Origin of the sequence: Algoriphagus sp. AGSA1 (assembly GCF_021390545.1) — a bacterium.
GTDB lineage: Bacteria > Bacteroidota > Bacteroidia > Cytophagales > Cyclobacteriaceae > Algoriphagus.
Genome location: NZ_JAJUWR010000017.1, coordinates 57,672 through 115,342 on the forward strand (window position 1 = coordinate 57,672; position 57,671 = coordinate 115,342).

Annotated in this window: 47 protein-coding genes and 1 pseudogene (2 of these 48 cut by a window edge); 34 read left to right on the forward strand and 14 right to left on the reverse strand. The window is 43.5% G+C overall.

Annotation, left to right across the window (positions count from 1 at the left end; all coding sequences use genetic code 11):
• The 8 genes from LZF95_RS14805 to LZF95_RS14840 all read left to right on the forward strand — a co-directional run.
• Positions 1–797, forward strand: partial view of a MerR family transcriptional regulator gene (locus LZF95_RS14805; protein WP_233755874.1) — the 3' portion only. The gene continues 94 nt to the left of window position 1, outside the view; 797 of the gene's 891 nt are visible here — the last part of the coding sequence; the start codon falls outside the window, past its left edge; it ends in the stop codon at positions 795–797.
• A gap of 201 nt (positions 798–998) precedes the next feature.
• The gene (locus LZF95_RS14810) at positions 999–1,511 is read left to right on the forward strand and encodes an RNA polymerase sigma factor (protein WP_233755875.1); all 513 of its coding nucleotides are present in this window, start codon (positions 999–1,001) and stop codon (positions 1,509–1,511) included.
• A 4-nt stretch (positions 1,512–1,515) separates the two neighbouring features.
• Positions 1,516–3,000 (forward strand): NAD(P)/FAD-dependent oxidoreductase, encoded by a 1,485-nt coding sequence (locus LZF95_RS14815; protein WP_233755876.1) that lies wholly within the window; start codon positions 1,516–1,518, stop codon positions 2,998–3,000.
• Positions 3,001–3,015: 15 nt separating this feature from the next.
• Entirely contained in the window at positions 3,016–3,858 is an 843-nt protein-coding gene (locus tag LZF95_RS14820; protein ID WP_233755877.1) for a phytoene/squalene synthase family protein, read from the forward strand.
• A 2-nt stretch (positions 3,859–3,860) separates the two neighbouring features.
• On the forward strand, positions 3,861–4,562 hold the full coding sequence (locus LZF95_RS14825) for a lycopene cyclase domain-containing protein (RefSeq protein ID WP_233755878.1): 702 nt from the start codon (positions 3,861–3,863) through the stop codon (positions 4,560–4,562).
• A 12-nt stretch (positions 4,563–4,574) separates the two neighbouring features.
• On the forward strand, positions 4,575–5,420 hold the full coding sequence (locus LZF95_RS14830) for a 4-hydroxy-3-methylbut-2-enyl diphosphate reductase (RefSeq protein ID WP_233755879.1): 846 nt from the start codon (positions 4,575–4,577) through the stop codon (positions 5,418–5,420).
• Positions 5,421–5,443: 23 nt separating this feature from the next.
• Entirely contained in the window at positions 5,444–6,151 is a 708-nt protein-coding gene (locus LZF95_RS14835) for a fatty acid desaturase (RefSeq protein ID WP_233755880.1), read from the forward strand.
• A 33-nt stretch (positions 6,152–6,184) separates the two neighbouring features.
• Positions 6,185–8,587, forward strand: coding sequence for a TonB-dependent receptor (locus tag LZF95_RS14840; protein ID WP_233755881.1), 2,403 nt, complete (start codon positions 6,185–6,187; stop codon positions 8,585–8,587).
• Here the strand turns inward: LZF95_RS14840 and LZF95_RS14845 are convergent, their stop codons facing one another.
• On the reverse strand, positions 8,588–9,043 hold the full coding sequence (locus tag LZF95_RS14845) for a DUF1905 domain-containing protein (RefSeq protein WP_233755882.1): 456 nt from the start codon (positions 9,041–9,043) through the stop codon (positions 8,588–8,590).
• 272 nt (positions 9,044–9,315) lie between these two features.
• Between LZF95_RS14845 and LZF95_RS14850 the strand changes: the two genes are divergently transcribed.
• Positions 9,316–10,359: a putative zinc-binding metallopeptidase gene (locus tag LZF95_RS14850; RefSeq protein ID WP_233755883.1), complete on the forward strand. Its 1,044-nt coding sequence runs from the start codon at positions 9,316–9,318 to the stop codon at positions 10,357–10,359.
• Between the two features lie 4 nt (positions 10,360–10,363).
• Here LZF95_RS14850 and LZF95_RS14855 read toward each other — a convergent pair whose 3' ends face one another.
• Positions 10,364–10,732: a DMT family protein gene (locus LZF95_RS14855; RefSeq protein ID WP_233755884.1), complete on the reverse strand. Its 369-nt coding sequence runs from the start codon at positions 10,730–10,732 to the stop codon at positions 10,364–10,366.
• A gap of 59 nt (positions 10,733–10,791) precedes the next feature.
• Complete coding sequence (locus LZF95_RS14860) at positions 10,792–12,120, reverse strand: glycoside hydrolase family 28 protein (RefSeq protein WP_233755885.1); 1,329 nt, start codon at positions 12,118–12,120, stop codon at positions 10,792–10,794.
• Between the two features lie 343 nt (positions 12,121–12,463).
• Here LZF95_RS14860 and LZF95_RS14865 point away from each other — a divergent pair, with 343 nt between their 5' ends.
• From LZF95_RS14865 to LZF95_RS14950, 18 genes and pseudogenes are all read left to right on the forward strand, one after another.
• On the forward strand, positions 12,464–13,846 hold the full coding sequence (locus LZF95_RS14865; RefSeq protein ID WP_233755886.1) for a sensor histidine kinase: 1,383 nt from the start codon (positions 12,464–12,466) through the stop codon (positions 13,844–13,846).
• An 82-nt stretch (positions 13,847–13,928) separates the two neighbouring features.
• Complete coding sequence (locus tag LZF95_RS14870) at positions 13,929–14,141, forward strand: hypothetical protein (RefSeq protein ID WP_233755887.1); 213 nt, start codon at positions 13,929–13,931, stop codon at positions 14,139–14,141.
• A 54-nt stretch (positions 14,142–14,195) separates the two neighbouring features.
• Complete coding sequence (locus LZF95_RS14875; RefSeq protein ID WP_233755888.1) at positions 14,196–14,582, forward strand: response regulator; 387 nt, start codon at positions 14,196–14,198, stop codon at positions 14,580–14,582.
• 11 nt (positions 14,583–14,593) lie between these two features.
• Positions 14,594–15,634, forward strand: a complete 1,041-nt coding sequence (locus LZF95_RS14880) for an adenylate/guanylate cyclase domain-containing protein (RefSeq protein WP_233755889.1) — start codon at positions 14,594–14,596, stop codon at positions 15,632–15,634.
• 45 nt (positions 15,635–15,679) lie between these two features.
• Positions 15,680–16,684 carry a radical SAM/SPASM domain-containing protein gene (locus tag LZF95_RS14885; RefSeq protein ID WP_233755890.1) on the forward strand — a complete coding sequence of 335 codons (1,005 nt, stop codon included), beginning with the start codon at positions 15,680–15,682 and terminating at the stop codon, positions 16,682–16,684.
• Between the two features lie 565 nt (positions 16,685–17,249).
• Positions 17,250–19,829 (forward strand): SLBB domain-containing protein, encoded by a 2,580-nt coding sequence (locus LZF95_RS14890; RefSeq protein WP_233755891.1) that lies wholly within the window; start codon positions 17,250–17,252, stop codon positions 19,827–19,829.
• On the forward strand, positions 19,829–20,899 hold the full coding sequence (locus LZF95_RS14895) for an exopolysaccharide biosynthesis protein (RefSeq protein WP_233755892.1): 1,071 nt from the start codon (positions 19,829–19,831) through the stop codon (positions 20,897–20,899). Before LZF95_RS14890 ends, LZF95_RS14895 begins: the two co-directional genes overlap by 1 nt.
• Positions 20,900–20,912: 13 nt before the next feature.
• A complete protein-coding gene (locus LZF95_RS14900; RefSeq protein ID WP_233755893.1) occupies positions 20,913–22,202 on the forward strand; it encodes an oligosaccharide flippase family protein in 1,290 nt (429 codons plus the stop codon).
• Positions 22,186–23,121, forward strand: coding sequence for a glycosyltransferase family 2 protein (locus LZF95_RS14905; protein ID WP_233755894.1), 936 nt, complete (start codon positions 22,186–22,188; stop codon positions 23,119–23,121). Before LZF95_RS14900 ends, LZF95_RS14905 begins: the two co-directional genes overlap by 17 nt.
• Positions 23,112–24,521 carry an O-antigen ligase domain-containing protein gene (locus LZF95_RS14910; RefSeq protein ID WP_233755895.1) on the forward strand — a complete coding sequence of 470 codons (1,410 nt, stop codon included), beginning with the start codon at positions 23,112–23,114 and terminating at the stop codon, positions 24,519–24,521. The genes LZF95_RS14905 and LZF95_RS14910 overlap by 10 nt, the downstream gene beginning before the upstream one ends.
• Positions 24,522–24,958: 437 nt before the next feature.
• Positions 24,959–25,843, forward strand: a complete 885-nt coding sequence (locus LZF95_RS14915) for a hypothetical protein (RefSeq protein WP_233755896.1) — start codon at positions 24,959–24,961, stop codon at positions 25,841–25,843.
• Positions 25,844–26,041: 198 nt separating this feature from the next.
• Positions 26,042–26,818: a 2OG-Fe(II) oxygenase gene (locus LZF95_RS14920; protein WP_233755897.1), complete on the forward strand. Its 777-nt coding sequence runs from the start codon at positions 26,042–26,044 to the stop codon at positions 26,816–26,818.
• A 369-nt stretch (positions 26,819–27,187) separates the two neighbouring features.
• Positions 27,188–27,592: a DUF1016 N-terminal domain-containing protein gene (locus tag LZF95_RS14925; protein ID WP_233755898.1), complete on the forward strand. Its 405-nt coding sequence runs from the start codon at positions 27,188–27,190 to the stop codon at positions 27,590–27,592.
• Positions 27,537–27,860 (forward strand): annotated as a pseudogene (locus LZF95_RS14930) (PDDEXK nuclease domain-containing protein). Before LZF95_RS14925 ends, LZF95_RS14930 begins: the two are co-directional and overlap by 56 nt.
• A 49-nt stretch (positions 27,861–27,909) precedes the next feature.
• Complete coding sequence (locus LZF95_RS14935; protein ID WP_233755899.1) at positions 27,910–29,028, forward strand: glycosyltransferase family 1 protein; 1,119 nt, start codon at positions 27,910–27,912, stop codon at positions 29,026–29,028.
• A 7-nt stretch (positions 29,029–29,035) separates the two neighbouring features.
• The gene (locus LZF95_RS14940) at positions 29,036–30,184 is read left to right on the forward strand and encodes a glycosyltransferase family 4 protein (protein ID WP_233755900.1); all 1,149 of its coding nucleotides are present in this window, start codon (positions 29,036–29,038) and stop codon (positions 30,182–30,184) included.
• Positions 30,160–31,335 (forward strand): glycosyltransferase, encoded by a 1,176-nt coding sequence (locus LZF95_RS14945; protein WP_233755901.1) that lies wholly within the window; start codon positions 30,160–30,162, stop codon positions 31,333–31,335. The genes LZF95_RS14940 and LZF95_RS14945 overlap by 25 nt, the downstream gene beginning before the upstream one ends.
• Before the next feature lie 83 nt (positions 31,336–31,418).
• The gene (locus LZF95_RS14950; RefSeq protein ID WP_233755902.1) at positions 31,419–31,832 is read left to right on the forward strand and encodes an OsmC family protein; all 414 of its coding nucleotides are present in this window, start codon (positions 31,419–31,421) and stop codon (positions 31,830–31,832) included.
• A gap of 446 nt (positions 31,833–32,278) precedes the next feature.
• Here the strand turns inward: LZF95_RS14950 and LZF95_RS14955 are convergent, their stop codons facing one another.
• The gene (locus LZF95_RS14955; protein ID WP_233755903.1) at positions 32,279–34,522 is read right to left on the reverse strand and encodes a TonB-dependent receptor; all 2,244 of its coding nucleotides are present in this window, start codon (positions 34,520–34,522) and stop codon (positions 32,279–32,281) included.
• Between the two features lie 234 nt (positions 34,523–34,756).
• Here LZF95_RS14955 and LZF95_RS14960 point away from each other — a divergent pair, with 234 nt between their 5' ends.
• From LZF95_RS14960 to LZF95_RS14985, 6 genes are all read left to right on the forward strand, one after another.
• Positions 34,757–36,799, forward strand: coding sequence for an alpha-L-fucosidase (locus LZF95_RS14960; protein WP_233755904.1), 2,043 nt, complete (start codon positions 34,757–34,759; stop codon positions 36,797–36,799).
• Positions 36,800–37,116: 317 nt separating this feature from the next.
• Positions 37,117–37,671: a gluconate 2-dehydrogenase subunit 3 family protein gene (locus LZF95_RS14965; protein WP_233755905.1), complete on the forward strand. Its 555-nt coding sequence runs from the start codon at positions 37,117–37,119 to the stop codon at positions 37,669–37,671.
• Positions 37,664–39,382: a GMC oxidoreductase gene (locus LZF95_RS14970; protein ID WP_233755906.1), complete on the forward strand. Its 1,719-nt coding sequence runs from the start codon at positions 37,664–37,666 to the stop codon at positions 39,380–39,382. The genes LZF95_RS14965 and LZF95_RS14970 overlap by 8 nt, the downstream gene beginning before the upstream one ends.
• Positions 39,383–39,584: 202 nt before the next feature.
• Complete coding sequence (gene bshA, locus LZF95_RS14975) at positions 39,585–40,721, forward strand: N-acetyl-alpha-D-glucosaminyl L-malate synthase BshA (RefSeq protein ID WP_233755907.1); 1,137 nt, start codon at positions 39,585–39,587, stop codon at positions 40,719–40,721.
• 310 nt (positions 40,722–41,031) lie between these two features.
• Positions 41,032–41,658: a sterol desaturase family protein gene (locus LZF95_RS14980; RefSeq protein WP_233755908.1), complete on the forward strand. Its 627-nt coding sequence runs from the start codon at positions 41,032–41,034 to the stop codon at positions 41,656–41,658.
• A 94-nt stretch (positions 41,659–41,752) separates the two neighbouring features.
• Positions 41,753–42,580, forward strand: coding sequence for an NAD(P)-binding domain-containing protein (locus tag LZF95_RS14985; protein ID WP_233755909.1), 828 nt, complete (start codon positions 41,753–41,755; stop codon positions 42,578–42,580).
• Here the strand turns inward: LZF95_RS14985 and LZF95_RS14990 are convergent.
• The gene (locus LZF95_RS14990; protein WP_233755910.1) at positions 42,572–42,910 is read right to left on the reverse strand and encodes a tRNA-binding protein; all 339 of its coding nucleotides are present in this window, start codon (positions 42,908–42,910) and stop codon (positions 42,572–42,574) included. The genes LZF95_RS14985 and LZF95_RS14990 overlap by 9 nt on opposite strands.
• 76 nt (positions 42,911–42,986) lie before the next feature.
• Here LZF95_RS14990 and LZF95_RS14995 point away from each other — a divergent pair, with 76 nt between their 5' ends.
• Positions 42,987–43,340 carry a hypothetical protein gene (locus tag LZF95_RS14995; protein ID WP_233755911.1) on the forward strand — a complete coding sequence of 118 codons (354 nt, stop codon included), beginning with the start codon at positions 42,987–42,989 and terminating at the stop codon, positions 43,338–43,340.
• A gap of 55 nt (positions 43,341–43,395) precedes the next feature.
• Here the strand turns inward: LZF95_RS14995 and LZF95_RS15000 are convergent, their stop codons facing one another.
• From LZF95_RS15000 to LZF95_RS15040, 9 genes are all read right to left on the reverse strand, one after another.
• Positions 43,396–44,130: a HisA/HisF-related TIM barrel protein gene (locus LZF95_RS15000; RefSeq protein WP_233755912.1), complete on the reverse strand. Its 735-nt coding sequence runs from the start codon at positions 44,128–44,130 to the stop codon at positions 43,396–43,398.
• A 142-nt stretch (positions 44,131–44,272) separates the two neighbouring features.
• Positions 44,273–45,307, reverse strand: a complete 1,035-nt coding sequence (locus tag LZF95_RS15005; RefSeq protein ID WP_233755913.1) for a YCF48-related protein — start codon at positions 45,305–45,307, stop codon at positions 44,273–44,275.
• A gap of 186 nt (positions 45,308–45,493) precedes the next feature.
• Positions 45,494–46,405 (reverse strand): hydroxypyruvate isomerase family protein, encoded by a 912-nt coding sequence (locus LZF95_RS15010; RefSeq protein ID WP_233755914.1) that lies wholly within the window; start codon positions 46,403–46,405, stop codon positions 45,494–45,496.
• A gap of 2 nt (positions 46,406–46,407) precedes the next feature.
• Positions 46,408–47,721 carry a Gfo/Idh/MocA family protein gene (locus LZF95_RS15015; RefSeq protein WP_233755915.1) on the reverse strand — a complete coding sequence of 438 codons (1,314 nt, stop codon included), beginning with the start codon at positions 47,719–47,721 and terminating at the stop codon, positions 46,408–46,410.
• A 19-nt stretch (positions 47,722–47,740) separates the two neighbouring features.
• On the reverse strand, positions 47,741–48,694 hold the full coding sequence (locus LZF95_RS15020) for an SUMF1/EgtB/PvdO family nonheme iron enzyme (protein WP_233755916.1): 954 nt from the start codon (positions 48,692–48,694) through the stop codon (positions 47,741–47,743).
• 46 nt (positions 48,695–48,740) lie between these two features.
• A complete protein-coding gene (locus LZF95_RS15025) occupies positions 48,741–52,100 on the reverse strand; it encodes a VCBS repeat-containing protein (RefSeq protein ID WP_233755917.1) in 3,360 nt (1,119 codons plus the stop codon).
• Positions 52,101–52,164: 64 nt separating this feature from the next.
• Positions 52,165–54,024, reverse strand: coding sequence for a RagB/SusD family nutrient uptake outer membrane protein (locus LZF95_RS15030; protein WP_233755918.1), 1,860 nt, complete (start codon positions 54,022–54,024; stop codon positions 52,165–52,167).
• Between the two features lie 13 nt (positions 54,025–54,037).
• Positions 54,038–57,208 (reverse strand): TonB-dependent receptor, encoded by a 3,171-nt coding sequence (locus LZF95_RS15035; protein WP_233755919.1) that lies wholly within the window; start codon positions 57,206–57,208, stop codon positions 54,038–54,040.
• A 246-nt stretch (positions 57,209–57,454) separates the two neighbouring features.
• Positions 57,455–57,671: the 3' end of a DUF3365 domain-containing protein gene (locus LZF95_RS15040; protein WP_233755920.1), read on the reverse strand. Its footprint extends 437 nt past the window's final position; the window shows 217 of its 654 coding nt (coding positions 438–654); the start codon falls outside the window, past its right edge; it ends in the stop codon at positions 57,455–57,457.

A 57,671-nucleotide genomic window follows, 5' to 3' on the forward strand; every position in this document is an offset into this window, starting at 1 on the left:
CAAAACGGACGGATACAAATATCCGCTATTATGATGATGCGGACCTGAAGCTTATCCTGAACGTATCTATGCTAAACGCACATGGCATGAAGATCAGTAAGATTGCGGCCATGTCTTCTGCCGATATCTCGCAGGAGATCATCAGGCTAACTGACCAGTCTGTGGATCACAACGACCAGATCCAGGCACTTACCATCTGCATGATCGAGATGGATGAGGACAGGTTTGAGAAAGTCCTTTCTACCAATATCATCAAGTTAGGCTTTGAGGACACTGTGCTGAACGTGATTTACCCTTTTCTCTCGAAAATCGGTATTCTCTGGCAAACCGGGGCAATCAACCCGGCACAAGAGCATTTTATATCCAACCTTATCCGGCAAAAACTTATAGTGGCAATCGATGGGCAGGTGGGAAAAAGCAATGGCAAAACCTTTATGCTATTTCTCCCTGAAGGTGAGTTGCATGAGCTTTCACTACTTTTTAGCTCCTATTTAATTAAAAAACATGGGCATAAGGTCATTTATTTAGGACAGAGTACTCCACAGGAGGATTTGATTTCTGTTTATAAGCTCCAAAAGCCAGAGTATCTGCTTACCATCATCACCTCAGCGCCTTCGGGCGACAATGTACAGGACTACGTATGCTGGATGGGCAAAGAATTTGGACAGAGTGAAATATTCATCACAGGCCTGCAAACTTTAGAGCAAGCTATCGAGATCCCCTCCAATATCCGTCTGCTCACCTACGCCAAGGAAATCAAGGAAGTCTTTTTACAGATGGAACATAAGTCTGTTTAGTTTTTACAAATAAATTTTAAACAAAAGCATTCTAGGAAGAATGCTTTTTTTATGTCCCAAAACATAAAAAAGAGGCATATTACCTTATAAAACTGTTGATAAGAATATCATTTTGTTTAACTTTTTATTATTTTTATTAAACATTTTCTTTTAATTCCGTTTAATGATGTGTATGTTTGATCAAACAAAAACCACTACATCATGACTACCTTGGAATTCAGTTACTCGCTCCATCAACTTTCTAGTGTGCTAAAGCCATTTGCCCTGAAACTGACAAAAGATCTTGACGACGCCAATGACCTACTTCAGGACACTATGGTGAAAGCCTATACCAACCAGGACAAATTCGCTGAAGGCACCAACCTAAAGGCATGGCTTTACACGATCATGAAGAACACCTTCATCACGAACTACCAGAAGATGGTACGCCGAGCTACATTTGTGGATACTACTGAAAATCTGCATTACCTCAACTCAAGCGAAGCGGTTATAGAAAATTCAGCCTATGGAGATTTTACTATGGAGGATATCTATGAGGCAATAGACCGTCTTGATGAAGTTTTTAGCACGCCATTTTTACTGTATTACAGAGGATTCAAATACCATGAGATTGCCGATCGTTTAAGTATTCCGATTGGAACTGTGAAAAATAGGATTCATATTGCCCGCAAGTATCTCAAAGAAGATTTGATGGTTTATAAGCATCTTAACTAAGCAAATGAAACAAAAACATGCAGTAGTGATAGGTTCGGGATTTGCCGGACTATCTGCTGCCACTCACCTTGCTGCCAACAATTTTTCTGTCACCCTCTTGGAGAAGAATGATTCTCCGGGAGGAAGAGCCCGAAAATTCGAAAGCCAGGGCTTCACTTTCGACATGGGACCTAGCTGGTATTGGATGCCCGATGTTTTTGAGGATTATTTTTCGCATTTCGGCAAAAAACCTTCGGATTACTATGAACTCATACGCCTGGATCCTTCCTATGCAGTGATCTATGGTAAAAATGATATACTTAACATTCCTGCCAAACTAGATGAATTTAAAGCTCTCCTGGAGGAAATAGAACCTGGGGCAGCATCGCAACTAGATCTTTTTCTCGAGCAGGCCAAGTATAAATATAACGTGGGCATTCACGATCTGGTAAAAAAACCCAGTCGCTCCCTACTCGAATTTGCATCTTTGACACTGATGAAAGACATGATGCGCATGGATATATTCCAGTCCATGTCTTCCCATGTACGCAAGTTTTTCAAATCAGAAAAAATTATCCGGCTAATGGAGTTCCCGGTACTTTTCTTAGGGGAAACAGCCGAGAACATTCCTGCGCTATACAGTCTGATGAATTATGCTGATATCGCTTTAGGGACCTGGTACCCCAAAGGTGGAATGCATGAAATCATCAAAGCAATGGTGGAACTCGCTGAAGAAAAGGGAGCAAAAATCCAATATAATGCCGAAGTGGAAGAGATAGAGATAGAAAGGGGGGAAGCAAAGCGTATTAGGCTGGTGAATGGCCAAAAGATAGAAGCTGACGTAGTTATAGCGGCGGCAGATTATCACCATGTGGACAGACATCTGATCAGTCCGAAATACAGTAACTATAACGAAGAATACTGGGACAGTAGGGTCCTGGCGCCTTCTAGCTTGCTTTTCTACCTAGGTGTCAATAAAAAGCTGAAAAACCTTCGTCATCATAATTTGTTCTTCGACGAACCTCTCGGGCCACATGCTGATGCTATCTATTCCCATCCGAGGTGGCCCGAAGCACCCTTATTCTACACCTGCATCCCATCGATCACAGATGAGTCGGTAGCGCCCCAGGGAATGGAAAACTTGTTTTTACTCATACCACTTGCACCAGACTTGGCAGATTCAGAAGAAACAAGAGAGAAATATTATGGGCTCATCATGGACAGGCTGGAGAGAATCTCCGGTCAGGAAATACGTAAACATGTGATCTATAAAAGATCCTATGCACATTCCGATTTCAAAGCAGACTATAACGCTTATAAGGGGAATGCTTACGGATTGGCCAATACCCTGAAACAAACAGCCCTCCTAAAGCCATCACTCAAAAACAAAAAGGTAAGAAACTTGTTCTACACTGGACAACTCACGGTACCTGGACCGGGGGTCCCACCCTCACTGATATCAGGATATGTGGTTGCAAAAGAAGCGATTAAAGAAAACTCATTGAAATAAGTAACTTTAGGAATTATGGATGCAAAGGAGCTATTTGACCAAACCAGTCTGGAGTGCGGGAAGCTGGTGACTCAGCGATACAGCACCAGTTTTACGCTTGGAATCCAGACCCTGGACAAGAAATTCCATGCGCCGATCTACGCTATATATGGATTTGTCCGCTTTGCAGATGAGATAGTGGATACGTTTCATGCTCATGACAAAGCCAAATTACTGGCTGAATTCCGTCATGAAACATACCGATCAATAGAGTCTGGCCTTTCACTGAATCCCGTTCTTCACGGATTTCAGCTGATGGTGAATAAATATGATATTGACCTGGATTTGATTGAGGCTTTTTTTAAAAGCATGGCAATGGATCTGGATTTCAGTAAGTACAATGACAGTAGATATCAAGAATATATTTATGGATCGGCTGAAGTAGTAGGTCTGATGTGCCTGAAGGTATTTGTAGAGGGAGATATCACCATGTATAACCGCCTGAAACGACCTGCCCAAATGCTGGGATCCGCATTTCAGAAAGTAAACTTCCTACGTGATATCAAGAGTGATTTTGAGGAGAGAGGGAGGGTTTATTTTCCTGGGGTTTCGTTCGAGATGTTCGATAAATTTGCAAAAGGGCAAATCGAAGAGAACATCCAAAAGGATTTTGATGAAGCACTTCTTGGCATATCCCAGTTACCGGACGGCGCAAAACTAGGTGTCAAAGTTGCCTACCTATATTATCAAAAACTGTTCGATAAGATCAAGGGACTTTCAGCGACCACTATCACCCATGAGCGGATTCGGATTCCTAACTCCCAGAAGTTTTCATTGCTTATAGGAACCTACTTCGGAAGCAAACTGGGCCTGAGTTGACTATGGACAACTATCTCTATTTAGTGGTAAACCTCTTCACACTTTCCTTTCCTCTCCTTCGTTCTTTTGAGCCAAAAATCAGGTTTGCCAGCAAATGGCACGCCTTGTTTCCTGCTCTCCTAATCACGGCAATCTTCTTTCTAATCTGGGATCATTGGTTTACAGTGACAGGGGTCTGGGAATTCAATCCTCGGTATTTACTTGGAATATACCTTTTTCAAATGCCTTTGGAAGAATGGCTTTTCTTCTTCACCGTACCCTTTGCCTGCGTTTTTATTTATGAAGTGTTGATTTATTTTTCCCCAAAAGACATTTTTCAGCCTGTGGCAACACCATTTGTTTTCATACTTATACCTTTCCTACTGATCTTGGCTTTTTTTAATCTTGACAAAACATACACTTCCGTCAATTTCACTGTTGGCGCTGTGGCTTTGGGAATCCACTGGCTACTCTTCAGGGACAAATACATGGGCAGATTTATATTTGCCTACCTGGTCCATCTCGTCCCCTTTATCATTTGCAACGGTATTTTAACCGGCGGGCTAACTCCTGAACCGGTTGTGATTTATAATAATTCGGAAAATCTTGGCATTCGAATCTGGACTGTCCCGATCGAAGACACGGTTTATTCCATGACTTTGTTGCTTGTAAACGTATCGCTGTTTGAATATTTGAGAAATAGGAAAACATTTCAAAGATCTTAGGGTTATTAAGGTATGAAGAATCTTCACGTTCAAATTGATGTGCATTCTGGCTTCTGCTTTGGTGTAGTCTATGCTATCGAGATGGCAGAAGAAATCCTCGACGAAACAGGGAACCTGTATTGTCTGGGTGATATAGTGCATAATGACGAAGAGGTAAAGCGCCTGAAAAACAAAGGGCTGAAGATTATTGACCATGATGTATTGAAGAATCTCCATAATGAAAAAATCTTGATTCGTGCCCATGGTGAACCACCATCTACCTATGAGCTTGCCATCAAAAACAACCTAACGCTGATCGACGCAAGTTGCCCTGTGGTTCTCAAGCTGCAACATAGAATCAAGAATTCCTTCGATAAGGGTGACTCCATTTACATTTACGGAAAGCATGCCCATGCCGAAGTAATCGGACTATTAGGTCAGACCAATAATGAGGCGGTGGTATTTCAGGATATTTCTGAACTGGACATGGAGACCATTCCCAAAAACATCGCACTGTATAGCCAGACGACCAAGAGCACCGACAAGTTCTATGAGATCAATGATTTCCTCAAAAATGCAGACATTCAAGTAAATACGAATGACACCATCTGCAGACAGGTCTCCAACCGTGACAAAGAGCTAAGGGATTTTTCCGGGAGATTTGACAAAATAGTTTTTGTGAGCGGCACCAAATCATCCAATGGTAAAGTGCTCTATAATGTCTGCAAATCAACCAATCCAAACACGTATTTTGTCTCCAACCGGGATCAGATTGATGCTGAGTGGTTTAAGGAAAATGATCGTGTAGGTATCTGTGGAGCCACATCTACCCCTATGTGGCTGATGGAGCAGGTGAGGGAAAAAATCCTGTCTTTATAAAAAAACATTCCCAACTTTCCGATATGAAGCGAGAGATCATCCATTCTACTATAGATCCAAAGGGAGTTCTTATCGCTTTAGGAATTATTGGCCTATGGCTTTTAAGCTTAATATTTCTGCTGAATTACTCCATATCCTGGGCCGATCCTTTGATTTATATGGGAGTGGTGATTCAAATGCATCTATACACAGGCCTTTTTATCACGGCACATGATGCCATGCATGGGTTGGTTTCCTCGCACAAGAAAGTAAATAAGGCTTTCGGATGGATATCCGCACTACTTTTCTCTTTTAATTTCTATAGCAGACTGTTCCCAAAACACCATGAGCACCACAGATTTGTAGCTACCGACCAAGATCCTGATTATCATGAATCTGGTCATTTTCTTGCCTGGTATTATAGCTTTATCAAGCAGTACGTCACAGTTTGGCAGATTATACTCATGGCCGTCACCTTCAATATTTTGAAGCTTTATCTTCCTATGGAAAACCTAATCGTTTTCTGGATGATTCCAGCCGTGTTATCCACATTTCAACTTTTTTATTTTGGCACCTATCTGCCTCACAAAGGAGAGATTGATAATATACATCGTTCGACAACCCAGGCAAAAAATCACTTTTGGGCTTTTATCACCTGTTATTTCTTTGGCTATCACTACGAACATCACGATTCTCCTGGCACACCTTGGTGGAGACTTTGGCGTGTTAAAGAGCTTCAAAACCCAAAATAAGATTAAACTATTTGGCACCTATCATCGAGAATAATGAGGACAACTCTACTACTTTTCTTTATTTTATCTAATACACTTACAGTTTTTTCACAAGGTATCATCCGGGGAAAAGTAACCAACCCTATTAATAACCAAGCGGTGGCTTTTGCCAATGTCATCGTATTGAACACTGAATTAGGGGCAATTTCTGACGAAAATGGCTACTACGAAATCACCGGTATTCCTGCGGGATTATATAACGTCAAGGCAAGTTTCGTGGGTTTCAAACCGAAAACGGCATTTGAAATCCAGGTCACTTTATCCCGCTCTGTCCAATTGGATTTTGAGCTACAGGAAGAGGCTTCGGAGCTTTCGGAGGTAGTGGTGAGTTCTGAGTTTTCCCGCTCTGAAGAGACTCCCCTGTCAGTAAGAAAACTCAATTCGAACGAAATAGAACGCTATCCCGGAGGAAACAGAGATATCTCGAAGGTAATTCAAGCCCTCCCAGGAGTAGCAAGCACCCCAAGTTTCAGAAATGATATTTTGATCCGAGGCGGGGCGCCAAATGAGAATAAGTTCTTTATCGATGAAATCGAAGTGCCTGTAATCAACCACTTCGCCACACAAGGCTCATCGGGTGGACCTGTAGGTATATTGAATGTGAATTTGATCAAAAATGTGGATCTGATCGCAGGAGGGTTTCCCGCAAACAGAATGGATGCCATGAGCTCATTCTTCGAGTTTCAACTTAAAGAGGGGCGTAGGGACAAGATGGCTACCCAACTCACGGTAGGTGCTTCAGAGCTCACACTCTCAAACGAAGGGCCTCTCGGAGAAAAAACAACCTACTTGCTTTCGGCTAGAAGGTCATATCTTCAAGGACTGTTCAAACTTTTGGATCTGCCATTTTTACCCACTTTCAACGATTTTCAGCTAAAGACCACCACAAAACTTGACGATAAAACGGAACTGACTTTCTTGGGCGTCGGCGCCATAGATAAGTTTGTACTGAACCAAAACATCCCTGACGGAGAATCTGAACAAGACCTGGAAAATAGACTATACCTTCTGGGTGTGCTACCAGTTCAAAATCAGTGGAATTATACTACCGGCGTGAAATTGAAGCGTTTCCGGGAAAATGGCTTTTGGACTTTCGTCCTCAGTAGAAACATGCTGAATAATTATTCAGAAAAATATACCGGCAACGATAAAAGCTCACCGGACAATTTGCTCTTTAATTACCTCTCTCAGGAATCTGAGAATAAAATCCGTGCAGAGAACAGCATTTTTAAAGACGGATTCACAGTAAAGTATGGAGTAAATTATGAGTATTCCAGGTACTACATTAAAAATTTCGACAGATCTACACTCGCTGGCAGCGGTGAGGTAATCAATGTGGAATCGACCACCAATTTCAATCTCTATGGGGCGTTTCTTTCTGCCAGCAAAAATTTATACAAGGAGCGGCTGTTGATCTCAGGAGGAATCCGGATGGATGGAGGAGACTTCGCCAAAACCGCAAAAAACCCATTAAACCAGACCAGCCCAAGGGTGTCGTTTTCCTACCAGCTCAAGCCTAATCTCTTCGTCACTGCCAATGCGGGGATCTATTATCAAAAACCATCGTACACAGTGCTCGGCTATCAGGGGAATGACGGAGAGCTGATCAATCAGCAAAATGATGTAAGATATATCCGAAATTCACAACTGATCACCGGGATCGAATGGTTGGTTCCTGACAAAAACAGACGCTTCACTGCTGAGGTTTTTTACAAGAAGTACAGCAATTATCCTTCTTCAGTCCGCAATGGCATATCCTTGGCCAATTTGGGTGCAGATTTCGGGGTCATAGGCAATGAACCGGTGGAAAGCAACTCTCAAGGAAGAGCATACGGCTTGGAGATGCTTGCGCAACAGCGTCTGTTCAATGATTTTTATGGAATTGCAGCACTGACTTTGGTACGAAGTGAATTTTCCAATCCTAACACGCAGGGCTTTATCCCTTCTTCCTGGGACAACCGCCTCATCGTAAGTTTGACGGCAGGCAAGCGCTTTAGCAACAACTGGGAAATGGGTGCTCGATGGAGATATCTAGGCGGAACACCCTACACTCCGTACGATTATGACGAGTCTAGCCAGATCAGCACCTGGGATCTCAGAAACCAGCCAATTCTTGATTATACCCAGATCAATGCCGTCAGACTGAAGGGTTTTCATCAGCTGGATATCAGGCTGGATAAAAAGTACTACTTTCCTAAATGGAGCCTAAACTGGTATGTTGATATACAGAACGCATATAACTATCAGGCAGAGCAGCCCCCCTTACTTGTACCCATTCGAGATGACTCCGGGAATATTATGGTGGATCCAAACGACCCAAACCGCTACCAACTCAAATATCTAACAAATCCGGCCGGTACTATTCTACCTACCCTGGGAATAATAGTGGATTTTTAATCAGGGAATAAGAGCATCTAGAAGTTTGATTATCCTAATCGTTTGTTCATCCATCTGCTCACTGCTATAGATATACTCTACCCAATATCGTTGATCTGCCTCAGACAGCAATTGAAAAAGCTCCCATTTGCCAGGGTCATCTTTAAGACATTCAATCAGTTCTGTAGGTGCTTGGTAAGGAACATCCTTTCTGAAAAGCCTGACGAACACAATATCCCCTTCTTCTTTCTTGATTTTGGACCGTATTGCTTTGGCTACAGGGAGAAATACACAGCCATTTCCCATCGGCATGAGATGCTTTCCCTCAAACGTGAAATCATCTATACTTCCAGAAACTTTCATCATTCCAAACGCTTTGAAAGCAGAGAATATTCCCTTGTCAAATTTGACATATGTCCATCCGCCCTTGCCCTGCATGCGATCCAGCAAATACTCTCCTTCTACTAATAACTGCATAAAAATTACAATTCAGAAATGGGCTACTCCATCACAATATAATACAAAGAAAAAAATCGGTTGAAAACCCAGGTTACCAAACTTCCACCATAACTGCAGTTGCTAGTTTGTCTGAAACCGACAATAAGCTATGGATTTCAAAAATCAGCAGGTCCAATCTTGAAACTTACATGATAAGGCTTCAAGCTAAACCATAAAAAGATTTTGTATGGCATTCACTTAGCATGATCTTCATATGCTTACCTTATCAAGGATAATCTAATTTCTTATTTATGAAAATTTTTGAATGCGGAAACTGTGGGCATCCACTGTATTTTGAAAATCAAAGTTGCGAGAAATGCGGGCATCTGGCAGGCTATTCGGACAAGCTTAATACCCTTCTCACCTTTGATCCTAATCAGAATGAATTGGTTTCAGACCGAACCGATTCTAAATATAAGTTTTGTCAAAATCATGAATTCGGTGTTTGCAATTGGCTCATCCCAGTAGAAGATGAAAGCCTTTTTTGCAAGGCATGTAAGCTAAACCACACTATTCCAGATCTTTCGGATCAGGACAACTTCAAGAAATGGCAAAAACTGGAAATTGCAAAGCACCGATTGATCTATCAGCTCGGGCGATTGGGGTTAACAACACCATCCAAGGATGATGATGCAAAAACAGGCCTTCACTTCGATTTTATTTCACGACAAGGAAACCAGAAAATCATGACAGGCCATGCAAATGGGGTGATTACGATTTTGCTCTCAGAAGCTGATTCTGTACATAGGGAGAAGATGCGAAAGCAAATGTCTGAGCCATACCGTACCCTTATTGGGCATTTCCGTCATGAGGTTGGGCATTACTATTGGGATAGACTGATAGCGACCAACGGTCACATACTTAGTGGATTCAGAAATCTGTTCGGAGATGACAGAAGAGATTATGGCGAAGCATTGAACACCTACTATCAAACAGGTGCCCCGGTTAATTGGCAGCAGAACTTCATCAGCCAATATGCATGTTCCCATGCTTGGGAGGATTGGGCGGAGACTTGGGCCCATTACCTGCATATTATGGATATGGCCGAGACTGCCTATTATTATGGACTCTCAGTAAAGCCTCAAATAAAAGAAAAGTCCGTTCAAGGTGATTTCAAATTCGACCCATACACTGAAGAGGATTTCAGTAAAATATATAAGAGTTGGGCACCTATCTCATTTGCCATCAATAGCCTCAATAGAAGCATGGGGGTGCCGGATGCTTATCCCTTTGTGGTAAGTGGGGCCGTGGTGAAGAAAATGGAATTTATTCATCAGCTCATATTCAGTTTATAACAGCCTATTTCTTAAAGAAAAAATAAACGGCCAAAATCAAAAAAACCGCTCCAAGAAGATGGTTTATTCTGAAGGTCTCTGTTTTGAAAGCTAGGAGTGAGAAAATCATAAAAACGACCAAAGTAATAACCTCTTGTATGACTTTCAATTGAACCAGCGAAAATGGCCCCCCATTTCCTGAAAAGCCTATTTTATTTGCCGGAACCTGGAAACAGTATTCGAACAAGGCAATCCCCCAGCTTATCAAAATAACCGAAACCAACCCAAGCTTGCCGAACCATTTCCATTCGGCAAACTTCAGATGCCCATACCAGGCTAAGGTCATAAAAGAGTTTGAAAGAACCAGAAGAGCAATGGTTAGAATAGCTTTCATTTGCGGGGAGTTTAGAACTGCGCAAATCTCAGCAATTTATTATTGATTTGTATTCGGGATCAATCAAGTTTTTTACCATTTACAACCACATTTTGCACCTCAAAACCTTGAACAAACTCATGGTTAAAATCTGCTTTAGTAGTACGGATGTTGAGGTTTTGAAAGCTAAAGTCAGCTAAACGGTCATGTTCTGTAATCGCTACATCAAAGAAAATCTCACAGTCCAGGTCTATATTTTTCATCGTGATATGGTCTGAATACGAAATCGGAGCTTCCTCCTTGCCTTTGAGGTCAAAAAACTGAGTCCAAGGTTTCACATAAATAAAACTTCTCGCTTGACCCGTAATATTTTCCACCCTGATATATTCATAATGCTGAGGCGTATCCGGCCGCATTTTCAGCCAAAGCAATCGCACCCCGTCCTGAACCTTTACATTCCTCATGATCACATTTTTATTGTGGATGGATTCGCTGCCATTGGTCAACGCTGAATGGCAAAATCCAAACTCACTGTCTTCTATCAGAATATTGGTGTTTTCCCCATTATTAGGGTCTTCGTCCGCCCAAGGACCTTTTCCTCCCTTCAGCGCAATTGCATCGTCATTCACCGCCAGATAGCATCCCTTGATCAGCACATTGGACGCCACGTCCAGATCAATGGCATCAGTACTCGGAGCCTTCACGGGCTCGTGCGGTGAAGTGATCCTAACATCCAGGATCTTGATATTTCTACATTGATAATAATGACTGCTCCAAAATCCCGCATTGATCAGATTAACATCCTGCACCTGCACGTCATTGCTTTTCCAGATAAACACTAAACGTGGTCTAGATACCTCCAGATTGGTACAGTTTGGATCCTCTTTTCTCCGCTGCCAAAACGCCTCCCAAAACTTCAACCCATTTCCATCTATAGTGCCAGATCCTGAAATCGTAAACCCATCGACCCCATAGGCATTTACAAGGGCGGCGTAATAATCCAGATTTTGCCCTTCCATGCGAGATGGTATCAAAGGATAATCCTCGATGTCATCTGATCCCTTCAGTACTGCCCCCCGCTCCAGGTGGAGGTGGGTTTGAGGCTTAAAAAACAACGCCCCGCTCAGGAAAGTACCCTTTGGGACAATCACTGCTCCTCCACCATTTGCTGAGGCCTGGTCTATCACAGCTTGGATTTGCTCAGTCTGAAGCAAAGTACTGTCATTCGTCACGCCAAAATCAGTGAGCAAATAGTGCTTTCCCAGATCTTCCAGCTGGATTTTTGAATCATCCTGGAACCAGGGAGAAATAAGCGATCCATCAGGCCAAAATTCTTCCTGTTCTTGTTGGGAAAAAGCTGTCTGAAAGAGTAACAGGGCATAAAAACATGCCAAAATCAGTATGCGCATCTAAAATTGAATTAGGTAAATAGGTTTTTTCAATATTTTTGCCAGCTTACAAGCTAGGGAAAGAAAAACAAATAGGCATCAGGTACTATCCTGTCCATAGGAAGACTTGCTGAAAAGCCCTACGCATGAAAAATGGGTTAATCATTTAAAATGACAGTGTGCGATCTATTTCGGGCATTTTTTCAGCATGCCCTTGCTAAAAGACATTCTCCACTAACCTAAAATCACTAAATTTTCATGGTATTGGGTCCAATCTTTGGGAGACAGAATGCATATTGCCATCGAAACTGAAATTATTGTTATTTTGCCATAAGCTTAGCCTTTTTTACTTCAACCTGCATCTATGGATTACATACTATTGATCATTGCGTTTAGATTTCTTCAAACTCACGAACAAACTAAAACGCACTACCCTGAGTGGAAGGGGATTTTTCTCAAGGGATTTATAGCCGCATGGTGTTTTCTGGTAATTCAGATTTCGTTCTCCAGTGCTGAACCGATTTTGAGATGGCTCGCACATGCCATCAATCTATACCTGATCTATGCCGCTTATCATAGAGATGTGTTCTCACCTTTGAAACCCTATGTATATGCATTTTTCCCGATAGTAGTGATAAATATCCTGGAGGACTTTACTGAGCTAGTTGCCCCTGGATTTTATGATACTTGGGAGAAATTATTTGGCACGGCTGCGATATTTGCGTGGATATGGCTCGTGGCACAGTTTATAATCAATCGAAAACAACGAAAAGCACTGGAAATGGAGCGGATAAAAGCCGCCCAACAAGAACTTCAATATAAGCAATCCCAGAAATTAAAGGAAGCATTAGAAATACAGGTAGCAGAGCGGACCGCTGAGATCACTGCTCAGAAGGAAGCATTGGAGCTTACACTCCATGAACTGAAATCCACCCAATCCCAGCTTATACAATCTGAAAAAATGGCCTCTCTGGGCGAACTCACAGCAGGAATAGCCCATGAAATACAGAATCCCCTCAATTTTGTCACTAATTTTTCCGAGTTGAACAAAGAGCTGCTCGAAGACCTAAAAGCCGAATTGGAAAAGGGAGACCTGGAAGAAATCAAAATGATAGTAAGTGACATAGAAGGTAATGAGGCCAAAATAATACATCATGGAAAACGTGCTGATGCGATAGTGAAGGGAATGCTGCAACATAGCCGCAGTAGCTCAGGGGTAAAAGAACCCACTGATATCAATGAACTGGCAGATGAGTACCTGCGGCTCTCCTACCATGGTTTAAGGGCAAAAGATAAGTCCTTCAATGCGACAATGCTGACAGAATATGATGAATCAGTGGGTGTCATCAATGTGGTTTCACAGGAAATCGGCAGAGTTATCCTCAACTTGGTGAACAATGCCTTTTATGCAGTATCGGAAAAGAAAAAGCAGGTGGAACGGCTTGGGGATCGCGAACTATCCGAAAAATACAAACCCACAGTTTGGCTGAAAACCATAAAAAACAAAAACGGAATAGAAATCCGGGTAAGAGACAATGGCACAGGCATGCCAGATGCGGTCAAAGAAAAAATATTCCAGCCATTTTTCACCACCAAACCTACAGGACTGGGTACAGGTCTGGGACTGTCACTAAGCTATGATATAGTGAAAGTACACGGTGGTGAATTAAAGGTAGAAAGTCAACAGGCCCCATCCGAAAAAGCAGAAGAATCCTGGACAGAATTCGTGATTTTTCTTCCAAACTGATAAAATACAGGATATTCTAATCTAGAATGTCCTTTTCGAAATTCTGAGTGTATAATACGAATACAGGTAAATGCCCTATAACATGGATAAGGTACAAGACAAGTGGATAGAACAAAACAATGGACTACATCGCCAGCTCAGTGTCAGGACTGCTGAACCAGAAAAGAAGCTTACAGATTTCCGTCAACTTCAGGAACAGTTACTTTTGCAGGAGAAATTGGCAAGTCTGGGGCAATTATCTGCCGGTATAGCCCATGAAATAAAAAAACATCAACTTCATCAACAACTTTTCTGAGCTAAGTATGGAATTTATCAGATTTGAGATCACACCACCACCCAATCCAGCAACATGAAGACTAAAATATTGATAGTAGATGATGAGCGAGACGTGGAGTTACTTTTCCGTCAGAAATTCAGAAAAGAAGTCCGAAGCGGCCGATTGGAGCTTGCGTTTGCCTTCTCAGGGGATGAGGCGCTCGAATTATTAGGCAGCGAAAACCCTCCGGAAGTAGTTTATGTCTTTTCGGACATCAATATGCCAGGTATGACCGGACTGGAGCTATTGGGAAAAATAAAAAAGCAGTTCCCGACAATAAATGTAAGTATGATTTCTGCCTATGGAGATTCGGAAAACTTTAAAAAAGCCATGGATTCCGGAGCGAAGGAATTTTTCACCAAGCCCATAGATTTTGATTCACTCAAAAAAGAAATCGGAGAGATAATCAACCAGCAGTAGATCATACCACTATGCATAAGATACTTGTTGTAGATGATGAGGCAGATTTAGAAGTACTTATTACCCAGAAATTCAGGCGTAAGATCAAAACTGGGGAGTACAATTTTGTGTTTGCCCTCAATGGACGTGAAGCCTTAGAGGTACTGCTGGAGCAGCCCGATATAGACATGATCCTGAGCGATATCAATATGCCGGAAATGGACGGGCTGACACTGCTCACAAAGGTGAAAGAACAACACCCCCTGCTAAAGTCCGTGATTATATCTGCTTATGGAGATCTGGGAAATATACGCACGGCAATGAACAGAGGAGCTTTTGACTTCATCACCAAGCCGGTTGATTTTCAGGATCTGGAAATCACCATAGAAAAGACCCTTCAGCATATCAATCAGATCAAATCCACCATATCCGCCGTGCGGGAAAACAATATCCTGAAAATGTATGTGGACGAGACTGTACTGAATTTCATGGTGGGAAAGGAATCCGAAACCTCTCTCATGGAAAATGAAACAGTCGAAGCAACTGTGGCATTTGTGGATCTCAGCGGGTTTACTAAAGTCTCTGAAAATGAAGAGCCAAATGTAGTCGTGACCTTACTCAATGAATATTTTGACCTAATGGTACGTGAGATCATCGAGCAAAAAGGAGCCGTGGACAAATTCATTGGGGATGCAGTAATGGCTGTTTTCAAGGGGTCTGACCAGGTGGAAAGAGCCCTGCGAGCCTGTATAGCTATTCGCGACAAAATGAATGCTCTACCTAAGTTTTCCGAAAAATCCAACTTCAGTCCTAAAGTCTCTATCGGGGTGAATTCCGGAGAGATGGTATCCGGGAACATAGGTTCACATTCACTAAAAAGGCTGGATTATACCGTGATTGGTGATGCCGTAAACGTGGCATCCAGGCTTCAAAGTATTGCCGCTCCAGGCCAGATATTGATATTGGAAAAATGTATCCAAGGAATCCAAGATATATTTACCTTCCAAAACATGGGAGAGATTGCCTTGAAAAATAAAGCCCGGCCAGTATCGGTTTTGGAAGTAGTGAAATAATTCTGCCAAATTGCTTCTTCCCCGAACTATCCTTTACTTGACCTCGTGAAAAACAAACTGGTCACGGCAGCAGCATTCATCCGTCTTCTGACTTTTCAGAAAATAATCAACTATGCGCTTTTAGCTGCCTCATTTCAGTTTTCCAGGATTCTGGGCAAGCCTATACTATGGGGCAAGCCTGCCACTCTTTCCATAGAGCCTACCACCAGCTGCAACTTGCGCTGTCCCGAATGCCCTTCCGGATTACGGGCTTTTACCCGACCCACTGGCATGCTTCAAGAGCGGCTGTACAAGAGCACCATAGATCAGGTAAAAGATCATCTCACTTGGCTTCATCTATATTTTCAAGGAGAACCTTTCCTCAACCCACGTTTTTTGGACATGGTGAGGTATGCGGATTCCAAGAATATTTTTACATCCACTTCTACCAACGGGCATTACTTGCAGGAAGCGCAAGTTGCCGAAGTCCTACAAAGTGGCCTCAAGCAACTCATCATATCCATGGATGGGATTTCCCAGGAGATCTATGAACAATACCGTATTGGCGGAAACTTGGCAAAGGTGCAAGAAGGTATGAAACTGCTCCTGACCGAGAGGCATAAAAAACGTCAATATTTCCCTCGGGTAATCTTACAGTTCCTCGTCACAGGTCAAAATGAACATCAACTCCACAGCCTGAAAACCTGGGCTCAGGAAATAGGGGTAGATGAATTGCAGTTGAAAAGCACACAGATCTACAACTTCGAGAACGGCTCCGAGCTGATACCTTCTGATCTGGGCTACTCCCGGTATGTTCCTGTGGGGAATGGCAGGTGGGGGCTTAAAAAGAAAATGGAAAACAGGTGCTGGAGAATGTGGCAGGGGGCAGTTTCTACCTGGGACGGAAAAATCGTCCCCTGCTGCTTTGACAAGGATGCGGAGCACGTCATGGGCGAATTAAAAAACCAGTCGCTGGCATCCATCTGGTCATCTCTTCCCTATCAGGCTTTTAGAAAGCAACTGCTTAGCGATAGAGAACAAATTGAAATCTGCAGGAATTGTACGGAGTGAAAACAAGAGCGATTTTTTAAGATCTTTTTGGTTCAAGTCTCATGACTTGGACCCAAATTATTGCAGTCTTCAGACTGCCTTTCAACGATCGCAGCCTTTGTCAATAACCTCTGCTTAAAACTCAATGTCAGATTATTCATAGTGGAAGCATATATCGGAATGTAAAATGCATAGCCGTCTGAAGACTGTATTGTCTCCCTGTACAAGTCCTTTGAATAAACGAGATATACTTTGTACGTCATCAATTCCCTCCTGCTTTAGCTGGAGGCCAATACCCATCGGTAGATGTTTTCCGAATTTAGCCACCTCATACATCTTTGAATAGCTGGAACCCATAGTTGACAATGAATTCTTTATACTCCTAAATGCTACTTCGCCCTTTACATAATTCTTTGTGGTCTCTGTGGCCAAATAACTCCTGTCAATCCCATTTTTACCATGTATTCTACCTGACTTATGGTCGAGCATCAATAGGTTTTTGGAACTATATTTGGTAAGATTAAGAAATTCATGGATTTTTAATCTCCATATTTGTTCTTGAATCACCCGGGACTCCCTTTTCCATATGAATGACACAAATCGATTCTGGTACTTTTTTGTCTTTATAGCCTGCTTGACACTCAGTATCCCGCAGTCTATAGCACAAGAAATCAACGATGCCAGCACCATTAAAGTAGATGAGCTTTCCGACAAGGAAGTACAGGACTTGTTGGATAGAGCCTATTCAGCAGGACTGACCAAGACGGAATTTATCAAAGCACTGGAGGTACAGGGAATGCCTGCCGAAGAGGTGGCAAAAATGCGCAAAAGAATCAATGAGGAAGATTCCCGTACTGGTAGGAACACTAAATTATCAAAGCGGGATCCAAGGGAACAGTTGGATCAGAAAGAGATTTCAAGCGGTACCTTTCAGCCGGCTTTTTTCGCTTCTGGAATACCTGACCAGAATGAAATATTTGGTTCTTCTCTTTTTTATCAAGCAAACAGGCGACTGAGTTTTGAGCCCAGCCTGAACCAGGCTACTCCTAAAAGTTATATTCTTGGCTCAGGAGACCTGATTTACGTGGATATCTACGGACAGTCAGAGCAATACTATGAAGCGACTGTCAATCCCGACGGTTTTGTATTGCTGGACAACATCGGGCCCGTTAACGTAGCAGGCAAAACGATCGAGGAAGCAACAGGCATATTGAAAAACAGGATAGGTAAGTATTACACCGGACTGCTTGGAAGCAATCCCAATACCTTTCTTCAGGTAACATTAGGTAATGTAGGCTCCATTAAAGTGAATATTCTGGGAGAAGTCCGGCTACCTGGCACTTTTACCCTAAGTGCCTTCTCTTCCGTGTTCAATGCGCTGTATGCCGCAGGTGGCCCCAGTGAAAATGGCTCCATGCGCAAGATCAAACTGGTACGGGACAACAAGCAAGTCGCAGAAATAGACGTATATGATTTATTGATCAATGGTACCGCGCAATTAGACTTGAAACTCCAGGATCAGGACGTGATTCTGGTCCCGCCCTTTGTGTCCCATGTAAAAGTGAAGGGGGAGGTGAAACGCCCGATGACATTTGAAGTACTGGAAGAAGACAATTTTTCAGATTTACTACGCTATGCCGGGGGATTTACCGACGAAGCCTTCAAAGACCGGGTGGCAATATCCAGAATCACCGGAAACCAACGGTCTGTCTCGGACGTCTATCAAAATCAATTTGACATGTTCCTCCTCAAAGGAGGCGATGAGATCACAGTCCAACGTATTCTGGACAGGTATTCCAACCGCGTTCAGATCAAAGGAGCGGTATTCCGGGAAGGTACCTTTGCCTTGGATGAAGGGCTTACCCTCTCCAAACTGGTGAAAAACGCTGAAGGACTTCGCGGGGATGCCTATACTATCCAAGCTAGTATCTTACGCACCAGAGATGATCTCAGCACGGAAATGATCCAGGTAAATTTACGCGGTATCCTCGATGGCACTGCCCCGGACATCCCGCTTCAGCGTGAAGATGTGGTACGAATAGCGAGTATTTATGACATCAACAATGAACAATATGTGCAGATCCTGGGGGAAGTGAAGAGACCCGGAGTCTATCCATATTCCACAGAGATGAAGGTGGAGGATCTGATCATGATGGCTGGCGGATTCCAGGAATCGGCAAATTCCCAGGATATAGAAATCGCCAGAAGATTGGAAGATTCTGACCTGGGGACTCTTGCCGATATCATCCCAACTCAGGTAAATCCAGACTTGGGATATAATCCAAGCTCTCCTTCACTGATTCCTTTTGATCAGGTCATTGTCAGAAAAAGAGCCAGCTTCACCATGCAAAAGCTCACCGCAGTAGAAGGTCAGGTAAATTCCCCTGGAATATTTGCTATCCAAAGCAGCGGTGAACGGATCTCTGACTTGATCCGGCGTGCCGGAGGACTCAACCAATTCGCCTATGCAAAAGGCGCTACACTTATCCGCAGGACTGAATTTTTCAATACGGAATCTGAGCAGCTACGCCGCCAGCGAAACCTTGAAGGCCTGCAGATGAAACTCGCCGAGGATCCCAGCAACTCTGAAGCCCAGGCAGAACTGCTTAGAAGGTTGCTTACAGATTCACCTACCGCGCTTTCTCCTGCTGAAAACCAGCTGGCAGAAAACAAAAAAGAGTCGTTGGACCAGATCGCCTCAGAGACCCCTGGATTTGCGGTCAAGCTTAAAGAAACAGAGGCAGTGGCCATCAATCTCGAAGAAATCCTCAAAAATCCCGGCTCGGAGAATGATCTGCTATTGGAGGAAGGAGATATCCTGTCTGTTCCCAAACTACTCCAGACCGTACGGATGCGTGGAGATGTGGTGTATCCCACTACCCTTCGTCATGAGTCCGGAAGAAGCCTGAAACACTACATCAATGCTTCCGGAGGATTCCAACGTCGGGCAAACAGAAAACAAACCTACGTAGTCTATGCCAATGGAGCAGTGAAACGCACCAAAGGGTTTTTGGGCATCAAAAATTACCCGCCTGTAGAACCCGGGGCAGAAGTGATAGTGCCTACCAAAGGACCAAAAGTCCCGCTTAGGCTAGGAGAGATTGTGGGAATAACAACAGGATTGGCTACACTTGGACTAGTCATATCACAAATCAACTGGCAATAATGGCTGGATCATCTAAGCATTTTACTGACAATCAGTTTACGATCAGGGAAGTCATACAGAACTTCTCCGGCTGGATGGCTTATTTCACCTCCAAATGGAAGGTTTTGCTGCTGGCCGGGATATTGGGGATGGCACTAGGGGCACTGGTCTCCATTTTCAAGAAACCGGTGTTCATCGCCTCCACTTCTTTTGTATTGGAAGATGGTGATTCCGGAGGAATGGGACAGATGTCAGGACTGGCTTCTCTGGTAGGCGTGAATCTGGGAGCCATGGGTGGCACGAGCGGGCTATTCCAAGGAGACAATATCATGGAGCTTTACCGCTCGGACCGCATGCTGAGTGAAGCCTTACTAAGTCCTTTTGATGAAAACCAGCTGCTGATAGACCGCTTTATCTCTTTCGAAAAAATAGACAAAAGGTGGGCGTCTAAAGTAACTATAGAAGACATGGATTTTTCTATCCCACGGGAAAATTTCACCGTGTCCCAGGATTCGGTGGTGAAGGAGGTCGCCAAACTGATCCGCGAGAACCAGCTCTCCGTGGCCAAACCCGATCGGAAACTGACGATAATCCAGGTATCTGTACATTCCAAAGACGAGGCTTATGCAAAAGCTTTCAATGAAATCCTGGTAGAAAATGTGAATGAGTTCTACCGGGAGACCAAAACCAAAAAGACAGGAGAAAATCTCGCCATACTTCAGTCCCAGGCTGACAGCGTACGCAAAATACTGGATGAAAGCATAGGTGCCTTTGCCTCAGCTACAGATCGTGTGCCCAATGCAAACCCCCTGCTATCTTCTGCTACCATAGATACTCGAAAGCGTCAGATAGATGTGCAGGCCACAGGAGCGGTATATGAGGAAGTGGTCAAAAACCTGGAAATCGCCAAGGTCAACCACAGAAACAATTCCCCTCTGATCCAGATCATCGACTCACCAAGACTCCCGCTGGAGCGAAACGAGATCCGCCTGGTCAAAGGGATGTTCTTTGGTGGCGTGATTCTAGGGTTGCTCACTGTGATCTGTTTGTATTTCAGACGAATATACCATCTGCATGCGCAGGAAAGCTAAACCATAAGCCGGTATGCTAGAAAAACTGGGCCTTATTCCCATCAGCGAAATCATCAAGAATAAATCCTTACAGAATTTTATTTTTCTTGCGATTATCCAGTCCTCCAATGTGCTGATAACGATTATATCCATGCCCCTGCTGATTCAAGGAATAGGTGTGGATCAATTTGGACTGGTCAATCTGTCCCTTTCGGTCATTGTACTGCTTAATATCATGGTGGGATTTGGCTATAATCTGAGCGCGCCACGGGAGGTAGCTATCAACCAGCAAAATAAAGAGGAACTATCGCATGTAGTATCCAATGTATTTTCCGCAAAAATCTTGCTTGCCATCTTCGCTACTTTTCTGATTATGGTCGGAATCTTCGGGCTCGACCTTTTTAAGGAATATCAAATGATTCTGATGTACTCTGTATTGCTATTTTTCTCGGAGGCGACTTTACCGCTCTGGTTTTTCCAGGGAATGGAGAAAATGAAGCTCATCAGCATTGCCAATATCTTTTCCAAACTGCTTTTTCTGATGGGCATCGTATTGTTTATCCATAGTCCAGAGATGAGTAAGTGGGTCAATTTTATGATGGGGTTTTCGGGATTGGCGGTTAATCTATTTTTGCTGATATATATACAGAACTTCCTGGAGATAAAATTCTATAGACCCCAGTTTACAACAATATGGACAAGCATGAAGGAGAACGTCTTATTCTTTTTCAGCAATCTTGCGAGTCATGTGTCAATTAATGGGGGCTTAATCCTTCTTAGTTTTCATGCGGCCGCAGAGACCTTAGGCATGTACAGCCTGGCTGAGCGGGTGGTGATGGTTTTACGGCTATTCCCCTCTTTAATCGTTCAGGCGATATTCCCAAATGCCTCCAAACTTTATAAGAAAGACGAACAGTCTTTCCATCGGTTTTTGAAAGTGGTATATATACGGGTTCTTATTTGTGGGGCAATTATCGCAGCTCTGACTTATCTCGCCGCCCCTTGGATTATCCGTGTGCTATCCAGAACGGAGTTAGGAGAATCGGTCACTTACCTCCAACTTTTGTCTCCCCTTTTATTTCTTTCCTGTCTCAACATCCCTAACATCACCATGATGCTGGTAGCGGATTTGAAGCAGATCCTCTTCAAGGCAAGCTGGATGATGTGCCTATACATGATCATCGCCGCATCTATTTTGACCTATTTTTATGGAGGCGCGGGACTCTGTTACGGTATTTTATCCACAGAAATAGTAGCCTACATCATTTGTATGCTTCTTTTGTACAAGCGAAATCCCTATCTTTTCCATGCCTTCTACTCCTGATCCCTCTGTCGCAATCATTCTGGTCAATTGGAATGGGTATGCGTTTACCGCAGACTGCCTGAGATCCTTACGCAAAGTAGATTTCCAGAAATTTCAGGTTATTCTGGTTGATAATGCGTCAAAAGACCAAGAAGGAAAAAAACTAAAGGCTGAATTTCCTGAAATAGAGCTGGTAGAGAACACTAAGAACTTGGGCTTTGCCGGAGGAAATAATGTGGGTATTAAAACAGCCTTGGCAGCAGGGTATCCCCATGTGATGCTACTGAACAACGATACGGTAGTAGAACCTGATTTTCTCGGAATTATGCTGCAAAAATTCCGTAAAAACCCCAACGTAGGAGTGGTACAGCCCTTGATTATCTTCCTTCATGACCGCAAAAAAATCTGGAGTGCGGGAGGAAAGTGGCAGCAGTGGTGGTGCAGGTCTATCACACTCGGGGATAGAAAGTATATCGGGGATTTTAAAGTCCGGGACAGGGGTTTAGATTGGGCTACAGGATGCTGCATGCTGATCAGAAGAAATGCGCTTGTGGATACCGGGTTGCTCAATGAAAACTATTTTGCCTATTTTGAAGATGTGGAATGGTCCCTCCGTTTTAGGAAAAAGGGTTATGAAATTGAATTAGCCTCTGATGCAGTGATCTACCATGAGGCTGGCGCATCTTCCAAGAAGAAGCATTCCGAAGGAACACTGAGTGCCTCCGTATTTTATTACCATGTGCGGAACCAATTTTATCTGGTAAGGGCAAAGTCCCTCGGCATTCAAATCCTCTTTGCCGCCGCTTATCATCTATCCCGTTTTATCTTGTGGATGGCGTATTTTGGACTGAGGGGTAGATTCCAAAAGCTCAGAGCGGTAGCTCGTGGCATTCGTGACGGCTGGACCTCAACGCTACAAAATACCGAAATATGGAGTTGATATTTTTCATGATGATCGCCTTTGCGGTGGCTGCCGGCTTCTTCTGGACAGTTCAGCAGATGGTATTTCATGGAAAATGGGAATACTTTATCTTCTTCCTCGCCGCATTTCTCCCATTTTACATTACCTCACTCAGTGTGGTTTACCTGGCCACCCGCTCTCCTCTTTTGGTCAGTTTGTTTCAGATAAGCAAGGAAGCCACTGTGATTATCGCAGGAATAGTATTTGTTTTGTACCACAGGAATATCTTCAATTATCCCTTCAGATTGCAGTCCACTGACTGGTTTATGCTGGCTTTTATAGGTCTGGCGGTACTTTTCTTGATCCTCCCCATAGGACAGGCCAGCTTTATCAATAAGGTGTTATACTTCAAAAGCATCCTGATTCCAAGTCTGGTTTATATGCTGGGCAGAAATACTGACTTTGGAGACCTGGAGCTGAAGCGGATATTCCGGATCATTTTCTTCATCGCCATAGCTGCGTTTCTGGTGAACCTTGTGGAGCACTTTATACTCCATGCACATCTGCAGCAGTTTACTGGCTATGCCCTGTTCAATATGGCCATAAACGATATCGATCCGGTGGGTCATTACAATCTGACCTGGACCTTCGAGACCACCAATGCGATGAAACGTCTGGGGAGTTTTTTCGCGGATCCACTGGAGCTGGCAAGTTCGGTATTGATGGGCTTTGCCGCAGGATTGATCTGGTTTTTGACAACTGACAAGGGCAGAAAATGGAACTATCTGCCAGTAATGCTCTGCTGTATTGGCAGCCTGATATTTGCTTCCTCCAGAGCCTCATTCGCCGCTTTCTTCCTGATGGTATTTTTTATTGCCCTGGTTTTCAAACTCTATAAACTGATCTCCTTTGGATTCTTGGCCGTGCTCCTGTTTGTGCTCTATGTGTTGTTCCTCGCTCCCGAGGATTTTTATTACTTTGTAGTGGATACACTTACCTTTGCGAATACCTCCAGCCTAGGGCATGTAATAGAATGGGGGCTGGCACTGGATTCCATGCTGACATATCCCCTGGGAATCGGACTGGCGATGAGTGGGAATTTTGGAAGCGTGTCGGATGAGCTGCGAGTAGGGGGAGAAAATCAGTTTTTGATCTACGGGGTGCAGCTGGGCTGGATCGGGATGGTGTTGTACATAGGTACTCTGGTCACGGGAATCAGAAATTCCATTTATGTTTTTAATAATTCCGATAAGCTGAATTTAGCCAGAATGGCCTTTGTGGCCGGTACGGTGAAGGCAGGCCTATTGCTCCCACTCTTTACCGCAAATGTAGAGATCTACACCTATGTGTCCTGGGTTTCCTGGTGGATGGTAGGGATAAGTATAAACGAGTATTCCAGAATCAAAGTACAAAAACATACACAAGAGATAGCTAGATGATTTTATATAACAAATGTCCACTGTGCGATAGTACAAGCTTAAAAGGATACACCATAGATACAGTGCGAAGCGGACCGCATATATCCAGAGTACAGAGTAAGACATAAACTGGTATTTGCCAACCCAATAACTATACGAATAGTTTAGGAGAGAAATTTGGCAGATTAATCGGCTATAAAATGCCCTTAAGAAAAAAACTTAACCGACTCGTCCAGAATGCGCTTCAGGTAAATCAGTGGATTGTGTGTAAGGAAACAGATGGGGAATGAATGAACCTGAGTACTAAACTTCCATATTAGGGTGTCAAGAAAATACTTTTTATTTGTAGCACTTACACTTTGGGTTTCGTAACGATACCAAATTTTTTACAATCTTTACAGCAAAACTAAAGTTTAGTATTTTGACCTTAATCATTAAATCAAACAACCCAATTCCGAATGTTTGTAAGAAAACCCCTTCTTTTACTGATTAATTTATTGATTTTTCACAATGCCCTTTCCCAGGCAGGTATCGATGACCTCTTTCAGCAATTGAAAAAAGAACGGTTTCTGCCCAAACAAGAAGAAATCGCAACCCAGATCTATGACTCTCTGGAGCATATGCTGAAAAAAATTCCAGCCGATGAAGTTTTATCTCTTATCGAGCCTACCTCTTCAGACCACCTTCGCCTTACCACTTTCACTCCTGAAGAAACAACGCAGGCCAGAGCAGTGAGCATCCTCGTTTTAACACATAAAAATTATTTTAAAGAAGTATATTTTTCTGAATGGACCAGTCCTGAAGGTACTGCTGTATATGCAGAGGAATACTATCCTACAATGCAGTGGACAGGTGAGGATGGCCTCCTAAAATCCAAAAAGCTATACGAAAGAAAGGAGGAAACAGCCCCTGGATCCGATTATACCTTTCATTCTTACAAAGGGACAAAATCAGATTTCTATGAAATCCATAAACTTCCTTCAAAAAACAACGAGCTATATCTATTGTCAGGTATTAACCCTTCAGACCGAATGCCGGCGTTGCTTTCATTTTTCGTTGTCGAAATCAAGGATGATGAACTCAGTTTAGACTATCCCGCCTTTGAGGGAATATCACCATTGCTCCAGTGTACCATCTATGACAGGTCATCTCCCGATGCCTATTTCAAGTATTTCGAATACGATAGAGAAAAGCAGCTGGTCAAGCTCAGAAATCTAAAAAAGGAGGAGACAGTTACTGTGAATAAAGATGTGTATCGATCATCATATAAAGTTTTGAATCACAATAAAGAAGTTGAAATCACACTTAAATTTGCCGACTCGGGATTCTACAAGGTCGATTAAGGTTTAAGTGAAAAAATATTCTCTGCTGAAACAGGGTCAAATTCAGCTTCTAAGGTGATTATTGGCAATAATGTAACAGCTAGTGGCTTATAAAGCTTGGGAAGAGGCTTAGGTTAACAATTTGTGCTATTTTTGGATTTTAAATAAGAGCTTGTGGCTTTTGGCCCGACAGAAGTAAACTAACAGATTAATGATTTTATGATTAATTTTATTGAGATTGAGGAGAATCTGGAGAAATTCAGACTGGCATACCATATTGCCCAGCCCTTTCCTCATTTGATAATTGACAATTTTTGTGATGAGGCCAGACTGAGCGCCGCCTACAATGCCATCCCTGAACTGAACAACAAAAGCAGAGACTACGTTTTTGCCAACAATAAATTTGAGAAGTCAAATTACAAGGAGCTTTGTCCTGAGCTACATGAGCTATATGAGGATCTTACTTCCGAGCGTTTCAATAAAATCCTCTCCTTCATTACTTCCAAGGAAATATTCGTAGATCCCAAAAACCACGGAGGCGGATTGCATCAAGGCAAAAAGAACAGTTTTTTGGATATGCACCTTGATTTCAACTATCACCCTCTCCATAAAAACTGGTACCGTGAACTAAACCTGCTCCTGTATTTGAACAAAGACTGGAAACCGGAATATAAAGGTAACCTGAAGATTTTAGATCTTAGAACGGACAAAGAAGCGGAGCTGGAAGTTCCTTTCAATAGACTGATCATACAGCAATGTGCTCCCTATACTCTACATGGATATGATATGACCGCATTTCCTGAAGGAAAGTACAGGACTTCTATCGCTACCTATGCCTATCAAAAACATAAGCACCTGATAGAGAAACCCAGAACTACGGATTGGCATCCGAATCAGGATTCCAATCTTTTCAAAAAACTATTGGCAAAAAACTATAATTTCTTGGTATCCACCAAGAACCGACTGTTTGGAAGCGGAACGGCCAAAAACCAATAATGATTATCCGCAAACTTATCAGTAGGTCTCACTAACCCAGATTTATGGTGGATAATCGTCCACAGACAACGGGCAGCAGTCCACCGCAAGAATTGGGCATGGATAAAGATCTATTGTCGTCAAAAAAGCCCTAGTTGTCAAAAGCCGATGATATAAACCTGACAGGTTTTGGCCAGTAGTACACTATGCCCCTGCTATATTCAGCCTTCATGGTACTGAATTTGCGGGAAAGGATAAGTAGATGAAGCTTTCCGGATATGCAGCGTGACCAGGAATGTTTTCTGAAAGGAGAACAAAACTGGTTAGACAAGGAATTTGAGTCAGTACATCACTTGATTATTCAGGGGACAGCTACCTGATAGTTTTGATATGAGCACAAAATTGGAAGCTTCTTTCTTCGAAAACATCAAAAAATTACTCCTCGAAGTGCAGGCCAGCGCAGTAAAGCAGGTGAATACCATAATGGTTTCTACCTATTTTGAAATGGGCAGGCAATTGGTAGAACATGAGCAAAACGGAAATCATGAGGCAGAATATGGAGCCTATATAATTTCCGAACTCTCAAGAAGCCTCACTGAGGAGTTTGGCAAAGGATATTCGAAAAGAAATCTGGAGCTGATCCGTAAATTTTACATTACCTACAAGAATGCGAAATCACCGATTTCGCAAAGTCTTAGCTGGACTTACTATATACTGCTAATGCGGATTGGTGATGAAAATGAAACTGGGGAAAGGGTTCACCTTTGTAGGCAGTCAGGTTCGCTTTACCTTTGACGAAGAACATTTTAGAATTGATTTGGTCTTTTACAATAGGTTACTTCGTAGTTTTGTCTTGATAGATCTTAAAATAGGAAAGCTAAAACATTAGGACTTGGGACAGATGCAGATGTATGTGAACTATTATGACCGATTTGTGAAGACTGCAGATGAGATGCCTACTATTGGCATTATATTGTGCAAGGACAAAAAAGATGCTATGGTGGAGATTACCCTGCCAAAAGACAACAAACAGATCTTTGCGAGCAAGTACTTGCTGTATTAGTCGAAAGAAGAAGACCTGAAAAAACTTATTGAGCAAGAGTGAATCCAGAATGAAAGTACTCCTCGACCTGCAATACCTCAATGTCGCCACCACCGGCATCAAAACCTACATGATGGAACTTGCCCGTGCGGCATTGTCCTATCCCCATCCTGATATTATATGGATTTTCTCGCACGACCCAGAGATCCAAAGCGCTGACCAAACTTTCAAAGACCCTAAATCCAAAATCCAGCGATTGAATTACCATCTGGATTACTTCAGATGGAAGGAATTCCAGCTTCCCGATCTAATCAAAAAACACCAACCAGATGTACTGATCTGTCCTGATTTTGTCTCTCCGGCAGCCAGTCTGCCCTGTCGTCGCCTTACGGTGATCCATGACGCATTTTTCTGGCAAATGCCCCAAAACTACCCAAAGTGGTGGAGGACCTACTTTCTCCGCCTGATAAAAAAAGGGCTCAAGGAAAACACTGAGATCATTACCACTACCGAATATTCCCGCAAGTCCCTATACAAATACCTGAAGAAAATCTACCCAATGACCGTTATCCACCAGGTTCCCAAAAAACTTGCAAATGGGGTAGATGCTACATTTTTGGAAAAGCATGCCTTGGAAAACCATAACTATCTCCTCCATATCGGCACGTTTGACAGAAGAAAACATCTGCCGCTATTGGTCAAAGCATTTGGTGATTTCCTAAAAAAGACCAGCTCTGATTTTAAATTGGTATTGGCTGGTGGCGCAGGTCAAAGTGTACAGATGAATGATAAGCCTGTAGTGGATGCTCTTGTTTCGGAGCTTGGGCTTCAGGAGAGAGTCATTTTGCCCGGATATGTCACCGATGCGCAGGTACGAACGCTATATGAGGGTGCTTTTGGCTATGTTTTCCCTTCAGAGAATGAAGGCTTCGGTATTCCCATCGTAGAAGCAATGACCTTCGGGGTTCCTGTCATCCATTCTGATCAGCCTGCCTTGCTGGAAGTGGCCGGAGATGCCGGACTTTCTTTCAATATTGGTAATCAGCAAGATCTAACTGAAAAAATGATACTTTTGAGCAGCGATCCTGAGCTGAGATCTACACTGCTCAATAAAGGCTTTGCCCGTGCCAAGGATTTTTCATCCAAAAAATTCATAGAGGCTTTTCACCAAGTCCTGCTTTCAAATTAACACATAAGTGAACATTCTCTTTCTCCACAGTACTTCGGATCTGTATGGGTCTGCAAGGATTTTTCTCGAAGTAATCAAAATATACAATTCTTCAGGATTGAATCCAGTGGTGGTGATTTCCGGAGAAGGGCCGCTGGCGGATGCGTTACGTGAAATCAACATAACTGTAAAGATCCGGAACCTGGGGGTTCTCAGACGCAAATACAACTCACCCCTAGGCTTGATGAATAGGTTGAGCAAGATTCTAAAATCCTATTTCTTCCTGAGATCCCTGCACAGGGAATATAAGTTTGACCTGGTTTACAGCAATACTCTTGGAGTCTTAGTCGGTGCCTTTTGGGCTAAAAAAAACAACCTACCCCATATTTGGCACATCCATGAGATTCTGGAAAACCCGGAAATGCTGGTCAGAATCATCTCTAAACTCATGGACAGCTCTACCCCACAACCCATCACTGTGTCTAAATCCGTAGAGGCTTTTTGGCAGCAGAAACTACGTATTGCCCGGCCACTGACCATCCATAACGGTATCCCCTATACTGATTTTCTAGTACCCTATCCAAAGGCTAAATCAGAACTTCATATCCCGGAAGACAGCTTGGTGATCACCATGATTGGCAGGATCAATCCAGGCAAAGGGCAACTGTTTTTTCTTGAACTCGCCAAAAGGCTGTGCATTTCCAATCCACGGTTAAAATTCGTAATGGTGGGTGATGCATATCCAGGCTACGAAGCTATTGGTGAGCAGATCAATGAGTTGATAACACGGCATAAGCTTGATGACAACATTGTCGATCTCGGATTCAGAAAGGACATTCCCCGGGTTCTGGCAGCTACGGATATATTTGTGATGCCCTCAGTGCTCCCCGACTCGCTGCCCACGGTGATTCTGGAAGCAATGGCCTCCGGGTGTCCGGTGGTAGCTACCCGTTCAGGAGGAGCTTCTGAAATGGTAATAGACAATCAAACTGGATATTTAATTCCGATAAACGATCTGGAACAAGGAGAAAATGCGTTAATTAAGTTAATTTTGAACCCAAGGCTTCGGGAGACTTTTGGCGAAGCTGGCAGAAAACGTGCACTGGAGCACTTCAGTTTGGAAAGTTTTAAGGAAAATATCACGGCCCACTTATGGCAACAGGTAAGAAAAAGCTAAAAATAGCCATAATGGGGGCAAAAGGGTATCCTTATGTCTATGGTGGATACGATACCATGATCCGTGAGCTCGGGGAGCGGCTGGTGAAAAAGGGCGTACACGTACGGGTGTATAATCACAGAGCTCTCTTCCCCGTAAAACCGCGCTATGTCAACGGCATAGAATGCATCTACACCATAGCAATAGAATCAAAAAAACTGACCCAACTCTCGCATAGTTTTTTTTCAATGATGCATGCCTGTTTCTCGGATATAGATGTGATCCTGGTCGTAAACAGCGCCAATGGCCCTTTCGGGGCAATAGCAAGGTTTTTTAGGAAAAAAACAGTCATTAACGTGGATGGACTGGAATGGCTAAGACCAAAATGGCATGGAATCGCGTCAAAATATTTCTTCTGGGCCTCAAAGATGGCCACTAAATACTACGATCAGCTGATCAATGATTCGGATGAAATGCAACGGGTCTATAAGGAACTGTTCAACGCTGACTCCAAAGTGATTGCCTATGGGGCTAATCCACAAGCGGATGTCGATTCTGCTCCCATAGAAAAGTGGGGGTTCAAATCCCAAGAGTATTTTCTCATCGTGGGCAGACTTATTCCGGACAACAATGCTGACCTGATTATTCAAGGTTTTTTGGAATCGGACAGCCGTCGAAAACTGGTCATCGTAGGAGATGTGCCCTTTGACGATGATTACGCTATGGTACTTAAGCAAAAAGAAGATGAACGGGTGCTTTTCCTGGGCTATGTCACTGATCCCAATGAATTGGCAGCCTGGTATTCACATTGCTTTGCCTATTTTCATGGTCACGAATACGGAGGCACCAATCCGGCTATGCTGAAAGCACTTGGTTTTGGGTGTGCTATCCTGGCTTTGGACACTCCATTCAATCAGGAAATGTTACAAAATGGAAAACATGGTTGGTATTTCAAGAAAAACACTGCCTCTGTAAAAGACGTCATAGAAGCTGCGGAAAGCAGCACAGAAAGAATGGCCTATTTCAGAAAAACAGCACGTGAAGGGTTGATTCAGCGTTACAATTGGGATTATGTGACGGATCAATACCTAGAGGTTTTCGAACAATTGTCCGGAAAGAAAGTCATGAAAAACCCACCTGAAACCCCTAAATTTGAAAGAGTGGAGCAATAAAAAACGGTAGGCCGCTCTGAACTTTCCTACTAAAAAACTCCTTTTTGTGATATAAACTTTTAACCCTAAAAAATAGATTGACCATGATCAGAAAAGCAACTGCCGTATGGCAAGGAACAGGAAAAAACGGAAAAGGAACACTCACCACACCAAGTACTGTTCTAGACAAAACCCAGTATTCTTTCGGCTCCAGATTTGAAAGCGGAATAGGCACAAATCCTGAAGAATTGATTGCTGCCGCTCACGCTGGATGTTTTGCGATGAAACTGAGTTTCAACCTGCAAGAAGCCGGATACACTGCCGATGAACTGGATGTAACCGCAAATATCACCTTCGAAGAAGGAACACTGAAAAAATCACACTTGGTACTTAAGGCGAAGGTAGAAGGAATAGAGGAAGAAAAGTTTGATGAACTGGTAAAGGATGCGGAGGAAAACTGCCCTATTTCAAGAGTTTTGGACTTGGAAATCAGTGTGGAAAGCACCTTGAACGCTTAAAAACAAGGTTTTAGAATCTGGCATCAAGATGACATAACCAAGAATTTAAGTAGAGCTTGTTGAAAAAATCTCAGGTATGCCAAGCCTGCCTACAGGATCTTTAGGGTCAAGACGGCCGAGTGAAGATGTATGCTTATACGTCGAATGAGGCCAATCTAGAAGATGGCATGGCCGAGACTAGCTAGAAAATCCCGGTTTTGGGATTTTCTGGCCCATATAGCGGCTACGCCCTTTGGAGAATCTCTGAGCCTTGTGGTTATATTAAAACTTTGCCGCCGTTCGTCTGACACGAACGGTTTTTTTGGTCTCGGGGTGATCCCGGATACAAAACAAAGGAAAATTGAATTTCGCTCTTTCAGAGCTAGTGGTTGATTTGTCTATGTTTTTTTACTACTATATTTCGTCCCTTCAGGCCTCTAATCCCTTCATGCGGTGCGTATGTTTTTCTAATATAGAAACGCCACTTTCACTCCACCATACCAATTTCTCTCTGGAGCAGGCTGATAGTATCTTCCGCCAAAGGGATTAAGATCATTACCCAAAGAGTAAACTTCATCAGTCAGGTTGTCCACTCCTGCAAAGGCTTCCAACTCCCACTTGCCAGCAAAGCTTCTAGCCCAGCCGAAACGCATATTCACCAGATTATAAGCATCCTGATAAACGGTATTAGCATCATTCAGCGGGATTTCATCTACGTATTGATGGGTGAAATTCAGATAAAACCCCGGTGAAGTGCGAAGATCCAGTCGGCTCACCAAGGTATTGGGCGAAACCCCTGTGAGATCATTGCCCGAGTAATCGTTGTCCCCTTGCTGGTAATTCTTGAATTTGAAATAATGTCCGGTAAACGCAGTCCCGATTTTAAGATCCCTGACAAACGCTGTCTGGCTTTGGACTAAAGCATAATCAATAGCTGTTTCTATGCCTTTCTGATCTGTGGAACCAGCATTTCTAAAAAGCACAACTCCCTGGGCGTTGGTATATGTGGTGATGGTCTGGTCCAGCTTGAAGTAAAATGCGGTCACATCCAGATTCAGTTTCCCTCTTCCCATTCTATAGCCCACTTCATAATTCAATCCTTTTTCCGCTTCCAAATCTAGATTCAGGCTGCCTTCATTTGTCCGTATTTCGTCGATAGTAGGAGGTGAAAAACCACTGCTGATACTTCCGTAAACTCCGGAGTAGTCATTGAATTGATAATTGAGTGCAAAACGGGGAACTACAACAGGATCAAATCTCCTGGTCTGCAAGCCGATAGCTCCGCCCGACGCATCTATTTGCCGGCCGATCTCCAGGCTGCTGAAATTTTCACTGAGTGCGAAAGTCACCATGAAACTGTCCATCAGATCCCATTCGGCCTGCTGAAACAGAAAGCCTTGCTTGGCACCTAGTTTATCCGCAAAACGTACAGTATCCGCCGATCCGGCTCTATTCCCAAAATTCTGGGCATCTGTCAAGCTGCTTTGATACTCTCCTCCGGCAATAATTCTCAGATCTTTACCTGCAAGGTTACCATCAAAAGTAAATGCCGTCCTTCCCCCATATCCAAATCCCAGTTCTTTTTTATAATCCAAAATGAAGGGGTTTTCAAAATCATTGGTATTGAGGTAGAGCGTTGTAGAGTTTTTGAGTCTTGGGGAAAACCTATATAAATGGCCTATTGAGGCAAAAACTGATTGCTGGGCTATGGAACTGTTTTGGGCTGCAGAACCGGGTCTGGCCAAGGCAGGATCTTCTGCCAGCTGATCGGCATTAAGGGCACCGGGGATTTGATAGTTCAGGTCAGAGATGAGCAATTGGGTTCGGATTTCCTGCTTATCAGATACGTTGAAAAAGCCACCTAGCTGAAAAACCTGCCTTTCCATAGCCGAATGCTCCCTATAACCGTCTGACTTTTGGCTGACATAAGAAGCCTCAAATCCACCATTCCCCACTTGCTGGGAAACCCCGATTTTATAGCGTGTCATTCCAAAGTCACCTAACATAAAATCCGCCGAAACTCTACCTCCTTCCGGACTTGCCGGGCTATATAGGTTTACCGCTCCACCATTTCCTGCTCCATAGATACTTCCCGATGGCCCTTTGATCACTTCAGCAGTTCTGATGTTGGAAAGGTCCAGGAGGTTTAGGGCAGTAGTGCCATCAGGTGAAGTAAACGGCACATCGTTCCAATAAACTTTCACATTTCTAACCCCAAAAGGCGCACGAAGGGAACTGCCTCGGATTGAAATCCTATAACTCGCCGGGGCACGTTCCTCTATACGGATTCCAGGTTTTGTATTGAAGGAACTCACTAGCGAGGTCTCATTGAACCGGTTGAAATCCTGCTCGGAAATTACTGCTATGGAGGCCGATTGCTCAAGAATTCCCCGCTCGGATTCAAAGGCAGAAACAGTGATTTCCGAAAGATTCATGAATTTTCTGGTCATGGAGACTATCTGTTCTTTTCCCGGGCTGAGCTCTTTACTCATAGGTTCATATCCTTCGACCTCAAAGCGAACCAACAATTTCCCCGAGATGGGAATAATTATTTGCCCATTCTGATTACTGCTGGCCATGAATTCTCCGTTGACGCTAGCCCGCACATTTTCCAATGGCTGGCGGCTTTCTGAATCCACGATTTTAAGAGAAACCTGGGCCTGGGCCCAGGTGGAAAACAATAGGCAGAGAAGTGTGAGAGTTTTATTCATGTGGGCAAATTAATGGCTTTCATCTCAAGATCGTAATCTCTTTCCCTCAAAGTTCATTTTTGATCACCATAATCATCAGAGAAATCCCCTTTTAACAAAAAAAACGGTAAACCCTTCGAGAGCCAATTTTTCACAAGATATATTATAAACCCTAGAAGTGATTTCCCTGCCATTATCATATTCCGTTTCCGAAATTCAGGCAAAAGCCCTAATTTACTCGCTAAATCCTTTACAATGAGAAAAACGCTTTGGTTTGCTTTATTGCTTCCCTTTACCTACTGCAGTGAAAAAACCGCACCACCTGCCCCGGTTTTACCTGTGCCTGAAGCTCGTCAGATAGCCTGGCAAGAACTGGAATTTTACGGTTTTGTCCACTTCAATATGAACACGTTCTCCGATAGGGAATGGGGATTTGGGGATGAAAAACCTGAGATGTTCAATCCATCAGATCTACAGCCAAGACAATGGGCACAAGTGGCTTCCGAGGCTGGTATGAAGGGGTTGATCATTACGGCCAAGCATCACGACGGCTTTGTGCTTTGGCCTTCCGCCTATACCGAACATTCTGTCAAGAACAGTCCCTGGAAGGATGGCAAGGGCGATTTGATTAAGGAACTGGCGGAAGCATGTAAGGAATATGGATTGAAGTTTGGCATTTATTATTCTCCTTGGGACAGAAATCACCCAGACTACGGCAAGCCAGAATATATAACTTACATGCGTAACCAGCTGACCGAATTACTCAGCAATTACGGGGATGTTTTCGAGGTTTGGTTTGATGGGGCAAATGGCGGTGATGGATACTATGGAGGAGCAAATGAAACCAGAAAGGTGGACAAGCTTACTTATTATGATTGGCCTAGTACATATAAACTTGTCCGAGATCTACAGCCCGGGGCGGTGATGTTCTCGGACGGAGGGCCAGATGTGAGATGGGTAGGAAATGAACATGGCTTTGCCTACGAAACCACCTGGTCCAATCTGATGCGGGATTCCGTTTACGCAGGGATGCCCGAATACCCGGAAAAATACGCTTCCGGACAGGAAAACGGTACACATTGGGTGCCTGCGGAGGCTGACGTTTCCATACGCCCAGGCTGGTATTATCACAAGTATGAGGATCACAAAGTACGCTCATTGCCGGACTTACTTGAAATCTACTATAAAAGTATAGGAAGAAACAGCTCCCTACTTATCAATTTCCCGGTGGATACACGGGGTCTGATCCATGAAAACGATGTGGAGGCGATCATGAAATTCTCAGAAAAGATCAAGGAAGACTTTGCTGATAATTTGGCTCCACAGGCTAGGGCAACGGCAAACGACGAGAGAGGTGCTGGATATGAAGTGGAAAATGTATTGGATGGTGATTATGAAACCTATTGGACGACTAAAGACGGAGGCAATTCCGGTGAAATCACCTTGGACTTTGGTGATGAGATCACTTTCAATAGACTGCTTTTGCAAGAATATACGCCCCTCGGTCAACGGGTGAAAAGCTTTGTTTTGGAAAAGGAAACGGATGGAAATTGGGAAAAAATCGCCGAAGCCACTACAATAGGTTATAAAAGAATACTTCGCTTTCCGGATGTGAAAACAAGTTCAGTTCGCATTAGGTTTACCGATGGCAAAAACATCCCTGTTATTTCAGAAATCGGGATTTACAATGCCCCAAAACTCCTGCTGCCTCCTATTTTCTCCAGAAACAAAGCGGGGGAAATCACTTTGGAAAGCCCAGAAGAAGGCCTGGAAGTTTATTACACCCTAGATGGATCGAAGCCTTCCAAAGAGAGCAAAAAGTACACTTCACCCTTCCAATCTGAAAATCCCGCTGCACTTCAAGCCATTTCTCTAAATCCCGCCACTGGCAAAATAAGTGAAGCTATCACTGTGGAAGTAGATTTGGCAAAAACTAAATGGACTTCTCCACAGGGCGAAAAGCTCATAGATGAGAACCCCCAGACCTACGTAGCCAGCAAGGACAATAGTGTCACCATCAATCTGGGCGAGGAAGTTGCACTCCGGGGATTTACATACTTACCTATGCAGGCACGCTATCCAAGTGGCTTTATCACCAATTATGTTCTTGAAGTGAGTAGTGATGGGAAAAACTTCCGGCAGGTAGCGTCGGGCGAATTCTCCAACATCGTCAATAGCCCTATAGAGCAGATAATCAAATTTGACGAAGTCAAAGCCAAATTCATCCGGCTGAAAGCAAGTAAAACGGCGGATGGCAATAAGGCAACATTTGCTGAAGTGGGCGTTCTTACCAGATAGTTATTGTGGTGATGTGTGTGTGGTCCTCGCTTATATTGCCTCTAGGGTTTTACTCCTTATTAGCTTCCTGTATTGGAAAAGAAAGTGAGTAATCCTTTGAAATATAAACAGGCTTAACTGCATCTAATTATTGTGGAGCATTTCTGCATTTAATCCAGAAATGCATTATAAAATCATCCTATAGTAGTAGACGAATTGCTCCCAGTTCATAGGGAATGTCAGGCTCTTATTTTGATAAGTCGGTCAAAAAATGATGGCAAATAACTGGCATAATGGGTACATTGAGCGCTCTAATCAAATAACCCAACTCTAAACCTATGAACAGACGAATTGCGCTCAGGCATTTGGCGCTGATATCTGGAGGACTTGCACTCATTCCTTCCTGTGATTTCAGCACAGATGATATCCTGGAGGCCTATGAAAACCTGAAAATCACCAATACCCAAAAACAACTTTTGGGAGAAATATCAAACACCATTATCCCCGCTGGGGAGCTGAAAGGAGCTCTGGATCTGGAAGTACCGGATTTTATTCTCGTTATGGTTAATGACTGCCTGAAAAGAGAAGATCAGGAGCTTTTCACCCAAGGATTAGCGGCATTTCCGGACTATGCCAAGAAATCAGGAGGCAGTAATTTTGATAAGCTGGATTCTAAGGAGAAAGAAGATCTTATTCAGCAAGGCCTAGCGCTTGAGGAAGAAAAAGATAAAGCCCTTTCCTTTTTTCTAAACACCACCAAGCGGCTTACTATGCAGGGTTATATGGCTTCAGAATATATTCAGACTGAGGTAATTCCCTATTCTCTAATTCCAGGCACTTACAATGGAGCTGTGCTGATTTCTGATATTCAAAAACCTAAAATTAATGGCTAATCTCAATATCCGTAGCAAACAAGAAAGAACCTACCAAGCTATAGTAATTGGTTCGGGAGCAAGTGGAGGATGGGCAGCCAAGGAATTCGGCGATCTGGGAGTGAAGACACTTGTATTAGAACGGGGCAGAAATGTAGAGCACGTCAAGGATTATCCAACCACGAATATGCTACCCTATGAATTTAAACATAGAGGTAAGCTGCCACAAAATGTATTGGACGAAAACCCGATTGTAGCCAAGTGCTATGCTTTTGGTGAAGACTCCGAGCATTTTTTTGTAAAAGATGCAGAACAGCCATATGTGCAGGAAAAGCCCTTTGACTGGATCCGAGGCTATCAGGTAGGCGGTAAATCATTGCTCTGGGCAAGGCAGGTACAGCGTTGGTCAGATTATGATTTCGAAGGTCCAGCCCGGGATGGATTTGCAGTGGACTGGCCGATCAGATATAAGGACATTGCTCCATGGTACAGCCACGTAGAGAAATTTGCCGGGGTATCCGGGAATAAGGATGGATTGGATGTGCTTCCAGATGGAGAATTTCTCCCAGGTTATGATCTAAATATTGTGGAAAAGCATTTTGCCCAAAAGCTGAAAGAAACCTATGGCGGCGACCGCCACATGATCTCAGCCAGATGTGCACATATCAATGGCCCGCATGAACAGTTTACAGCGCAAGGCCGGGCTTTTTGCCAAAACAGAAACTTATGCCAGCGGGGATGTCCCTTTGGAGGATACTTCAGCAGCAATGCATCTACTATTCCATGGGCATTAAAAAGTGGAAATGTCACCCTAAGACCGGACGCAGTAGTGCATTCCATTATTTATGATGATGAAGTAGGTAAAGCCACCGGTGTAAGAGTAATCGATGCACATACCAAGGAAATGGAAGAGTTCTACGCTGATGTTATTTTTGTCAATGCCGCTGCGACCAATTCCAACGCCATCTTGATGAATTCTACTTCTTCTCGATTCCCAAATGGACTTGGAAATGACAGCGGGGTATTGGGCAAATACTTTGCGTTCCATAATTATAGAGCCGGGGTAAGCGCTTCTTATGATGGGTTTATGGAATACACCACTACCGGAGGAAGGCCGACAAGTGGCTATATTCCACGATTCAGAAATGTGAAAAAACAGGAAACTGATTTTCTACGAGGGTATGCTGGAGGTTTCAGTGCCTACCGGGGTGGAGGATATGTTGCAGATGCCCGAGTAGGCATGGAATTGAAAAACAACATGCTGAACCCTACCCCGCCGGATGGCCCCTGGAGGGTAGGTTCTCATATGATGGGGGAGACTATTCCTAAAGAGTCAAATTACATAGCCTTGGACAAAGATAAACTTGACCCCTATGGGCTTCCTACCATAAAATTCGATGTGTCCTATGACGACAATGATGAAAAAATGATCCTTGACTATCAGGAGCAGATTTCTGAGATGTTTGAGAAAGCCGGATTTACTGATATTTCAGTTCGTGACGACCACCGGGTTCCCGGGCTCGATATCCATGAAATGGGAGGAGTGCGTATGGGAAAAGACCCCAAAACCTCTATGCTAAATGGAAATCACCAACTTCATGCAGTCCCAAATGTCTATGTGACTGACGGAGCATGTATGACCTCCACAGCTACACAAAACCCTACCTTGACCTATATGGCCTTTGCCGCTAGAGCCGCTCACCATGCGGTAAGAGAAAGCAAAAAAGGATAGGTTAATATACAGCGGAGTGAGCCAAAACTCTTGAGAAAAATCTTTCCTAAGGGTTTTAATGAGCACCCTGCTTAATAAACCAGCTGATTGTCAACGTATTTTCCTATTTATTCCACAATACGTGTATTAAAATCCCGGGAAATGAACAATTTCTGTATTAATCCGTGTTAAAAATCAGGTTAATAAACCAGCCCAACATATTATGAAGATAGGTATTGTTTGCTACCCGACCTTCGGTGGTAGTGGAGTAGTAGCGACAGAACTCGGTAAAGGTCTTGCTAAAAACGGTCATGAAGTACACTTCATTACTTATAAGCAACCTACCCGATTGGACTTTTTCAGCGAAAATCTTTTTTATCATGAAGTGGACATAAAAAGTTACCCGCTATTTGAGCATGCGCCTTATGAACTGGCTCTGGCGAGTAAAATGGTGAGTGTGGTCAAGTATGAGCAATTGGATCTCCTCCATGTCCATTACGCCATTCCTCATGCTTCAGCGGCATATATGGCCAAACAGATCCTGAAAACTGAAGGGATCCACATACCTGTGGTGACCACTCTTCATGGAACAGACATTACCTTGGTGGGCAAAGACCCCAGCTATGAGCCTGTAGTGACTTTCAGCATCAATCAATCGGACGGTGTCACCGCAGTCTCCCAAGACCTTAGAAAAGAAACCTTTGCCTTTTTTGATATACAGCGTGAAATCGAAGTCATTCCCAATTTCATAGATCTGGAGCGGTTTAAGCGTCAGAAAAAGGAGCATTTCAAGCTTGCCATCTGCCCAAACGGTGAGAAGCTTTTGGTGCATACTTCCAACTTCAGGAAAGTAAAGCGGGTAGAAGATGTAATCCGTGTATTCTATGAAGTCAGAAAAGAAATCCCCGCAAAATTGCTTTTGGTGGGCGATGGGCCGGAGCGGGATAAAATGGAGAGGCTGTCTAGAGAACTGGGAACCTGTGATGATGTCCGTTTTCTGGGCAAACTGGATGCTGTGGAAGAAGTACTCTCAGTTGCGGATCTATTTTTGATGCCTTCTGAGAAAGAAAGTTTTGGATTGGCCGCATTGGAAGCGATGGCCTGCGAGGTACCTATTCTGTCCTCGGATGCGGGTGGCATCCCAGAGCTTAACATAGACGGCGTGACCGGATATGTGTGTCAGATAGGTGACATACAGCGTATGAAGGAAAAAGCACTTTATATATTGGATGAAGCCAATCTGCCGAAATTCAAAACAAATGCACTGGAAAGAGCTAAGGAGTTTGATATTTCGGAGATTTTACCACTTTATGTATCTTATTATCAAAAGACTATTGAATCTACTATGGCACAGATTTGATCCTTGCCTGATTATTGTCATTAAATTCACAGAGACAAAACACAGTTTTGGATTATCTTTGTAAAATAATGCCGGATCAGAGCCGGAAGATGAAATAGAGTTTTATTAAGTAGCTTAGGAATCGACACGGTTAAAAAAACATCATTAAAACTTAGGGGATAGTGATTTTTTTTAATTCTCAAAGATTCATAAGGCCTATAAAAGACAAATTATAATCATATGAAATCGAGCATGTCGAAAACGGCACACACTGGGATGATTATCCCACATGCGAGATTCCATGTGGCCTTTAAAAACAAATTATAATCACATGAAAAAGATTGGAAGATTGGATAAGCCGGACAATTTTGGCACAGCCCAAATGTTCTCCAACCCTATTCTGGAAAGAATTACGCGCACCCCTATCTGGATGCCTATCGCAATGTTTATTATTTTGGGATGCACTTCGGTATATTTTGGGATACAAAAAACTGACGTAGGTGTTGGGACTGCTATTTTGTTGTTTGTAACGGGATATATAGGTTTCACCTTTGTGGAATACATGATGCATAAGCACTTTTTCCACATGGAGCCCAATACTCCCATCAAAGATAAACTACAATATACTGTGCATGGGGTACACCATGATTATCCTAAGGATAAAGACAGACTGGCCATGCCTCCATTTGTGAGTGCAGCCTATGCCGCTATTCTCTATTTGATCTTTAAACTGATCATGGGAGATTTGGCCTTTTATTTCCTTCCTGGGTTTCTGTTTGGCTATGCACTGTACCTGGGAATCCACTACTTGGTGCATGCTTTACAGCCTCCTAAGAACTTCATGAAGGTTCTTTGGATCCATCATGCCATCCACCACTATAAGGATCCTGACGTAGCGTTTGGTGTCAGTACGCCACTGTGGGACTACATACTTGGCACGGTGCCAAAAAGAGATTGATAAATTGACCTCCTGGAATTCAGGAGGTTTTTTTCTGGTATTCAAGTCGAGAGAAGGAAGTGAATGTGGACATTCAAGTACAAATAATAAAGAAATGCAGGTATCAATTATAGGTTTAGGGTGGATTGGCTTGCCCCTGGCAAGACTACTTCAGGAAGATGGGTACGAAGTAGTGGGTAGCACCACCACTGCGGATAAACAAGCAGACCTAAAGCAGCAAGGAATCAATGCTATCCATTTTTCTTTAGTGCCATTTCCACAGGGAAAAGGATTTCAGGAACTGTTTTCTTGTGAAGTGCTGGTCATCAATATCCCACCCCGCAGTAGAACTACAGACGGTAGCTTCTATCTGGAGCAGCTCAAATTTCTCCAAAGCATGGTGGAGCAGTCTGGAATCCAAAAAGTGATCTTTGTGTCCAGTACAGGGGTATATCCTGAAGTAGCCCGTGATGAAGCATATCGGGAAGATGATTTGGTAACTGGGGAAAACACCGGAAATATCACACAATTTAAAGGAGAAGAAATATTCCGTGGATTAAAAAACCTGACAATTGTCCGTTTTGGAGGGCTGCTGGGGGATAACAGGATACCTGGAAAGTATGTGGCGGGAAAAGAAGGCGTGACGGGGCATACCCGAGTAAATTTCATTTATAGGAATGATGCAGCCAGACTACTCCATTGGGTTATTAAAAAGGAGCTGTGGAATGAGACGTTCAATGGGGTAGCGCCTATCCATACCCTCAGAAAGGATGTTTACGAAAAGAACACTGCAGACCTAGGCCTCCTACCGCCGACAAGCTATGTACCTGTTAAAGAGGAAAAAAACCGCTTGGTTTCGGGGGATAAAATCTGTCAATCAGGTTTTCGCTTTGACTTTCCAGATCCACTGGATTTCCCTTATTCTCTGGCAGAATCAATGTAATTTGGATCCATTTGGTACAGGTTTTTCCATGGTCGCAAGTACAATTCCCCCCTCTTTGGATTCGAATCCAGTAATCAAAATCTCAGACATAAAATCCGCAATCTGACGGGGAGCAAAATTACATACGCATATAACTTGCCTACCGATTAACTCCTCGGGTTGATAAAGTACAGTAAGCTGTGCAGAGGACTTTTTCACCCCTAAAGCTTCTCCCAGATCCACCCAAATTTTATAGGCAGGTTTACGGGCTTTTTCGAACGGTTCGGCCTTTATTATTGTCCCCGCACGCAATTCTATTTTGTCGAAATCTTTGTAATCAATCGTTTGCATAGAAAATTTTTTTCTTAATTTTAGGAATCTTTTACAAAACCCTATCGTAAAAGATTAAAGGTATTCTATTTCTACCATGATTTCACAAACTAGCTTTTCTTTTAGAAAACTCACTGTTTTCAGCATCGCTGTCCTTGGCTTTTGTCTATGGGCGGGAAATTCTATGGCTCAGAGCGAACACGAAGAATCTGAAATGGAACAAGAATTGCCCTCAGACAAGCCTTTCATAGAAGGTTCCTCTGATTTTCATGATGTACCAAACCAAGATCTCACCGCCGCGGGAAGTACTACAGTGGCACCATCAGCTAAACCTACCCCCCAGAAAAAGGTGCCCCAGGTAGCAGGCGAAGGAAAAAAGCCTGAGCCGAATACTTCGACACTGTCTTTTAATATTTTCCTCTACATCGTGGATAAGTTCAAAGCAGACTAAGTGAGCGCATAATCAAAAATAAAAAAAGAGAGGGCACGTACCTCTCTTTTTTTGGTCAAGCTTCTGCCAAAAATTTCTTCAAATCACTAAGGCTGATCATCCCTTCGTAATAGGCTCTGCCAAAAACCGAGGCAGATACGCCCATATCTTTTAACCTCCGGAAATCATCAATTCCCCTGACACCGCCGCTTGCTGCCAAGTTGATATCAGGGAATTTATCCCTGATAGACTGGAATAATGTAAAATTGGGTCCTTCCATAACCCCATCTCTTGAGATATCTGAACATTTAAGGTATTTCAATCCCCGTTGATAGAAGAAGTCAATATGGTCAAACAGGTCAATTTCTGTTTTTTTAAGCCATCCTTTTATTTTTATTTTATTGTCAACGGGATTGATATCGGCAGCTAGATTGATTTTCTCACGACCATAAGAAAGTAAAAACTGTGCAAATCGCTCCGGATGATTGGCCGCTACAGAACTTGCAGTAACTGTAGCCGCGCCGAATTCAAAGCATTTGATCACATCGCCATCCGTAGATACCCCCCCGGTAAAATCCACTTTCAGCTCGGTGTAACCGGTGATGGTCTCCAATATATGATAGTTTTTTGGCTCTCCTCTGCGCGCGCCATCCAGATCTACCAGATGCAGTCGTTGAATTCCTATGGATTCAAAAGCCTGGGCAATTTCCAATGGGTTATTGGAAATCACTTCCTCCGTAGCAAAATCACCTCTTTTTAGTCGGACACATTTGCCATTGATCAGCCAGATAGAAGGAATAATTTCAAACATCACTTAATTTCTTGTTAAATATTTTGACTTGTGCTTCAGCTCGAAGAAAATACCCAGTATCTCGTCAAAGCTTTACCAATATGCAAATCTTTTGCTAAACTGACTACTTTTAATGGCGGGTAAAAGTGCCAACATAGTAATTTCAATACTTCAATTTAGCTATTTTCCCTTTAGTTCCAGATGCCCAGACAGCCCCACCTGCATGGCCTAGCATCACTGCATGGAATCCTTCTTCTGAAAAGGGTTGCCAGGTGATGCCGCCATCCTTGGAGAAATCCGAGCCCGAAGGCCCCACAGCGATCAGCCATTTTTGCTGCGGAAAGTAAACGGTACCGGATCGATATCCTCCCGGTCCCGCCTGGGGTTTTGTCCATTCCTTTTTGTCTAAAACAAATATACCTGAATTACCTTCCTGTAGCTCTTCCTGAAGGTAATCTCCTCCTACTGCCACAATTTCCCCATTTCCCATGCTTGTAATGGAAAATATACCTTGGGAGGATTCTCCTTGGATAAGAGGTGCTCTGAATTTTTCCCAAGTAGTGCCCATATCATTGGAATAATGAAGATTTGACTCCTTGCCTCCTGTTGCAAGCCAGAGTTGACTACCTATAGCCAATAGTGAGGTTGCGCTGGCCGCAAAAGCCGCCTCCCCTTCCACGGCTCCGGGAAGGGAATCCAAAGGATACCAGCTTTCCCCTTGATTTACAGTCTGGAGAATTGTCCACTTTCCTTCAAAAGGATCACCAATGACAAATCCGTGGTTTTGGGAAGAAAAGCTGATGCCATCCAAAAAAGCAAATTCATTCTCCTGGTGCTTCAGCTTCCAAGTCTTTCCACCATCGGCCGTCTTGTAAATCACCGCAGGTTGTCCCGCAGAAACAGCTACGGCTGTGAGCGCATCAAAAGCATGTATGGATCTAAAATCTACTGTATCCAATCCGTTTATGACTCCGTGGTCCCAGCTTTTACCGGCGTCAATAGTCCGAAGCCAGGTTCCATTGCTTCCACTTGCCCAAACGATTTCATCTGTCAATGGGGACAATCCCCTAAGAGAGGCAGCTACAGGAGTTTCCAGAATTTCCCAGCCAAGTGGTTTTTCGGAGAGGCTCTCCTCGGATTTTTTGCAGGAAAAAAGCGCTACCAATACTGATAGCGCCAAAAGTTTACTTTTGAACATATTATATATACTTAGTGATTATCCGCAATGATGCCAGTAGCCATATTTTCTTTGCTTTATTAGATGCTTGCCTGCCGATAGACGGGGAAGACAGGAGACAGAAGAGACCTTGGCGCTAGTGTTTTCCGAATCCTATGATGCTTTTATTTTTTTACAGGCAGAAAAGCGGATATACTTATACTTAAATCAAACTATGTCAACTTTTCTATAAGCCTGGATCAATGCTTTTTCCCCATCTATTCCAGGGGAGGCGTTTCCATGCTCCATTCCCATGACGCCCTTGAAGCCTTTTTCATGGATGTATTTGAATACATTGCTATAATTGATTTCTCCTGTTCCAGGTTCCTTTCTCCCCGGGTTATCGCCGATTTGTATATAGGCTATCTCTTCCCAGGTTTTTTCCATGGTGGCAATCAGGTTTCCCTCGTTGCGCTGCATGTGATAGATGTCGTAAAGGATCTTGCAGGCTGGGCTATCTACTGCCTTGCAGATCATGTACGACTGATCCGCATGACGAAGGAAAAGATCCGGATTGTCGCTTAGCGGCTCCATAACCATGACTAGCCCTTCTTTCTCCAGTATTTCCGCTCCGCGCTTATAAGCTTCAATCACATTTCCGGTCTGCACTCCCATGGGAAGATTTCTCTCGAAATATCCGGGAACCACGGTCATCCATTTTGCCCCGACACGCTTGGCTACTTCCACGGATTTTTTGCAGGTGTCCACAAAAAGGTCTTCATGCTCTTTCTTGCCAGTAGTGAGGGAGGTTTTCCAATTTTCTCCTCCATCGATGACAAACACGCCCATTCTCATTCCCAAAGACTCAAGGGTTTTGCCGATGAGAGTCTGTTCTTCAACAGATCTTCCGAGCATACCATTGTCCTCCAACGACCTAAACCCCTGATCTGCCATAAACTTCAGCTCATCCACAATCCCACCTGGAGCGGAATTCCTGAACATTCCGAAATGCGGCGCAAAATCCATGTTAAAGGTAGGTTCAGCTTTGCCTGCTGCAAAAGAAGGCATGCTCATAGCTCCTGAAACTCCCAATAGGGTGCTTCCTAAGCCAATTTTCTTGATAAATCCTCTTCTCTCCATGACTAGATCACTTTGGTTTTGCCAGGAATAGCATGTGGGTAATAACCGTCGTCACCAGGCAACACTTTAGGCATGGCATCCCAGGCCAAAGTCTCAGGCATCAGGTCAATCTGGCCATTCAGAGCTTCGTCCCACGTCAATGGCTTGCCTGAATACGTGGCATACCTGCCCATGATTGCTGTCATGGTACTTTTAGCGGCATTTTCGGCATCAGCATACTTGTATTCTCCATTGACTATAGCTTCCCAAAGCAGGTCGTGTTCTACCTGGTAAGGATTCGGCTGGTTTTTGCGGTCATGATCATAGAGCATATTTCCTTTCCAGTCTTTTAGGATACCGTGGTTACCCGCACTTAAGAAAGCGGTTCCCTTGGTTCCCTGGAAGCTTTCATCCACTCTGTTCTGCGCACCGGGGAAGTGACGGCATTCGCTGTGAATCACAGATCCATCTTCATAGGTGAAGGTTAAGACGTGATGGTCATAAATCTCCCCATGTTCTTTTCCCGTTCTCACCAGGCGTCCTCCAGTTCCTTCAGCTTTCACCGGATAGCCTTTTTTTACCCAGTTTGCAATATCGATGTTGTGGACGTGTTGCTCATTAATATGGTCTCCACATAGCCAGTTGAAGTAGTACCAGTTGCGCATTTGATACTCCATCTCTGTCTGGCCTGGCTGGCGCTCCCGTACCCATACGCCCCCATCATTCCAATATACCTGGCCATTTATGATGTCCCCTATCTCTCCGTCATGGATACGCTTGATGGTTTCTATGTAGTTTGGCTGGTAATGTCTCTGAAGGCCTACGACCACATTCAGCTTTTTCGCCTTCGCTTCCTCAGCGGCTTTCAGCACTTTTCTGATACCGGCGGCGTCCACGGCTACAGGTTTTTCCATAAACACCTGCTTGCCCTGCTTCACCGCTTCTTCGAAATGCATAGGACGGAAACCTGGAGGTGTAGCCAATATGACCACATCAGCAGCTGCAATCGCTTGCTTGTACCCGTCAAAACCGATAAACTTCATTTCTTCCGAAACTGCGATTTTCTCCGCACCATATTTTCCTGAGAGGGCATCGTAGCTATTGTCCAGGCGATCGCGAAACGCATCTACCATGGCTACCAGTTTGATGTTGTGGCCTGTTTCAAATGCTTGGAAAGCAGCACCGGTTCCACGGCCACCACAGCCTATCAGTGCAAGTTTCAGTTCATTTGCAGGAGCAGCATAGGCACCTGGTAATACAAATGGGGAGGTGATCAGTCCGCCTGTGACCAGTGCGGAGGTTTTGATAAAATCCCGGCGGGAGTTTTCGAGTTTCATATATATGGTTATTTAAGGTTTAATAATCGGTAATGGGTTTAGTCTGGTAATAGGCTAAAATCTCCTCCTTACTTGGTGGGTTTAAAGGACGCACCAGCCTCATGCCCAAAAATGGAGCTTCAGGAAACCACCATTGGCTTTTTGGTATTTGAGGATCTATTCTCTTCCAGTCGGCGGAACTTACAAATCGTTTTGCAGAGCTTATTTCTACTCCTGGAGTATCATAGCTGCCCCCTCTTACCACTCTAGGGTATAGCTTAGAAGCAGGGTTCACAGGGTTTTCTTTTGGAGAACTGGCGTAAAACCCCGGATCATATAGATCGGAAGTCCATTCCAGTACGTTGCCATAGATATCGTAAAGCCCCCAAGGGTTTGGTTTCTTTTTGCCAATAGGTTGGGTAGATTCTCCTGAATTTTCTTTTATCCAGGCATATTCAGTGAGCTGCTCTGGACTATCCCCAAAGAAATACTCTGTATCAGTACCTGCCCGGGCAGCATATTCCCACTCTGCTTCTGTAGGAAGTCTATAGAAAACCCCTGTTTTCAGGTATAGCCAGTGACAGTACTGTATAGCCCCATACTGTGTCATTCCTATGGCCGGTTTGTTTTCCTTCCCCATGCCAAATGTCATATCCAAGTAAGGAATACTTGGTCGGGATAGACCATCCACTACTTCTCCTAGAGGTCCCTCTGAAATTGCCAATTCATAATTCTTATCCAAAAACATTTCAAATGAGTCCCAGGTCACTTCGTGCGTGCCCATCCAAAATGCGTCGATTTTCACTTCGTGCTTGGGCTTGGTATCCTCCTCCAGATCTGAGCCCATGCGAAATGAACCTGCGGGGATAGGTACCATCCCGAATGAAACGGCTGTTCCAGGGATATTTTGGGTATAGGCTTCAAAAGCAAGATCTTTGCTGGAATCAAAGCTGGTGAGCATAAGCAAACCCGCAGCTATATACTTCAAGGTCATAGGTAATATAGAGGTTTATTGTAAATCGTCAATATAGTTCGAACTTTTAATTTTCTGCTAATCTTTTTGATGATTGGACAGAGTATAATTTAACTTGGTGATCCTGGGAAAAGATGTAAATCCTGTCCTTAACAGAGGATATTTTACGCACTTTATCTGTTTTATTTAGACCTGTGATTGCTTTTGGGGCATGTGTGAACCCACCCTGTCCATCCCCTAGAAGTACGACACCATGGTTTGCATCATATTTTCCAAAGTACAGCTTGCCATAATCAATGTTTCCTCCCATTATTACATCCAAATGGCCATCTCCATTGATATCTACTGCCTCAACGGCATAAACAGGAGAAACTTGGGCTTGGATGGGCAGAGGTTTGGGTTTGAATTTACCTTCTTTATTTCTCACAAAATAAGTAGTCTCTAAATTGGTAATAGGGATACTCTGAGCCCCATTCCGCTCTGCGGTAGTAAACAGCTCATCCATGGTTACATTAGCAAAGGACTTAAAGTCCAGATATCTCCTTTTTAGAAAATTAACCTGACCCAGAATCTCGTCCCGGCTGGCCGCAGGGTATTTTTTACCTTGAATATAATATCCCAGAAAGGCATCCATTGACCCATTAGAATCAAAATCTTTATAAAGTATCTCTGCAGGCTGGGCGCTACTGGCTTTGATTTGGGAATTCAAGCCTAGATTGCCAGCCATCAGTTCTACGTGCCCGTCGCCATCCCAATCAGCTACATGTAGATCATTCCACAGCCCATATTCATGAGTATCAAAAAAGCGAAGAGTAGCCTCACTCCATTGCCCCATCTCATAAGCAAAGATCTGGATAGGCATAGCCTCGCCTACCACAACCAACTCTGGAGTACCGTCATTATCCAAGTCATATACAGCAGAGTCTGTCAACATCCCCAGATTAACCAGCGTTGGGGCAAGTTCCTTGGTCCGATCTGAAAAGTTGCCCATACCATCATTGATCAGGATTCTACCTCCTGGAGAAGTTGGAAATTGCCCGGGATTGACCCTGCCACCTACAAATAAATCAAGGTGTCCATCAAAGTTAAAATCTCCCGAAACCACTGTCCCGGTAGGGAAATTCCCAGATGGGACAGCCCCCTCCTTCAAGGAAAAATTTCCCTTTCCATCATTTAAATATAAACGATCTGCAAGGACCTCCTCTCCCAGGTTAAAATCATAAACACCACCACTGGCCACATAGAGATCCACATGCCCATCCCCATTGGCGTCAAAAGCCAATGCATCTGTGTCCTCAGAAAGCCGCGCAGATAGAAAAGCTGTAGAATCCGGTCTGGAAAAGTTGTTTTTAGAATCCTGAAACCGAATAGTGGCACTTACACCGGCTCCGGAACCCAGAAAAAGATCCATCCTGCCGTTACCGTTAAAGTCTGCCAAGACCATCGCTTTTCCATTTCCTGAGATAGGGTTGATCAAAAGCGGTTGTCGTTTGTAATCATTTATGGATCGAGGGGCACTATTCCTCACAGTTGCCAATTCTGCCAGATATGGTGTGGAAGATGCTGGTTTCCTATCGGTATTGACAGTACTTTCCTTCTGGTCTAGCCGTAGCAACTGATTTGCGGGCAAGTCGTAAGTTTTACTGATTTGTCCACCTGGCCAGAGTACTGTCAAGGAATCTATCCGCTCATGGCTTCCTATCCCAAAATGGAGGATCGGGGAAATTGATGATTGATATCCTCTGTAGGGATTCTGCTCCAGTACTTGCTGGCTTCCAGCAATGTTCAGGATAACTTTTGCTCCCAAGGCGGCTGTGTTTTGATTTTGGCCTTGAAGCTGCACTTTTAGATAATTCGAACTGTCAGACTGAGATGAAAGATTTTCATAGATAAATGCTGGGGAATTAATATTGTTGACAATCAGATCAAGGTCACCATCATTATCCAGATCACTATAGGCCGCACCATTGCTATTTGCAGGGTGATCAATTCCCCAGGAAGCTGTCATGCTTTTGAACGTTAGATCTTTGTTGTTTTGGAAAATGTAGTTGGTGAGGTTAGAAGAAGGCATGTTCTTCACCATATTCAGTAGGTCCTCACGCTTGAGTTTGCCACCTGAAGTTCGCACGTAATTGTCCATATATTTCAAAAAGTCCTGATTGTTGTAATCTCTCAGGTAGCCGTTGGTGATAAAGAGGTCTTTCCAGCCGTCATTGTCAAAATCCGCAAAAAGTGATGCCCAGCTCCAATCCGTATTGGAAACGCCTGCCAACTGGCCGATCTCCTGAAATGTACCGTCTCCGGAATTTACATGCAGCATGTTTCGCATGTATTGGTGATGAAAACCTCTTGCTACATTCAGTTCAAACAGTTCGAAATTATCAGGGGCAAGCAGGAGTTTCTGTCTTTCATTGCCTTCAGGAAGCATATCCAGGGTGAAAATATCCGGTAAGCCATCATTGTTGTAATCCGCAATATCATTTCCCATGGAAAAATGGGAGGTATGTCCCATGCGCTCATGGATTTCATCTCTGAAAGTGCCGTCTTTCTGATTGATATAGAGGTAATCCGGCATGGAGTAGTCATTGCCGATGTATATATCTGGCCAGCCATCTTGATTGATATCTGCCACGGCTATTCCCAACCCATAAGAAAGGCTAGAGCTGGAAATACCTGCCTGTTGTGTTATCTCCACAAATTTTCCATTCCGGTTCTCGAAGAGCTGTGAGCCGGCTTCGTGCTTTTGGGCTAGTAAGGCTTGGGTCAAATTCACATCCTGATTCTGTATGGATTGGGTATTATGGTTGAGTAAAAAAAGATCCAGGTCTCCATCCAGGTCAAAGTCAAAAAAACTCGCTGAAGTAGAGGGAGCACTGGAATCTATGCCATATTCGGCAGCCATTTCTTTAAATAACGGGATTCCGTTTTCATCATTTCCCTGATTTACAAAAAGCTCATTCCTACGCTTTTCTGAGGGCATATTACCGGAATAACAGAGGTAGATGTCCAATCTATTATCCCCGTTGATATCGACAAAGACCACTCCGGTCTTCCAGGGGCCAACTCTGCCAGTTACCCCTGAGCGTTCTGCCGTTTCTTTGAACTTTAATTTACCTTCATTGATATACAGTTGGTTTCCGCTGACATTGGCGGAGAAATAGATGTCATCCAATCCATCACCATTCAGGTCACCTACCGCTACACCACCACCATTGTATAGGTACTCATACATGAGTACATTGAGATTGAGGGTTTCTTCTATTCTATTGGAAAAAGTGATGCCCGTTTGCTCTGGGGTCAAAAGCGAAAAGAGGTTCGGAGTAGAGGATACCGAAGTACGTTCTGCTTGGCCTGAATTGTCTGATTTGGAACAAGACATCAGCCAAAAGCCAAGTGCAAATGCGGCGAGGAAGGTTCTTTGTATCATGATTTAAAATAAGCTAAGCCACCCCGGATGGAGTGGCTTAGTTTAAAAATAATAGATTTCGATTTTATTCTATACCAGGATTCTGGATAAGATTCGCATTTCTGTTGATCTCATCTCTGTGAATCGGTACATAATACATTTTATCCAGCCAAGTTCTGTTTTCCTTTCCCGGGTCAATTGGCTGTACCTTATACACATAATTGTAAATCTCCGGATCATATCGATAGGTAGATAGTGTCTGTCCCGGCTTCAGCGTACCGGTAATATTGATGATATCCGCTTTACGGCCTAAGGTTTCCTCGGCGATCATCCAACGGCGTGCATCATGATATCGCTGCTCTTCATAAGCCATCTCTATTCTTCTCTCATTTCTATAGCGCGCTACCAATGCCTCCCCTGTGTCAGTGATAGCCGGCTGTCCCACTCTGAATCTGATCTGGTTCAACCAGTTTCGAGCCTCGTCTTCCTGCCCTAATTCAAGTGATGCTTCCACATAATTCAACACCACTTCAGTAAATCGGATAATAGGCCATGGTACTTCCTGCCAGGTATTTTGATCTACGATGGCTGGATCCGGATCAATGAATTTTCTCACATAATAGCCGGTATAGCTTCCATTCCAATCCTCGATGGGGCTGTTTCTGGTATCCAGTCCGAAATGAGTTTCCTTCGCCCCAGAGGAAGTAGTTACTTCATAAGTTCCTGTTTGAATCTGTCCGAGTGGATCTCTTGGCTGGTTGGCAGTAGCTCTTGGTTTCCATTGTGCCCCATCATAGAGAATGGAAGCATAGAAGCGTGCATCTCTATTTTCATAGGGAGCGGAAGCATGGGCAGAATTTGACCAGTCAAATTCGGTTCCGTCCATCATTTCATAGTCATCTACCAACAATTGTACAGGACTGTTTCCCGCCCAGTTATTATAGCCATTTGGGCCATTATATAAACCTTGACGTCCCCCGTTTTCCTGCTTCATATTGATAAAGTATCTAGCTAGAATTAACTCCTGTTCTCCTCCATTTCTGGAAAGTGAATTATTAATATAGTTTTGAATACCTTCCTCGTGTGGTACAGGTTCAGATAGACCGTACAGATTACCACTGGTTTTATCAAGCACCGCTTTGGCCGCAGCCTGCGCTTTTTGCCATCTTTCGTTCCTATTTCCCCCAGTGTAAGCCACCAAATCCAAATCGCTGTAACTAGCCAAAGTAGGAGAGTTAGCCGTAGCGGTAGGCCCATCGTGCAGGTCACTGGCTGCATAAAGAAGAACCCTTGATTTCAGGGCCAAAGCAGCCAATTCACTTGCTCTTCCTTCGCCCATACTTTTGCCTGCCAACAAGGTAGCAGCCTCATCCAAATCGGCGATAATGAAATTAACCGTTTCTTCCCACGTAGCTCTAGGCTGCTCGTAAGTGTCCTCCCCAAGACCATAAGGTCTGTCAACCAATGGAACTCCACCAAAATACCTTGCTAACTGATGGTAATAGTAAGCCCTCATGAACTTTGCTTCTCCTAATAATCTATCTGCAATACCTCCTTCATTTGAAAATTGGGGTTCAGATAGCTCTTCAATTGCGATGTTAGCCCGTCTAATATAGCTATACATATTGCCCCAGCTATATGTGCCATTTACCCATCCTAAATCAGCCGAGTTAACTCTAGCTTCGGTTACTGTGGTAATACCACGTCCTGGGTGGGTGAAAATTGCTTCATCAGTTAAGGACGCCAGCATTTGTTCATCAAATCCTCCATTACCAAATCCCTGATATATGCCAGTTACAAATGCTTCTGCCAAAGCTGGATCAGTCCATACTGCTGATTCTGACACTTCGCCAAGTGGGTCAGTGTTCAAGAAGTCGCTGTTACAGCTGGCTATGGTCAAGCTGGCTGCGAATGCTATTGTTAAGTATTTTATATTTCTTTTCATTGGTTCAGCTTAATTAAAATGAAACAGAAAGACCAGTGTTGATCACCCGTGCCTGAGGATAATATTGTCCAAGTGAATTATCCGATTCTGGATCATACACTTTGTTCTTGCTCAATGTGATCAGATTCAATCCATTTAGATAGAAACGGGCATTTCTAACCCCGATTTTCTCAGTGAGATGTGCGGGGATATTGTAACCAAGCTCCACATTCTTTAGTCTTACGTAATCAGAACTTCTAAACCAGTAGGTATTATTACTTGACCAGTATTGGTCAGATCGGTTAGCAAGTCTCGGATCAGTACTGCTTGGGTTATCAATCGTCCATCTGTTGTCATAAATATCGGATAGGTAATTACCGATATTTCCAGATTCACCTGCACTGATAAATTGTCTGGCCCCAGCAGCACCTTGTATTAAAACTGTAAGATCAAAACCTTTCCAATTTGCTGTTAAATTAACACCTCCTTGAAAAAGCGGAATGTTGTTATTATCCATACGCACCCTGTCGTCAGGTGTGATTTTACCATCTCCATCGTAATCCCTGTACTTCATATCACCTGGGCGCAGGTTATTTGTGATGGCAGAATAATCTAGGGTCTCTGCATCAATTTCCTGCTGGTCCCGGAATACTCCATCATACTGGTACACCAAGTTCGTATTCATTGGTTTGCCAGTTGACATCTGCCATTCAGGGGCCCCAGGAGACTCGTCCCAGAACAAAATACTATTTTTGGCATAGCCTCCGTTTACACTGGCGGAATACTGGAACTCTCCTTTGCCTCCTCTTACACCTAAGTTTAAGTCAAAACCTTTATTCTCCACTTCTCCTATATTTTCTGCAGGCAAGGTGAGACCCGTGGACTGAGGTACGGAAGCATTTTTTCTCCAAAGAATATTAGTACGCTTGTTATAAAACAAATCAAACTCGAAGAACAGCTTTCCTTGAAGGAACTGACCCTCAAAGCCTAAATTAGAGTTATTGGCGATTTCCCAAGTAATTGAGGTATTAGGCACTCTAGTTTCGAAAAGTGTTTTGGTCTCAATGCCATCAATTATATAAGAACTGAAGCCATACGTGGACAAGAATTGATACTCTTGAAGATTTCCGTCAAAGTAGATCTGATCATTACCCAGCTGTCCCCAAGAACCTCTGATTTTGAAGAAATCAAATGTCTTGCCCAAGGAATTTTTCCAGAAGTTCTCTTCAGAAACTACCCAGCCTAGCATAATACCTGGAAAGAAACCAAATCTAGTCTCCTCAGGAAAAATATAGGAACCGTCGTTTCTCCATAGAAATTCTGCCAAATACTTCTCTTTGTAGTTATAGGCTACTCTACCGAAATAATTCAAGCGTGCTCTTTCATAAGCCCCACCTCCGTTATTTCTTTCTAAATCACCTCCAGCAAACATCTGGTCAATAGCAGTTGAGATAAAGTACCTTCTGAAGGCATTAAAATTATTACTTTCTATGGTTTCTCTGTTCACACCAGCAACCACATTCAGTGTATGGACATCGTTAAATGTCTTGTCATAATTTAAAACACCTCCTAAAAGGATGTTTAATGTTTGTGTTGTTCCTTCAGACAGACTTGGATCAGCTGGGCCTCTTTTACTTGGTACCAATACCGGGGTCACTCCATCTTCTTCGAAGCCACTGCCTCTCTCATACAGTGTCCATGGGATTTGCCAGTTTTTTGTAGCTTGGATATACTTATCAATAGCTGCTGTACCTGTAAATTTCAACCCTTCTACACTTGGAATCTTAATTTCAATATTACCGGTGGTCTGGATATAGTCTCTTTTATCATTGTTATAGCCTGTCTGATCTGTGGTGATTACGACAGGATTCTCTCCATTTTCAATATCTGGACCCGGTAGCCCATTTGGCCAATAAGCAGGCTGGTTTGGCTTACCTCTCATCTGCATACGGAAAATAGCCCCTGCTCCTCTAGTAGGAAAAGTTCTAACTTCTTCTCTAGCCAGAATACCCAATCCTACTTTTATATACTTGTTCACATTTGCATCCACATTAATCCGCAGGTCATACTGTTTGTAGCCCGTTGCGGAGTTTTTATAATATCCGTCTTGATTTTGATAACCCAAGGATGTCAAGTATTTCACATTTTCGCTACCGCCTACCAGCTGTAAATTGTACATACTCTGGGGAGACCAGTTTTTTAGTGTTTCTCCATACCAGTCCGTATCAGGATAGTTCCATGGATCGGATCCATTTCTGTACAGTTCTATCTCATCAGGGCTGTAGGGAGCTGTTCTCACCTGACCATCTGGCCTAGTATATTGTCCATTTACTTTATAGGCCTCGTTGGCTGCAGCCCACTCTGAGGTAGGAAGTTCATAGATATTTATTTCATTAAGCGCATTGGCATACTCAGCTGCGTTTGCCAAGGCTGGTATTATTGCCGGTTGGGCAAAACCCTGATTCACTTGAAAAGTCAGTTCTGGGGCTCCTGTCGCACCTCGTTTTGTAGTCACAAGTATTACACCGTTTGCCGCCCTTGATCCATAGATAGCCGCCGAAGCATCCTTCAATACGGAGATATTTTCAATATCATTTGGATTTAAACGTTCCAGGCCACCGGCTCTTGCCGGAATTCCATCGATTACCACCAAGGCATCGTTATTCCCTAAGGTATTGGAACCACGGATACGGATACTGGACCCATCATAACCAGGTTCGCCACCTCTGTTTACAGCCACTACACCCGCCATACGGCCGGCAATAGAGTTGGACAGGTTCATGGCAGGGGACTTGGTCAGCTCCTTACCTTTCACCGTGGCAACTGAACCCGTGATCGTCTCTTTCTTCTGCTCACCATATCCGACGACGATTACCTCTTCGAGGGATTTTGTGTCAGGAACCAGCGTGAGTTCAAACATTGAACGATCACCTACGGGTACCTCCATCTGGGTAAAACCAATAAATGATAATACCAGAATATCAGAAGGCCCGGAAATACTTAAGGTGAATTTACCATCTATGTCTGTGACGGTTCCATTTGTGGTGCCTTTCACAAGTACGGAGGCACCAGGAAGAGGCAGATTGTCCTCTCCTGAAATGACCACACCAGACACCTCCCGGGTCTGTGTGAATGCGGTGCTAATCAGTCCTAGACAAAAGAGTATTGTCATGCTGAATAGCCTTAAATGAGTAAAGTTTCTCATTGGCATAGGGGTTTACTATTAATTAATAAAATTTAACAATCTAATGTCCTCCGTTGCTTTTGCAAAACCAAACTGTTTTTTACCAAATATTGACTGAATTTTGATGCAAATGCCCTACAACTAACTTCCTAGCCTTTTATAATTGTATTATTCAAAGAAGTTTTGAATATATCAAAGATTTACAAAATAATATTTTGTGGGAAAAATCTCTATAAAATCGCTCTTCAGAGGCTTTTCAAACGATTGTTATAGCCGATTGACCACTGCTTTTTTAGGAATTTTCAAAGACCACATTCCTCTCAGATCCCCAACCTCAAAATCCCTTGCCAAATCTCCGGGATATAAAGAATCCACCTTTTCTAAAACCGCTTTATCAATCTGGGTTTCTGGATTACCGTGACAATTCAGACAAAACTCTGAGGGGATAATAATCGCTTTGGTATAAAGCAACGTATCTCCATTA

Bases quoted from the DNA above. Each gene is read 5' to 3' on its own strand.
- LZF95_RS14840 (WP_233755881.1), top strand. From the start codon at position 6,185: ATGAGGACAACTCTACTACTTTTCTTTATTTTATCTAATACACTTACA.
- LZF95_RS14845 (WP_233755882.1), bottom strand. From the start codon at position 9,043: ATGCAGTTATTAGTAGAAGGAGAGTATTTGCTGGATCGCATGCAGGGC.
- LZF95_RS14820 (WP_233755877.1), top strand. From the start codon at position 3,016: ATGGATGCAAAGGAGCTATTTGACCAAACCAGTCTGGAGTGCGGGAAG.
- LZF95_RS14985 (WP_233755909.1), top strand. From the start codon at position 41,753: ATGCAGGTATCAATTATAGGTTTAGGGTGGATTGGCTTGCCCCTGGCA.
- LZF95_RS15030 (WP_233755918.1), bottom strand. From the start codon at position 54,024: ATGAAAAGAAATATAAAATACTTAACAATAGCATTCGCAGCCAGCTTG.
- LZF95_RS14870 (WP_233755887.1), top strand. From the start codon at position 13,929: ATGGATAAGGTACAAGACAAGTGGATAGAACAAAACAATGGACTACAT.
- LZF95_RS14900 (WP_233755893.1), top strand. From the start codon at position 20,913: ATGCTAGAAAAACTGGGCCTTATTCCCATCAGCGAAATCATCAAGAAT.
- LZF95_RS14905 (WP_233755894.1), top strand. From the start codon at position 22,186: ATGCCTTCTACTCCTGATCCCTCTGTCGCAATCATTCTGGTCAATTGG.
- bshA (WP_233755907.1), top strand. From the start codon at position 39,585: ATGAAGATAGGTATTGTTTGCTACCCGACCTTCGGTGGTAGTGGAGTA.
- LZF95_RS14875 (WP_233755888.1), top strand. From the start codon at position 14,196: ATGAAGACTAAAATATTGATAGTAGATGATGAGCGAGACGTGGAGTTA.
- LZF95_RS15010 (WP_233755914.1), bottom strand. From the start codon at position 46,405: ATGGAGAGAAGAGGATTTATCAAGAAAATTGGCTTAGGAAGCACCCTA.
- LZF95_RS14960 (WP_233755904.1), top strand. From the start codon at position 34,757: ATGAGAAAAACGCTTTGGTTTGCTTTATTGCTTCCCTTTACCTACTGC.
- LZF95_RS15025 (WP_233755917.1), bottom strand. From the start codon at position 52,100: ATGATACAAAGAACCTTCCTCGCCGCATTTGCACTTGGCTTTTGGCTG.
- LZF95_RS14945 (WP_233755901.1), top strand. From the start codon at position 30,160: ATGGCAACAGGTAAGAAAAAGCTAAAAATAGCCATAATGGGGGCAAAA.
- LZF95_RS14915 (WP_233755896.1), top strand. From the start codon at position 24,959: ATGTTTGTAAGAAAACCCCTTCTTTTACTGATTAATTTATTGATTTTT.
- LZF95_RS14890 (WP_233755891.1), top strand. From the start codon at position 17,250: ATGAATGACACAAATCGATTCTGGTACTTTTTTGTCTTTATAGCCTGC.
- LZF95_RS15000 (WP_233755912.1), bottom strand. From the start codon at position 44,130: ATGTTTGAAATTATTCCTTCTATCTGGCTGATCAATGGCAAATGTGTC.
- LZF95_RS14950 (WP_233755902.1), top strand. From the start codon at position 31,419: ATGATCAGAAAAGCAACTGCCGTATGGCAAGGAACAGGAAAAAACGGA.
- LZF95_RS15005 (WP_233755913.1), bottom strand. From the start codon at position 45,307: ATGTTCAAAAGTAAACTTTTGGCGCTATCAGTATTGGTAGCGCTTTTT.
- LZF95_RS14815 (WP_233755876.1), top strand. From the start codon at position 1,516: ATGAAACAAAAACATGCAGTAGTGATAGGTTCGGGATTTGCCGGACTA.
- LZF95_RS14910 (WP_233755895.1), top strand. From the start codon at position 23,112: ATGGAGTTGATATTTTTCATGATGATCGCCTTTGCGGTGGCTGCCGGC.
- LZF95_RS15035 (WP_233755919.1), bottom strand. From the start codon at position 57,208: ATGAGAAACTTTACTCATTTAAGGCTATTCAGCATGACAATACTCTTT.
- LZF95_RS14850 (WP_233755883.1), top strand. From the start codon at position 9,316: ATGAAAATTTTTGAATGCGGAAACTGTGGGCATCCACTGTATTTTGAA.
- LZF95_RS14810 (WP_233755875.1), top strand. From the start codon at position 999: ATGACTACCTTGGAATTCAGTTACTCGCTCCATCAACTTTCTAGTGTG.
- LZF95_RS14995 (WP_233755911.1), top strand. From the start codon at position 42,987: ATGATTTCACAAACTAGCTTTTCTTTTAGAAAACTCACTGTTTTCAGC.
- LZF95_RS14925 (WP_233755898.1), top strand. From the start codon at position 27,188: ATGAGCACAAAATTGGAAGCTTCTTTCTTCGAAAACATCAAAAAATTA.
- LZF95_RS14830 (WP_233755879.1), top strand. From the start codon at position 4,575: ATGAAGAATCTTCACGTTCAAATTGATGTGCATTCTGGCTTCTGCTTT.
- LZF95_RS14935 (WP_233755899.1), top strand. From the start codon at position 27,910: ATGAAAGTACTCCTCGACCTGCAATACCTCAATGTCGCCACCACCGGC.
- LZF95_RS14825 (WP_233755878.1), top strand. From the start codon at position 3,861: ATGGACAACTATCTCTATTTAGTGGTAAACCTCTTCACACTTTCCTTT.
- LZF95_RS14970 (WP_233755906.1), top strand. From the start codon at position 37,664: ATGGCTAATCTCAATATCCGTAGCAAACAAGAAAGAACCTACCAAGCT.
- LZF95_RS14865 (WP_233755886.1), top strand. From the start codon at position 12,464: ATGGATTACATACTATTGATCATTGCGTTTAGATTTCTTCAAACTCAC.
- LZF95_RS14855 (WP_233755884.1), bottom strand. From the start codon at position 10,732: ATGAAAGCTATTCTAACCATTGCTCTTCTGGTTCTTTCAAACTCTTTT.
- LZF95_RS15020 (WP_233755916.1), bottom strand. From the start codon at position 48,694: ATGACCTTGAAGTATATAGCTGCGGGTTTGCTTATGCTCACCAGCTTT.
- LZF95_RS14980 (WP_233755908.1), top strand. From the start codon at position 41,032: ATGAAAAAGATTGGAAGATTGGATAAGCCGGACAATTTTGGCACAGCC.
- LZF95_RS14835 (WP_233755880.1), top strand. From the start codon at position 5,444: ATGAAGCGAGAGATCATCCATTCTACTATAGATCCAAAGGGAGTTCTT.
- LZF95_RS14880 (WP_233755889.1), top strand. From the start codon at position 14,594: ATGCATAAGATACTTGTTGTAGATGATGAGGCAGATTTAGAAGTACTT.
- LZF95_RS15015 (WP_233755915.1), bottom strand. From the start codon at position 47,721: ATGAAACTCGAAAACTCCCGCCGGGATTTTATCAAAACCTCCGCACTG.
- LZF95_RS14920 (WP_233755897.1), top strand. From the start codon at position 26,042: ATGATTAATTTTATTGAGATTGAGGAGAATCTGGAGAAATTCAGACTG.
- LZF95_RS14965 (WP_233755905.1), top strand. From the start codon at position 37,117: ATGAACAGACGAATTGCGCTCAGGCATTTGGCGCTGATATCTGGAGGA.
- LZF95_RS14895 (WP_233755892.1), top strand. From the start codon at position 19,829: ATGGCTGGATCATCTAAGCATTTTACTGACAATCAGTTTACGATCAGG.
- LZF95_RS14860 (WP_233755885.1), bottom strand. From the start codon at position 12,120: ATGCGCATACTGATTTTGGCATGTTTTTATGCCCTGTTACTCTTTCAG.
- LZF95_RS14955 (WP_233755903.1), bottom strand. From the start codon at position 34,522: ATGAATAAAACTCTCACACTTCTCTGCCTATTGTTTTCCACCTGGGCC.
- LZF95_RS14990 (WP_233755910.1), bottom strand. From the start codon at position 42,910: ATGCAAACGATTGATTACAAAGATTTCGACAAAATAGAATTGCGTGCG.